Genomic DNA, 57,671 nt, shown 5'->3' with positions numbered 1-57,671 from the left:
AGCCTTAGCTGAATTAAAAGCGATAGCGTCACTCAATAAGCGCTACAAAAGCTACATTGGTATGGGGTATGCGCCTGCAGTGCTTCCGCCGGTTATTTTGCGTAATTTATTAGAAAACCCGGGTTGGTATACCGCTTATACGCCATACCAACCGGAGGTGTCACAAGGTCGTTTAGAATCATTATTGAATTTTCAACAGGTAACTATCGACCTTACTGGTTTAGACCTTGCCTCTGCGTCGTTATTAGATGAAGCCACTGCTGCGGCTGAAGCTATGGCAATGGCAAAACGGATCAGCAAACTGAAAGATGCAGAACGCTTTTTTGTAGCAGATGATGTTCATCCGCAAACGCTAGATGTCGTTCGCACGCGTGCGGGTACTTTTGGTTTTGAAGTGATTGTGGATAGCGCAGAGAAAGCATTGGAACACGAAGGTGTTTTTGGTGTGTTACTTCAGCAGGTTGGCTCGACAGGTAATGTCCATGACTACAGCGCGCTCTTTGCTCAGCTAAAAGAGCGTAAAATTGTCAGCTGTGTTGCTGCAGATATGATGGCACTAGTATTACTGACCGCACCGGGTAAGCAAGGGGCGGATATTGTCTTCGGTTCAGCGCAACGTTTTGGTGTTCCCATGGGTTATGGTGGACCTCATGCGGCATTTTTTGCGTGTCGTGACGAATTTAAACGGGCAATGCCGGGACGTATTATCGGTGTGTCTCGTGATGCGGCAGGTAATACTGCACTACGTATGGCGATGCAAACCCGTGAGCAGCATATTCGCCGTGAAAAAGCGAACTCGAATATTTGTACATCCCAAGTGCTGTTAGCCAATATTGCAGCCATGTATGCGGTTTATCATGGACCAAAAGGGCTGAAAATAATTGCAGAGCGCATTCATCGCTTTAGCTCTATTTTTGTCAAGGCATTAGCAGATGCAGGTTTCGTATCACGCCATAAAACTTGGTTTGATACACTTTGCATTGAAGTCGCAGACAAAACAGCAGTGCTAGCGCGTGCTGAAAAAGCCAAAGTGAATTTACGCACTGACATTCGTGGTGCAGTCGGTGTGACTTTTAGTGAAATCACGACCCGCCAAGATTTAAATGAATTGTTTGCAGTGATCACCGGTGTCGAAACTAAGCTGGATTTTGAAAAACTAGATCAGTCAGTTTCCGCGACAGAACAAGCAATTCCAAACACGATGAGACGTGATGATGAAATTTTAGTACATCCCAACTTTCATCGTTACCACAGTGAAACCGAAATGATGCGCTACATGCATAGCTTAGAGCGCAAAGATTTAGCATTAAACCAAGCTATGATCCCACTCGGTTCTTGTACCATGAAGCTTAATGCGGCTGCGGAAATGATCCCAATTACCTGGCCTGAATTTGGCGAGCTACATCCGTTTTGTCCACCTGAGCAGGCGCAAGGTTATCATCAAATGATAGAACAGCTTTCTCATTGGTTAGTACAATTGACCGGTTATGATGCGGTTTGTATGCAACCTAACTCAGGGGCTCAAGGTGAATATGCAGGTTTATTAGCTATTCGTCGTTACCATGAAAGTCGCAATGAAGGGGAGAGAAATATTTGTTTGATCCCAGCTTCTGCTCACGGTACTAATCCAGCTTCTGCGCATATGGCAGGTATGGAAGTGGTGGTAGTGCGTTGTGATGATGAAGGTAATATCGACTTAACTGATTTACGTGAAAAAGCCCAGCAACATAGCGAAGCTCTTTCTTGTGTGATGGTAACTTACCCATCAACCCACGGGGTATATGAAGAAAGTATTCGTGAAGTGTGTGAAATTATTCACCAATATGGCGGCCAAGTATACCTTGATGGCGCAAATATGAATGCTCAGGTTGGGTTAACAACTCCAGGCTTTATTGGTGCGGATGTTTCTCACCTAAATTTACATAAAACATTCTGTATTCCTCATGGCGGTGGTGGCCCAGGTATGGGGCCTATTGGTGTGAAAAAGCACTTAGCACCGTTCGTACCGGGGCACTCTGTGGTTGAGCAAGAAATGTTAACTGACCAAGGTGCGGTATCAGCCGCCCCATTTGGTAGTGCATCAATTTTGCCAATTAGCTGGATGTATATTCGTATGATGGGCTCTTATGGCTTACGCAAAGCCAGCCAAGTTGCCATTTTAAATGCTAACTATATTGCTAAGCGTCTTTCTGGTCGTTATGACATTTTATATACAGGGCAAGAAGGCTATGTGGCTCATGAGTGTATTGTCGATTTACGTCCGATTAAAAAAGACACGGGTATCAGTGAACTGGATATTGCTAAGCGTTTGATTGATTATGGTTTCCATGCACCAACCATGTCTTTCCCTGTGGCGGGAACATTAATGATTGAGCCGACAGAGTCTGAAAGTATTACGGAAATTGATCGGTTCATTGATGCTATGTTAGCTATCCGTGATGAAATTGACCAAGTAGTGAAAGGCCAATGGACGTTAGAAGATAACCCATTAGTGAATTCGCCTCATGTGCAAACAGAGTTAGCAGGGGAGTGGCCTCATAGTTATAGCCGTGAGCTTGCCGTATTCCCTACTGAACAAACGAAAGCGAATAAATATTGGCCTGCGGTAAAACGCCTTGATGATGTGTATGGGGATCGTCACCTACACTGTTCGTGCGTACCGATTGAAGATTATATGTAGGAATAAATCACACCTTTCATTAAATAGTGTGAATTAAATATGTTTTAGGCTTGATTTCGATAGTTTACTGAAATCAAGCCTTTATTTATGGATATTTCTAACCTAAATATTGTGAAATCCCCGTATAATTTTTACCTTGGTATAGCTTTTCCACTTCACCTGTTTCCATAACGACTTGGTAAACCCCTCCATTAAGGTCGGCGACATACATCAGTTTTGCTGGTTTATCATATGTCAGCCCAATTGCTTCTTTAAAACCACGGCTTATTACCTTGTAATGGCTTAATCCATCAGCAGTAATATTGGCACAATTTAAGCTATTACCATCGGGCTCAGCGCCTCTATCTGTCCAATATAAAATATGGGTCTCTTCATCAAGCAATAAATCAATAGGTTCGGGTAGGTCTTGAAGGAGCAATTGAATATCGTTTCGTTGATTGGCTGATTGTTGGGTTTTAGGCGTTAATGGCACCCTAAAGATACGACCTAAATTACCTTTAGGGGTTCCTTTTTGAGTCCAGTAGAGCCAATTATTTGCGACATCAACAGTAATGCCAACACATTGGTCTAAGATATCTACTTTATTGTGTTTATCTCGGGGTCTTGCTACATGGACGAATAAATTAGAACCATCGATATTACACGATGAAACCATACCTCCTTCACGGTCACACCAATATAATCGTTGATTCACTAAATCAAGATGTAATTGTTTTGGCGTTCTTATTTTTCCATTGCCTAATAGCATTTTTCTGCCAGTGCCATCAAAATTCATCACATTGATGGAGCCATCGTCAGCTTCATAATCATCCCCCATATTGCTCCAATAAATTAATCGATTAGCAGGGTCAATAGCAATGCCGTCAGGGGTTCCACCGAGTTCTTCGATAATTGGGATTGTTTGACGAGTTGATTTATTGAATTGAACTATAGCGGGTGAATGGACATCTAGTAGTAAAAGGTAAGGATTTGAATATTCATTGAATTTTTGCATTTTAAACCTCACAGGCAAATGTTCAATGATAAAGATAGGAGTGATATTAATAATTAGCAAGTTATTAATATTGGTATTTCTATATAAGTCGAGATTAATAATTATTAAAAAATATAAAGTGGTTTATTATTTAAATTAAAATAATGAATTAGTGAAAGGTATATCTTACTATGGGCAATACATATTAGATTAGATGAGTGTAAAACGTTAAATGAAGCGGCTTTTCAGCCGCTTTGGGCGACAATTACAGCAACCAGCCTTTTTGCTGAGCTAGCTCCAATTGTAATTTAAGTTGTTGATAAAATTCAGGTAGGATCTGTTGAATATAATCACATTTACTGAGAACTTGTTCCAGACGAATGTGGTTTTCGACCCAGCTTTGCCCTTGATTGTGCAGGTTCATCAGCATTGGCATTGCTCGGTCAATGGCATTCGCATACACAGATTCCGGGGTTTCTAATGCATCATATTCATTCCATAAAGCTAGCAATGTTTCATTTTGCGGGCTAGGCAGTAAGTTAAAAATACGCTTAGCCGCTTTAACTTCTTCTTCATGAATAGCATCACGAGCGGCATTATCAAATACCAATACATCACCTGCGTCAATTTCAACAATGTCATGCACAAGGGCAAGTTTTATCGCATGTTCGATATTAACGCCTTGTACATAGGGTGCAAAACTCATGGCTGCAACCGCAAATTGCCAACTGTGTTCTGCTGTATTTTCTTGGCGTTCACGGTTCAATAACTTATTTTTACGATAAACACTTTTGAGTTTATCTAATTCCATCAAAAATTGGACGACTTCGGTAAAAGCCCCAAAATTAACCACCTCTACGGGCTTGCTACCTAATGCAGATGACATAAAAACTCCAATTAATTCTCTTCTAATGAATAAGGTAATGGTGCGATAGTTAGATGACTTTGCTCATCACCCATAACGCGGAAAACGCTATCGGCTTCCATATCGTTATTCATAATGACTTGTACATAGATTTCGCCACTACCTAAGCGAATTGCCGCTAGCACGGTTCCTGTACGGCGCCATTTATCACCAAGCTGCCATTCCACACCTTCACCAATAGCAGGAATGGTAGTGCCTGTGCCTTTTAAGGTATACATCGCACGTTTATTTGCACCGCGGAATTTTGCACGGGCAACCATTTCTTGACCGGTATAACAGCCTTTTTTAAAGCTAATACCATGAGGTAGGGCTTGTAAATTGGTTGCTTGAGGTAAATGTTGAGCACTGTTTTGTTGATCGATAACTGCAAACCCAGCTTCGATATCAAGGGCTAGCCATTGTTCATCATTGACCTGAATAGCACTCAAGGTTTGAGCCATTTTTTGTGCCGTTTCTTCGCTTGTGATCACCAGAAAACGCTCTGTGGGTAATGCAAAATGCAATATGGTAGAAGCGCCGTCAGTAACCACTTGGTTTTGGTCGTCTGGTAATGTAGTAAAGAGTGTTGCCAGCGCTTCTCTAGCGCCTTTACCTGCGACCCCGATTAATTTTAGGTCCGGTTTCTTTTCAAAAGTGACTTTCGAGAAAACAGCATATTTTTTCAGTTCAGCGAGTTGTGAATCGGCAACGCTAGTTCTTAATAGATAGGAATAGCCATCTAAGTGATGGAATAAGCGGAGGTCACTCCACATCTTACCTTTGGGATCACAGTGTGCTGTTAATGCGTGTGATTGTGTGAGTGTGGCAATATCCGCGGTCACTTGGCCTTGCAGATATTTTTCTGCATCGGCGCCGTGAAGGTGAATAAGTTCCCAGTTTTCCAGTGAAATCAAAACGAGTGGTAAAGACTGAGATCCGAGAGGAAATTGCTGTGTACTATCAATGTGGTTAGTCATGATTTCACCTATTGTTCTTTGATAGATAAGGGTGCCTAATGGTAAAATAGCTAGATAACATTGCAAGTAGTTATTATGATGAACCTGTATTATCTAATAGTTTTTCATCAGCTGTTTGTAGAAAAACGGTATTTTACTACTAAAATTACAACTATGTAGTCTATAACATGTTTTCTTGGCGGATAATCTGTTAGAGTATGGAAAATAATCAATCTAATCAGTTAACTGCAAAAAAGGCCGTAGTAAAATGGATATTGAGAATAAAGCGCGAATTCATTGGGCATGCCGCCGTGGTATGCGTGAATTAGATATTTCAATCATGCCGTTTTTTGAGTATGAATATGATAACCTGACAACCCAAGATAAGCAGGTATTTGTTCGATTATTAGAATGTGCGGACCCTGACTTATTCAACTGGTTAATGAATCATGGCCGCCCAGATGATGACGAACTTTTTCGTATGATTAAACTGATTCAGGAAAAAAATAAAAATCGTGGTCCTGTGGAAATCTAATCTCTCCATTTCATGGAAAACTCAATTGTTCTCAACCTGTGTTCATGGGGTCATTGGGATGTTTTTGCTTCTGACTCCATGGTCTCCTGGTAACTCAATGATATGGCTGCCGCTACTAGTGGTTGTCGTTGCGAGTTGGGCAAAGAGTCAGAAAAATATCAGTAAAATAAAAGGGGTTGCTGTACTGGTTAATGGCAATAAGCTTCAGTGGAAGAAAAACGAGTGGCGAATACTGAAAGCACCTTGGCTTACTCGTTACGGTATATTGCTGACATTAGAAGCGTTACAAGGCAAACCGCAAAAGATCCATTTATGGGTAGCTAAAGACGCACTTTCGGAGGAAAATTGGCGTAATTTAAACCAGTTATTGCTGCAATACCCTGATATCTAGGCTACCAAGATCAACCGAATTGGTGGCCTAAATACCGCTAGGTGCCGCTCACTTTGGGTTATCGATGAGCAAGCAAACATCAGTTTGCATTATAATAGAGCTTCAATTTCCTGAAAAATCTGTACACACCATTGTGCGATGCGTTCATCGGTCTGTTCAAACTGGTGAACTTCATCTAATGCAAGCCCCACAAACATATCACCGGTTTCATTGAGTGGTTTAGGGCTATCAAAGGTATAGCCTTCGGTCGGCCAGAAGCCAACGAATTTAGCACCAGTTGGTTTTAGTTGATGGTAGAGCATGCCAAGGGCATCAAGAAACCACTCGCCATAATCTATTTGGTCACCAAGACCATACATCGCAATGATTTTATTTGCGAGGTTAAGATTGGGAAGCGCTTCCCAAATTTCAAGCCAATCTTCTTGTATTTCACCAAAATCCCACGTAGGTATTCCCAAAATAAGAACATCATACTGTTCCATTTCTGCCGGCGGTGTATCGTTAACGTTATGCAGTGTGACGAAATCATCGCCGAGAATATCACGTATTTTTTCTGCAACCATTTCGGTATAACAGGTACTAGAACCGTAAAAAAGACCTATTTTCATATATATTATTACTATGTCCAGCTATGGTTTTCATCACAAGAGATGTATTGTAACAGAAGCCGGCACATTCAGGCATAATAGAATCGTGTGGTATTATCGAAAGGAAGTAGATCTGTCGTGGAAACAAAACAACTTAATCCATTAATTGAACAATTTCTTGATACAATCTGGCTTGAACAAGATCTTGCTGAAAATACATTAGCTTCTTATCGTAATGATCTTCAATTATTAGATAAATGGCTTGATGCTCACCAGTTGCATTTAGAAAATGTTCAATCTATTGACTTACAATCTTTTTTTGCTGAACGCATTGATTGTGGATATAAAGCAACCAGTTCAGCACGTTTATTAAGTGCGATGCGTCGGTTATTTCAATATTTGTATCGGGAAAAAATTCGCCTGGATGACCCCTCCGCGGTCATTGCTGCACCCAAAATTCCGCAGCGTTTACCCAAAGATTTAAGTGAAAAACAAGTTGAAGATTTATTAAACGCCCCTGCTACCGAAGATGCTTTAGAGCTACGTGATAAAGCCATGTTAGAAGTGTTATATGCCTGTGGTTTGCGTGTATCTGAATTAATCGGTTTAACGTTCTCGGATATAAGTTTGCGGCAGGGAGTTATTCGTGTTGTCGGTAAAGGCGATAAAGAAAGATTGATTCCCTTGGGGGAAGAGGCAATATATTGGCTAGAGAAATACATTGATGAAGGTCGCCCTGATTTATTAAATGGCAAAACGAGCGATATTCTATTCCCAAGTAAACGTGGCACGAAAATGACTCGGCAAACGTTTTGGCACCGAATAAAATATTATGCCGTACTTGCTCATATTGACAGTGAGCTACTTTCACCGCATGTTCTAAGACACGCTTTTGCCACCCATTTACTCAACCATGGGGCCGATTTACGCGTGGTACAAATGTTGTTAGGTCATAGCGATCTATCAACCACACAAATTTATACTCATGTTGCGACTGAGCGGTTACGAGTATTGCATGAGCAGCATCATCCAAGGGGGTGATGCATGATTAAAGGACTATCTATGAAACGCAAATTGTTATTATTGGCTGCCGCATGTATTGCGTCGTTTACTTCCACAGTCTATGGGGCAACGGAAGAAAAAGTTATCCGTGATACATTGGAAAAATACAATATGGTTGTTGAGGTGATTAAACCTTCACCCATTGTTGGGCTGAATGTGGTTGAAACATCAACCGGCGTTGTATACATCACAGATGACGGCAAGTATTTATTGCAAGGGCCAATTTATGATATGAGCGGTAAAAACCCGGTTAATATCAGTAACCAGCCGTTATTGAAAAAAGTAGAGGCGCTAAAAGATGAAATGATTATCTTTAAAGCTCCCCAAGAAAAGTATGTTGTGACCGTTTTTACCGATATTAGCTGTGGTTATTGTAAGAAATTACATGAGTCTGTTGATGAATTAAACCGCCAAGGTGTCACAGTGCGTTATCTGGCTTATCCACGCCAAGGCGCAGATAGTGACGTAGGGAAAAAAATGGCGTCTATCTGGTGTAATGGCCTACAACAAAAGGCACTAACTCAAGCGTTTAAAGGTGAGGACGTTGCGATCATTGATGACTGCAAAATTGACCTAAGTAAGCATATGAGTGTGGGTAATTTATTCAAAGTGACGGGAACCCCAGCAATCATCCTACCTGATGGGCAAATGCTACCTGGTTATATGAAACCGGATGCCCTTGTTCAATTACTCAACCAAAAATAGTTAATTATTGTGAATGTAGAAACGCTCTTACAACAAAGACAGCAACAAAGCTCTGCGGCTCAACTTCCTGGCTTGCCTGAACTTTTACAACGGATTTACCAACATCGAGGCATCACGGACATAACTCAGTTAGAGCGTAAAGCGGCTAATTTATTGGATTATCGGTCATTATCGGGTGTTGATAAGGCATTACCACTACTTTATCGCGCACTAATTGAGCATGAAGCTATTACTATTGTTGGTGATTTTGATGCCGACGGAGCAACAAGTACGGCATTAGCTATTCGAGCTTTAAAATCAATGGGATATAGAAATATCAACTATATCGTTCCGAACCGTTTTGAAAATGGCTATGGTTTAACGCCATTGGTTGTTGAAGAAGCCCGTAAACGTGGAACAAATCTCATTATAACGGTTGATAATGGCATTTCATCTCATGAAGGGGTTGGTGCCGCTAATCATTATGGAATGAATGTAATTATTACCGACCACCATCTGCCGGGGGGAACGTTGCCTGCTGCGGATGCGATAATCAACCCGAACTTAAATGAATGTTGCTTTGCATCTAAATCATTAGCGGGGGTAGGTGTCACATTTTATTTAATGTCAGCCTTACGTGCGTATTTACGTCAGCAAGGATGGTTTGCGAAACAAGGGCTTGCAGAGCCTAATTTAGCCGAATACCTTGATTTGGTTGCATTGGGAACCGTTGCCGATGTGGTGCCTCTTGATACCAATAACCGTATTTTAGTTCACCAAGGGCTAAATCGTGTTAGAGCAGGGCGTTGTTGCGCGGGAATTAAAGCCCTCGTTGAGGTTTCCAACCGCGATTTATCTAGGTTAGTGGCAAATGATTTTGGTTTTGCTCTTGGTCCTAGATTAAACGCGGCAGGTCGATTAGATGATATGTCAGTGAGTATTGAATTATTACTGACAGACGATATGGCATATGCAAGGGAACTGGCGAATGAGTTAGATGGGTTAAATCAAACTCGTCGTGAGATTGAAGCGGGTATGCAACAAGAAGCACTCGTGCTTTTTAATCAATTCGAATACGGTGAAAACCAGTTACCGAATGGCTTAGCCATATATCATCCTGAATGGCATCAAGGTGTTGTCGGTATACTCGCTTCAAGGATCAAAGAACAATATCATCGTCCGGTTATCGCATTTGCCCCTGCTGGTGATGGTTTATTAAAAGGTTCTGGCCGCTCTATTCAAGGTGTTCATATGCGGGATGCACTAGAACGATTAAATACGTTACAACCCGGTATCATGCAAAAATTTGGTGGGCATGCAATGGCTGCAGGTTTAACTTTACATGTTGATCAATTTGACGCCTTTAAACATCATTTCGAATTATTGATGGGTGAATTAGTTCAACCTGAGCAATTAGCTGGGGTGATCTGGAGTGATGGTGAACTTTCTCGCCATGAGTTTTGTTTAGAAACGGCTGAACTTATTCGAGAAAGTGGCCCGTGGGGGCAAGCATTTCCAGAACCTATTTTTGATGGCGAGTTTCAATTATTGCAGCAAAGGCTTGTTGGTGAACGTCATCTGAAACTGATGCTAGAGCCTGTGAATGGTGGGCCAATGTTAGATGCAATCATGTTTAATATTGATGTCCGTAGATGGCCAGACAACAGTATCAAAAAAGCTAAAATAGCCTTTAAATTAGACGTAAACGAATATCGTGGCCAAAGAAACGTACAATTAATGATTGAGCATATTTGGCCGGATTAAGCTGGTAATAAACCAGAAGAATAACCAGTAAATAGCGTTTGATGGCGCTATAAACATGAGATAAATTCCGCTATACTAAGCGGTTTGTGAATAAAAAATTATTTTTGACTAACCATAAGATATTGAAAAATGACGTTTGAAATAAACCCAGTAAAAAGTAAGATTCAGGACCTGTCTGAACGGACAGTGGTTCTGAGGGGGTATCTTTGACTATGATGCCAAGAAAGAACGCTTAGAAGAAGTCAACGCTGAGCTTGAACAGCCAGATGTCTGGAATGAACCCGAGAGAGCACAAGCCCTTGGTAAAGAACGCTCATCGCTTGAGGCAATTGTTGAAACGATTGACCAGATGATGCAAGGCCTTGAAGATGTTGAAGGTTTATTAGAGCTAGCGGTTGAAGCTGATGATGAAGACACATTCAATGAAGCAGAAGCTGAATTAGAGCAATTACAAGGCAAGTTAGAGCAACTTGAATTTCGTCGTATGTTCTCAGGCGAATACGATAGCGCAGACTGCTACATTGACTTACAAGCGGGTTCTGGCGGTACTGAGGCTCAAGATTGGGCAAGTATGTTATTACGCATGTACTTGCGTTGGGCCGAGTCAAAGGGCTTTAAAACCGAAATTATCGAAGAGTCTGATGGTGATGTTGCCGGGCTAAAATCGGCAACGGTCAAAATTATTGGTGACTATGCCTACGGATGGTTAAGAACGGAAACGGGTGTTCACCGTTTGGTTCGTAAGAGCCCGTTTGACTCGGGTGGGCGTCGCCATACTTCTTTTAGTTCTGCGTTTATTTATCCTGAAGTTGATGATGATATTGATATCGAAATCAATCCAGCAGATTTGCGTATCGATGTGTACCGTGCATCTGGTGCTGGTGGGCAGCACGTAAACAAAACGGAATCAGCGGTACGTATCACACATATTCCAACCAATATTGTGACGCAATGCCAGAATGACCGTTCGCAGCATAAAAATAAAGACCAAGCTATGCGCCAGTTAAAAGCGAAGCTATACGAACTGGAAATGCAAAAGAAAAATGCAGATAAGCAAGCGATGGAAGAGAACAAGTCTGATATTGGCTGGGGAAGCCAGATTCGTTCTTATGTCCTTGATGATGCAAGAATTAAAGATTTACGTACTGGTGTGGAAACGCGTAACACGCAAGCCGTACTGGATGGTGATTTGGATAAATTCATTGAAGCTAGTTTAAAAGCTGGCCTGTGAGGGAAAAATGTCTCAGGAACAACAAGGTGTTGAACAAGCACCTGATTTGAATAACGAACTTAAAGCCCGTAAAGAAAAATTAGCGGCACTGCGTGAAAAGGGTATTCCATTTCCAAATGATTTTCGTCGTGAAGATATTTCCGACAAAATTCATGCTCAATATGATGATAAAACATCCGAAGAGCTTGAAGACTTAAATATCGAAGTATCGATTGCTGGCCGTATGATGACGCGTCGTATCATGGGTAAAGCGTCATTTGCCACGCTACAGGACGTTGGCGGACGCATTCAAATTTATGTATCGCGTGATGACTTGGCAGAAGGCATCTATAACGAACAGTTTAAAAAATGGGACTTAGGCGATATCTTAGGTGCTAAAGGCCGTTTGTTTAAAACCAAAACTGGCGAGTTAACTATTCATTGTCATGAAGTTCGTTTATTAACCAAAGCATTGCGTCCATTACCTGACAAATTCCACGGTCTATCAGACCAAGAAACACGTTACCGTCAGCGCTACCTTGATTTAATTGCGAATGATGAATCTCGTCATACTTTTATTGTTCGCTCGAAGATCCTCGCTGAAGTACGTAACTTTATGGTTAGCTACGGTTTTATGGAAGTGGAAACACCGATGATGCAAGTCATTCCAGGTGGTGCTTCTGCACGTCCATTTGTGACTCACCATAATGCATTAGATATCGATATGTATTTGCGTATTGCGCCTGAATTATACCTCAAGCGCTTAGTTGTGGGTGGTTTTGAACGAGTATTTGAAATTAACCGTAACTTCCGTAATGAAGGGCTATCTCCACGTCATAACCCAGAGTTCACTATGATGGAACTCTATATGGCTTATGCGGATTACCGTGACTTAATCGCGTTGACAGAAGATTTATTCCGTACACTGACACAAAAAGTATTAGGTAATACCGTAGTTCAGTATGGCGAGCAAGAGTTTGATTTTGGTAAACCTTTTGCCAAACTCACCATGAAAGAAGCGATTTGCAAATATCGCCCAGAAACCAATGTTGCTGATTTGGATGATATGGATAAAGCGGTGGCGATTGCTCAGTCTATCGGTATTAAGATTGAAAAGAGCTGGGGCTTAGGCCGTATTCAGTGTGAAATTTTTGAAGAAGTTGCAGAAAGCCACTTGATTCAGCCAACATTTATTACTGAGTATCCAGCTGAAGTTTCACCATTAGCACGCCGTAACGATGACAACCCATTCATTACTGACCGTTTTGAATTCTTCATTGGTGGCCGTGAAATTGGTAACGGCTTCTCGGAATTAAATGATGCAGAAGACCAAGCTGAGCGTTTTGCTGAGCAAGTTCGTCAAAAAGACGAAGGTGATGATGAGGCAATGTTCTATGATGAAGACTATGTTACTGCATTAGAACATGGTTTACCGCCAACGGCCGGTTTAGGTATTGGTATTGACCGTATGGTGATGTTATTCACTAATAGCCATACTATTCGTGATGTTATTTTATTCCCTGCTTTACGTCCTAGCAAAGCTTAAATGCATTATGCCCGGTTAATTCCGGGCATATATTTATAAGCTATCAATATTACTCTTCACATGTTTTATTCAAGTGGTCATTTTAGTTAAAAAATAAAACACCATTTACTAGACGTTAAATGAGTAACGTAAAATGAAATCACTGAAAAGTTTTTTTTTAGTGATTATGACTATGTAATCACTATGTTTTAATTAAAAATAAATTTGAGTTACGAATCGTATCAATTTAATATAAGTAATTCTGACAGATAACTGCTATGCTTTATTACGTAGTTGAATGTCTATAAATATGTTTTTTGATAAAAAATTGATTCTATTTATAATTTTTAATTACTGTTAACCTGTAGAATTGAATTAAGCAGGTTACCCATATTTGGTGTGATGGCGATTATTTTCATGTCATAGGCTTAAATGTGTCAGCAGCTTGATAAATGAAATAAGATTTTTTGTTAGCTAGCATTTTATTTGTTAACAATTGTTTCAGATGACAGAACTAAAATAAGAGTTTACTTGAAAGGTATTGAATTGCTAGTAAGGTTTACCAAGTAACCTAATCGTTATCTGACATAAAATAATAAAAAATTCCGAAAAAGGTGTTAATTTACTCCTTTATTGGACGACTAGTGAGAATTAGCTCATAAAATTAATGAAAATATAGCAATAAAATAATTTTAAAACTAAAGTTAAGTTAATCATAAATTTATGAGATGACTCTATTTCTACGTTCGGACTTATAGAAAATAGCTAATTTTTAGCTTACACTAGGTTTTTTGGACATCATTATAATAGCGAAGAAAAGTGCTGGTAAGGTAACCATATGTTTTTAAAAAATAAATTTCATGTTGCATCTTTGCTTATAGCAGGTACAGCTCTTCTTTCAGGTTGTACATTTGGCTCAGACACATACAATACAGCAACACCGAATACCCCAAGTAAACAGACAGTCAATGCAAGTACCGCTCAGCCAGTAACACAACCAACTGCGGATACGAATTCAGGCCAGACTGATAACACATACCCTGAATCTCAAAAAGTTTTAAATAGTGCCATTAGTCGTACACCAATAGCATCAACAAGCTATGGTGAAAATGGTGCTGATCAGCAATCATTTGCCCATTTAAATACGTGTGTTAAAGAATTAAACGCGCTCAAAACACTCTCACCTAAAGATTACAATCGCTTAGTAGGTTCATTTAAAGAAGTTAGCGAAATCAACCGTCTATATCGACAAGTTGAAAGTACTGCTAGCCCAGACACAATTGAATTATTACAAATGGCGATCGAATCCAAAACTAAAGTGTTGTGCGCAAAAGTTCGTTATAACTCAGTATTGTCTACCGAATCAACATTGAAGAAAATTAGTGGATTATGAGAATAAACCTTAGGCTTTGTGTGTCACTGGCACTTGTTACGACTTTTTTTAGTCATGCTCCAAAAGCAGAGCGCTTTAACAATATAATTGATGATTTTGATACTTACCTTCAAATGGAAAAAGAAGGCAAAGTGCAAGAACAAAAGCAGCAATTGCCAGTTAATACACAAAACCAAGGTTATGATATCTTTTCTTCGCTATCTACTGTTCCTGCGCCAAAAGAGAAACAAAAATCTGCGGCAGCTAAAGCTAATAAAGGAACTAAAAGTAAAGCAACAGGGAAGAATAAATCTGCGGCTACATCAACAAAGAAAACAGATGTAGTGAAAGCAGATCCTACTGAGCCAGAAAAAACGACGTTTCCTGAGGTGTGTGCGGTGACGACAGAAAATGGCGTAGCCCCTATTTTATTGTCGTCTTACCCTTATTTTTTTCAAAGCAATCAATGGGATCCTGCTTATCTAGCAAAAGATTTCGCAAAGTATCAATTAGTTCTTGACCCTCTCGGCTTATATGCGTCTAAATTTGCTAAGCCAACTGGTATTAATGCCTCTGCTTATCTTGAGCAGTTAGCGCAATTAATTGAACGTCAGCAATTAACTCATTTATATAAGTTTGGTATTGCTCAAGGAGTAGGCCAACTTATTGCCTATAATCATTTACTCAATGATGAACAACTTGTTTCTGAACTCATTAATCATAATAAGAGTATTGCGCAATTAACGCATACAATTACCGAAAAGCAATTTGAGATTGATAAATTAAATGATGAGGTTCTGAAGAATAAAGAGCAAATAGCTCAATTACAGACGATTGTAGATTCATCAGATGACCAGTCTTTAGTTGACACATTAAAGGCTAAATTGGCGGATGCACAAAAAACAATTGAGCAAAAGCAAAATAGCCTTGAGCAATTGAGCCAAGAAAATCAACAAACTCAAGAAACCATTGCTCAGCTTGAAAAGCAATTAAATGAAAGTGTTGTTGAACAAGCCCAACTTAAACAGCAATTAGCAGAAAAAGAACAGCAATTTGCCTCAGCGAATTTGAAAATTGAGCAACTGACAGCTGATATTGCAAAATTAGAGTCAGAGGCTAAAAATCAACTACAACTCGTGGGTAACACTGATGAACAGATAAAATCAGTGACAGCTGAGCTTTTACAGCAAAAAGAGTTGTTAAAACAAAAAGAAAATGAACTAGCAACGGCTAAAAGTGAAAAAGATGGCGTTCAATCTTCTTTAGTTGCTCAGCAAGAAAAAAGTAAATCACTCGAGTCTCAAAACCAGCAATTACAAGCCCAGTTGGTTGAAAAAGAACAATTAGCAGAAAAAATTCAAGCTTCCCTGGCAGAAAAAACTGAACAAGCAGAACAAAAAGTTGCATTAGAAAATGCATTAAAAGCGGCTCAGGAGCAGCTTAATTCATATCAAAGCACGCAGAATACGTTAGCAAAACAGTTGGCTCAAAGTGAAAAACAACAGGAAGACTTGCAGGCAAAACTCAGCCAGCAAGAGCAGAGTTATGCCACCGCACAAGCGCAGCTGAAGCAAGCGAAGGCGGACTTACAAAAACTCCAAGCGGATGTGGAAAAACAAACCGCGTTGATGAGCCAAGCCAGCGATCAGCAAGTTAAAGCGCTGACGGCGGATTTAAACAAACAACTGGCGTTGCTGAAGCAAAAAGAAGACGGGTTGAAGAGAGCGGAAACCGAAAGCCAAACCACCCGTGACGCCTTAGCCAAACAGCAAGCGGATGCGAAAGCGTTAGCCGAGAAAAACCAGCAGTTGGTCGCAGAGCTCCAGCAAAAAGCGCAACAAGCAGATAGAATTCAGGCGTCATTAGCGGAGCAAACCGCGAAAGCGGCTGAGAAAGTGGCGTTAGAAGCCGAACTGGCCGCGGCGAAAAAACAGCTAGCCGAGCAGCAAGCCGCGCAAAATGCGTTGTCAAAACAGTTTGCGAACAGTGAAAAACAGCAGGCGGACTTGCAGGCAAAACTCAGCCAGCAAGAGCAGAGTTATGCCACCGCACAAGCGCAGCTGAAACAAGCCAACGCAGACCTGTTGAAGTTACAAAAAGATGTTGAAAAACAAACAGCGCTAATAGGGCAAGCAAGTGACAAGCAAGTTAAAGAGCTAACAATAAACTTAAATAAACAGATTGCCCTATTGAAACAGAAAGAATCAGCTTTAGCTAAGTTAGAATCTGAGAAAAAATCAATTAATGATGCTCTTACTGCCCAAGAAAATGAGAAGAGAAAACTTGAGCAGCAAAATCAGCAATTTGTTAAGCAGACTAAGTCTCAAGAAGACAAAATTAACAAACTTGAAAGTGATATAGCGGCTAAAACAAAGAAACAGTCTGAGGTTGAGCAAAAACTGGCAGACACAAATAAGCTTTTTGGTGATTTAAAAACGACTTCTCAGAAAGAATTAGCATTAGCACAAGAGAAATTGAAAAAATTACAAACAGAGTTAGATTCGCGTAAATCCATTTCGAGTGATGAAACTTTAAAATTACAAATTGTGGACTTGAACCGATTGATAACTCAACTACAAGATGAAAATGATGCATTAAAAGCGAGAAGTGGATCAAAAACGAATACAGGTTTGGCTGGACGAGTTCCGCCTAGTAAAGATTTAAAAGCGATCGCTGCAGAAAATGCGAAGAAAAACCAAAAGATTATTGAACAAATTACTGCTCAAAAATACAGTAAGCTCGATAACAACACTTACTATAAGATCATGCAAGCAGGCTCACCGATAAAAGACGTCAAAAATAAAGATGTAACTTTTATTATGAGGGAACAATTGACGGATGGTAAGGTTACAGTATTGTACACCGATCAAAACCCTGTCACATTGCCTTATAGCCAGTTACCAGCTCCATTAAATTCCTTTGTAGAACGAGCAGGGGAAGGGGGCATGGTTAAGGTATATATTAAGCCTGAAGGAGGGTATGGTGTTGAAGGTATACCTGGTGAAGTACCACCAAACTCCATGTCAATTATTGATTTGAAAATAATTAAAGCAAAATAATATAATTTTTGTCTAAGTTTATCTTAAAGGTAATTTGTCACTGAAAAGGCAAATTACCTTTTTTGTGATGTATTAATTTAAAAGGGAGTATAAGAAGTATAAGAAGTTTAGGTGAATACTTAAAAGGGGGAGAGCTGCTTGCCGTTCTGCCAGATTATATTTCTATAACTGACAGGGCATGAGTTTGAATATTACTGAGCGGTTAAGCTGCTATTCTTGACCGACTCGGAGTGTATCCAAATCTTTTTCGATAAGTTTGAGTGAAGTAAGATTGACTTGAAAAACCAGCTTCCATTGAAACTTCAACAATACTCATTGTTGTGTTAATTAATAACTGGTGTGCATACATAATACGTTTTTCACTAATCCAAGAACGTGGTGATGTAGCATAAACGGTATTGAACAGCTCTTTAAAGGTTGTTAACCCCATGCCAAAAGTACGTGCAAACTCACTTAATCTCCACTCCTTAAGATAATTATTTTCCATAAATAATTGCAAACGCTCTACTTGGCGACTACTCAGCTGTCTAAAATTAGATAACAATAAAGCACCTTGTTCACTGTAGCTCAGTAATAATAATAACTCGCTTACTCTGAGTGAGAAGATAACATCAGGGTATTCATTATTGATAAATGCATTTAAGCTTGCTTTAATTTCGTTAATGAGAGGAGAAGAATTAAATTTAATTACATCACATGGTAAGCCTTCACCGCGGTCTATTCCACTTAACTCAGCACCATGATTGGAGATGAAGTTACGTAAAAACTTATCATCTAAAGAAATCCAAAGTAAATCACAATTTGTTGTTTCAGCGAGCTGCAATGAGTAAGCGCCTTGTTTGTGATATAAGATATCACCTTCATTTAAACGTTGAGAGTTAGATGGGGTTTCTAGTAATACTGAGCCTTGCTCTACGATTAAAAGCCCTTTGGTTTCTAAATCGATAATGTGATGAGCTGCGTTACTATTAACTTTTATTTGTTTAATTACGTATTGATTTGGTGAATTTACTACTTGCATGACGATACCTTCATTAATTGTATTTAAATATAACTTCAAAATTAAATGTTCAACAATTTCCACCTGGTGATATAAAGCATGGATGTTATTAGTATGTTTGAAATTATATAAATCGATTAATTTTGTGTCACATTGTAATTCCAAATATAAATAAATGTTTCCAAATATATATTTTCCGATCTTTTTCTGCAAATGGCTCGGTATTTATTGGTTTTAAAATGGTATTTTTTCTGTTTATTCCTATAATTTTAATTAGTTTAGATTAAAATTATAAATTAATAAAATTAGTCGGTTGTTAATATATTATTATTTATTACACATAAAATGTGTTTTTTTTCTACTTTCTGCTCACTTATCATTTTTAGTATAGTAATATGAATTTTAGCTATGCTAATGGTGATATTAGAATTCGTTAAAACTATTATTGATTAATTTCATTAATGTAATAATTGATTGCTAACTTAATTTATTTTTTTTTTATAATCGTATCGATTGATATTATTTATTAATATGAGGGTAATTGCTGTTAAGATGTGACTTGAGTCTCATTTTTTAGTAGATAGGTTTGAATGATGGCTCTGATAGGTATTTTAAATATATGTTTTGATAAATAGTTTTTTCTTGTTATTACTTTTCTCGCTTATTATTGTTTAATATACCCGTATTTTATTACTTCTCCTTATACTGTATTTTGCTTAAGTAGAGGGTTAGTTTGAGTTATGGTTACGCTTATCGAGGTTCTTGCTTCCGAGCTGTGCGTTTATTTACTTTGGTAGGTAAATCAGGAACAGGTTTACGATCATCAATTAAATGGCGTATAGCGAGTATTGGGTGATGGATTAACATTTTAGGGCCAGCCCAGCGCATAACTAGCTTCATTTGTTCCCGCATTTTGGGTTGGTAACAATGGATTGGACATTGTTTACATGCTGGTTTTTCTTCCCCATACCGGCATTTTTCTAGCCTATTAACGGCATAGGAAAATAATTTTTGATAAAAATCAGGAGATTCTAGTGGCGCAGGGTAGGCTTTTTCATAGATTTTTATCATTTTTTCAATCGTTTTAATTTCACGATGAATGCGTTTGCCAACCATAGAAAGTCCTTAGAGAATTAAAACATATATTTAATATACAGTTTTAAGAGGCGAATGGTTAGCTAATGATGATTTATTCGTGTTTTTATTGATAGAGCTCAATTAAATGGTGAATTTTCGACGCAATAAAAAGAGGGTAAAAAATTACCCTCTTATATTAGTGTGAAAAACCACTTAGCTAAGACTAAATGAATCAATATAATATCGTCATTTTTAGAATGTTAGCTAAGTTTGTGATTTTCGTTATGTGAGAAAAATACCAGATATTATTATCGTGATAAGCTATTGACTCGAGAGCATTATCTTTTGCATTTCATCTTTAAGATGTAATTTTTCTTTTTTTAGCTTAGCGACATGCTCATTGTAACCAGCTCCAGAAGGACCTTCTAATTTACTGATTTCTTTGTCGAGTTGATGGTGTTTTTCATAAAGAGTCTGAAAACGGGGATGTGTAGAGATTAATTTTGAAACTAAATCTTGATCTGCTGATAACATACTACCTCCTCAGAATGTATTAAGCCTCAGATTCAGTATAAACATTGCGTACATTTTGTACATCCAAATAGCTTGTAATTTACATAATTTTTATTAGTTTTATGATCTTTCTACTAGAATTAAGTCGTATTACATTGCTTTACCTGAGTTATCTCTATTTTTGTAATTAAGAATCATCTATAGTGATAATTACGACGTAAATGACTTAATATGTATAAAAGTCTGGTTTTAAAAATTAGTTTTATGTTCTTAAATAGGAATAAATAATGAAAAAAGCGATTTTATCTGTAATGGCAGCGGCACTAATTTCATCTTGTGCAGTAGCAACGGAAGATTTGGAAAAGATCGCGCCATATCCAAAAGCTGAATCGGGTATGACTCGTCATGTAATTGAATTAACCAAGCAACAAAATGAAAATGACTTTATGGTTGAGTTAGTTATTGGAAAAACGATCAAAGCAGATTGTAACCGCCAATGGTTTATGGGTGACCTAGACAAAAAGACATTAGAAGGTTGGGGTTATGATTATTATAAACTCGACGAAGTAAAAGGCCCTGCGTCTACCATGATGGGATGTTCTGAGCCGGCAAAAGACCGTTTTGTGACAACTCAGTTAGGTGATGATGCATTTGTGCGTTATAACAGCAAGCTACCAATTGTGGTTTACGCTCCAAAAGATATGCAAGTGAAATATCGCATCTGGTCTACAGACGATAAATTAATTGATTCAGTTAATAAATAAATATTCAAGAAAATGCCGCATTTAGCGGCATTTTTTATAGCAATTAATTTAGCGAATAACAAATACAGATGTTTTCGCATGGCGCACAATAGCGGATGCTGTGGAGCCTAATAGGTAGGTTGAAGTGCTTGGGTGATGAGAGCCAACAACTATTAGGTCGGCACCAATTTCTTGCGCATAATCCAAAATTTCGTCTTTGGCGGAACCAATACCAACTTTGCAGTTAATACGTTCATCAGCAACTTTGATATCTTTAATGACCTCTTCTAATGCACGCATTGCGAGAACTGAGCGTTCTGCAGAATCTTTATTGCTTTCTGGTAAGGCGGCAATTTCAATACCAAAAAATAATTCAAGACTTGGAATAACGGATAGAAAATGAATTTCGGCTGAGCTTAGTTGCGCTAGTGCCTCAACGTGTTTGATGATCTCTTGGTTCAACTCATCTTCTAACAAATCAATAGGAACTAGGATTTTTTTATACATAGCGACCTCATTTTCGTGTTATTTGAAATTAATTACAAAGGCTTATCTTCAATATATCATAAGTTAAATGGAAAGTAATAAATGCTATAACGTGCGCATTTATCGCTTAGAGTTAAGGTAAATATAATTAATTATTTGAAAATAAAGGATAATTATTGTTGAGTCACCCTTTGTTTACAATTATTAGTGAGACTTTTAACAGGAACTATGCGATTATTGATTTTAAATATCATTAACCAATTGATTTAAAAGGTTTATTTGAATGATAATTATTTTGTTTTTCATTAAAGAATACATCATATGAATATGAATAATGCCTCGCCCAAGAAAAAAAGTGAGCTCGAGCTACAGCAAATAAAATTTAATGCAGCGAAGAAAAGTACACTCATCAGTGTCGTTGTTAATACACTCTTATCCATTTGGCAGATAATTATTGGTGTTATTTCACATTCTTCAGGGCTAGTTGCTGATGGTATCCATACCTTGTCTGATTTAATTGCTGATTTTGTCGTATTAATCGCGAATAAAAAAAGCCATAAAAAACCTGATGAAGATCACCCCTATGGCCATTTTCGTTATGAAAATGGTGCCTCATTAATATTAGGAATAATTTTATTAATTGTTGGTGTGGGGATGGTTTGGTCTGCTATTGAAAAGTTACTCAACCCAGATTTAATTCCTGAAGTACATACCATAGCTTTGGTCGCTGCACTGATCGCTTTAGTGGCAAAAGAAGGTTTATTTAGATATATGCTTCATGTTGCTAACAAAGTGAATTCGAGTATGTTAGTTGCAAATGCTTGGCATGCACGCTCTGATGCCGCTTCTTCATTAGTTGTTGCCATCGGTATTATTGGGAGTTTATGCGGTTTACGTATTTTTGACCCGATTGCTGCCCTCATTGTCGGGACTTTTGTTTTTCGCATGGGGTTCAAATTTACGAATCAATCGATGCAAGACTTAATGGATAAAGGCGCGAATGAGGAAACTTTGCAGGAAATTCGTTCTGTTTTAGATAATATAAGTGAGTTATCGGGATATCATGATTTAAAAACACGTAAGTCGGGTGATTTTTTATTAGTAGATGTGCATCTAGAACTTGATGGAAATATGAGTATTACTGTTGGCCATGAGATTGCGGTAAATGTACGTAACAAGTTGATGGAAAACCCATTAATTTTAGATGTTATGACTCACCTTGACCCTTATGATAAAGATGTTAAGCATTAATCATACGTTTATTTTATTTTTCGATAAGAACCGAGCTTTAAAGTGGCTCGGTTTTTTATTGCAAGCTATTATATAAAAATGACTTATTAATTATTGCATCCAGTTGATAACAAGGCGAAAATTAATATGTTGTTTCATAATGGCACAATATAGTATTTGTTCAAAGTATAGGGAACATGTAGCAAACTCTACAAATTTGTACTCTATAGTGATTATTGAATGATTGAGGAAAAAATGCGGTTAACTCAAGAACAATGTCAGACATTTCGCGCTCCAAAAGTAATTGCCCTTACGAATCAAAATGGTATGAAGGTTATTCTCAGTAGCTTAGGAGCTAGTTGGCTTAGCTGTATACTTCCGTTAACAACAGGAAAGCGAGATGTTGTTTTGGGTTCACCCAATATGGCGAAACAGATGGAGCAAGGGGTATATCTTGGTTCGATAGTCGGGCGAGTAGCTAACCGTATAAATAACTCTCAATTTACGCTAAATAAGCAACATTATCAGGTAACGGGTAACCAAGGAGTACATTGCCTTCATGGTGGAAAACATAATTTTAGTCACCGTATATGGGGTATTTTTCAACCAACTCCACAGAAAGCTATTTTTTCTTTGGCGTCTCCTGCTGGCGAACAAGGTTTTCCGAGCCAGTTAGACGTTGAAGTGAGTTATGAACTTACAGAAGATAATCAAGTGGTTATCCATCATAACTACCAAGCTACCGAGGCTTGCCCTGTTAACCTTGCGAATCACATCTATTTTAACTTAGCAGGAGAGGATTCGGTTAGAACGGCTTTAGAGCATGATTTATATATTGATGCAGACCAATATTTGCCAACAGATATGGACGGTATTCCAACGGGGGAATGGCATAATGTTGCAGAAACAAATTTTGATTTTCGCCAAAGTAAGCGAATTGGCCGGGATTTTTTACAAGATGATGTGCAGCGTCGTGTTGGGGGCTATGACCATACGTTTATATTAAACAACGCATTAACTGATGGTGAGCAGACAGTCGCAATCCTCAGCGCACCAAGTGGTGATGTGTGCCTCAATATCGCCACTACACAGCCTGCATTACATGTGTACAGTGGAAATAATCTGTTTGCAACGTCAGGGAAAACCCGAACGTATGTCCCTTATTCAGGGGTAGTGATGGCTACTCAGTTTCCAACAGACGGCATTAATCATTCGGAGTGGGGCACGCGATACAGCTCGATTGCTCTTTCTCAACAAGTGTATCGAAGCCAAACTCGTTACCAATTTATTTTCTAATCTAGCTGGTGAATATTCAGCGCCTCTATATTAAGGCGCTGAATTGAATTACTGGTTAATAATTATTTAGACTTAAATAACAAACAAATCCAGATATTCATTGACGGGCATTTTTTCTAGCATGGGTTTATCGAGAGAGGCTTTTAGAATTCGAATTTGTTGGGCTTCTGGGAATTGCCTTGCTAAATTAATTCTAAATTTATTCAATAACAATGGCATACCCTCTTTGCGGCGGCGTTTGTGACCAACTGGGTATTCGATAACAACTTCATCAAGCACTTGCCCATCTTTCAATGTGATGGTTAACCCGTTGCTAATCGAACGTTTTTCAGGATCATGATAATCTCGAGTAAACTGTGCATCTTCGGTGCAATACATTTTTGCACGTAATGCATCAATACGCGCATCTTTGGCAATATTGTCTTCATAATCAGCTGCGGTTAAACGACCAAAAATTAATGGGATAGCAACCATATATTGGATGCAATGATCTCTATCTGCCGGGTTATTTAATGGGCCTTTTTTATCAATAATACGAATACAAGCCTCATGGGTACGAATGGCAATAGACTTAATATCTTGTGCCGATTTCCCTAATTTCTCAAGGGTTTGATAGAGTTGTAAAGCTGCTTCTACCGCTGTTTGGGAATGAAACTCAGCAGGGAAAGAAATCTTAAACAACACATTTTCCATGACATATGAGCCATAAGGGCGTTGAAAACGCAGTGGTTGTCCATTAAATAAAACATCGTAGAAGCCCCATGTTTTTGCGGTTAACGCCGTTGGGTAGCCCATTTCTCCTTTTTGAGCCATTAAAGCCAACCGAACTGCACGGGATGTGGCATCACCGGCTGCCCATGATTTACGGGACCCTGTATTGGGGCTATGGCGGTAGGTACGTAAGCTGTGCCCATCAATCCATGCTTGGGAAACGGCATTGAGAATTTGATCTCTTTCCAGCCCTAATAAATGTGCAACAACCGCAGTTGAGGCTACTTTAACTAAAATGACATGATCAAGGCCAACTTGGTTAAAGGCGTTTTCTAACGCAATACAACCTTGAATTTCATGCGCTTTAATTAATGCAGTCAAAACATCTCTAATGACTAGTGGCGCTTTGCCTTTAGCAATGTTTTCACGTGAAAGCCAGTCAGCCGTCGCCAAAATACCGCCAAGGTTATCTGATGGATGGCCCCATTCGGCAGCAAGCCAAGTGTCATTAAAATCGAGCCAGCGGCACATGGTACCAAGATTAAAAGCGCCTTGCACAGGATCTAATTGAAATTGTGTGCCTGGGATTTTTGCTCCATTTGGCACAATTGTTCCTGGCACAATAGGTCCTAATAATTTTTTACATGCGGGGTATTCAAGGGATTCCATACCGCAACCCAGCGTGTCGAGCAGGCAATGATAAGCTGTATCATAGGCGAGGTCAGAAATAATCGGGTAATCCATTACATAATCAACAATATCGCTGATCACTTTATCAAATTCAATTTGTTGCGAACGCACGGTTTGTGTTGTCATTAGGTTACCTTTTAACGCTGTTCTATAGGAGTAAATAATTGATTTTCAGGCCCAATGTAGTTAGCTGAAGGACGAATAATTTTGTTATCTTGTCGCTGTTCAATAATATGGGCTGACCAGCCAGCGGTACGCGCCATAACAAATAACGGGGTAAACATAGCGGTGGGGATGCCCATCAGGTGATAAGCCACAGCCGAAAACCAATCTAGGTTGGGAAACATGTTTTTCTCACGTTTCATCACGGACTCAATGCGATCCGCAACGGTATAAAGATGCCGGTTTAAACTTTGCTCTGATAACTGTAAAGCAACAGATTTGATAATGGGATGACGAGGGTCTGCGAGGGTATAAACTGGATGGCCAAAACCAATGATAACCTCACTATTTTTAATGCGTGCGGTAATATCGTGTTCCGCTTCGTCCATCGAGGCATAACGTTGCTGAATTTCTAAAGAAACTTCATTTGCGCCGCCATGTTTTGGACCACGCAGCGCGGCAATTGCCCCTGTCATCGCTGAGTAAAAATCCGTACCTGTCCCAGCAATAACTCTTGCTGCAAATGTGGATGCGTTAAATTCATGTTCCGCATATAAAATTGCCGTAATATGCATGAATTTTTCCCATTGAGCAGGAGGTTTTTTACCGTGTAATAGGTGTAAGAAATGCGCACCAATCGAATCATCATCTGTTTGGGTTTCAATACGCCGTCCATGGTGGCTAAAGTGGTACCAGTACAACAATATCGACCCTAATGACGCTAATAAGCGATCAGCGATATCTTTAGCACCAGAAAAAGGGTGCGATTCTTTTTCTGGTAAAACACAGCCCATCATTGATACGCCTGTGCGCATGACATCCATCGGGTGTGCGTTAGCGGGTATTGATTCTAACGTCTGTTTAACGCTTGCCGGTAACCCTCGAAGGGATTGCAGTTTTTCTTTGTATGCAACGAGTTCAGTTGCCGTAGGGAGCCTTTCATGGATGAGCAAATGTGCGATTTCTTCAAATTCACATTGTGTTGCCAAGTCGTGAATATCAAACCCGCGATAATGCAGGTCATTACCATTACGCCCAACGGTACAAAGGGCCGTGTTTCCGGCTGCTACACCAGAAAGTGCAACTGATTTTTTAAGTTTAAATTGAGGAGTTTCAGTGTGGTTAAGTTGTTCATTCATCATTTATTCCTTGTAGGGGATTGAGGTAATGCAACTTTCGGTAATAATAAGTAATTAAAAATTAAGATTTTTTCTGTGAAAATAATGCATCCAGTTTTTGCTCATAATCGTAATAATGAATACTCTGATACAGCTCTTCTCGAGTTTGCATTAGCGGAATGACACTTTTTTGCGTGCCTTCTTTACGTAATGTTGTATAAACCTGTTCAGCCGCTTTGTTCATGGCGCGAAATGCAGAAAGTGGATATAGTGCGATGGCAATGCCAACACTGCGTAATTCATCAAGAGTAAACAGTGGGGTTTGGCCAAATTCAGTTAAATTGGCCAGTACGGGAGCAGAGGTGTTATTTGTAAATTTTTGATACATAGAGAGTTCTGTAATAGCTTCTGGGAAAAGCATGTCCGCGCCTGCGTCTAAGTAAGCTTGTGCACGTTCCAGTGCGGCATCAATGCCTTCTACCGCTAATGCATCAGTTCGAGCCATAATCACAAAACTGTCATCGGTTCGTGCATCAACAGCTGCTTTGATGCGGTCGACCATTTCTTGTGTCGAAACAATTTCTTTATTAGGGCGGTGGCCACAACGTTTGGCACCCACTTGGTCTTCAATATGTAACCCTGCTGCACCTGCTTTACAAAAGGATTTCACGGTACGGGCAACGTTAAAAGCGGAAGGGCCAAAGCCAATATCGGCGTCAACCATTAGTGGTAAGTCACAGACGTCGGTAATGCGTCGAATATCAATTAAAACATCATCTAACGTTGAAATACCTAAGTCAGGCATACCTAATGATCCTGCGGCTACGCCACCCCCAGATAAATAAATAGCTTTATAGCCAGCTTGTTTTGCAAGGAGTGCGTGGTTGGCATTGATCGTTCCAACAAGCTGCAATGGCGACTCTTGCTTGATAGCCTCGCGAAATTTGTGTCCTGCACTAAATGATGACATAGCGACCTCATAAAATGTTAATCAGTTGTAATGAGATTAGGGTAACAATAGTCATATAGCAATTGGCGTGCCAACCTTGAATTAAGAGGTGTGGGAATATAAATTTATTAAAAATCAATTGGATATTGATTTTTCTGGTTTGTGATAGAAAAAATAAAGTTAAAATAATCAGTTGGAATGTTTCAATGAAACAATATATTGTTAAGTGAAACGGAAATGAAACACGATGAGAAGGTATGGCGATGATGGATAAACCGATTATTTGGACGGTTTCAGTGTCCCGGTTATTTACACTGTTTCGAGATATCAGCCCAGAATTTAGTGAACAAGCGGAAATCACACCACTTAATCTTGGTTTTGAACAGGCGGTAGAGGCCGTTCGTCAACGATTACAGGAAGGGCATTGTGACGCCATTATTAGTGCGGGTTCAAATGGTGCTTATTTAAAAAGCCATGTTTCAGTACCGGTTATTATCGTGAAAACCAGCGGGTTTGATGTTATGCAAGCATTAGCCAAAGCACGAGAAATTAGCGATAAAATTGGGATCATCAATTATAAAAAGCCATTTTCATCATTAGATGAATTTCAGCAGCGTTTTGGTTTGCAAATTGAACAGCGTAGCTATGTTACCGCAGAGGATGCGAGAGCTCAGCTTAAGGCACTGAAAGCTTTGGGGATCTCCGTTGTGGTGGGCGCTGGGTTAATCATGGACTTAGCAGATGAAATGGGGATGACAGGGGTTTTTGTTTATTCCACACAAACCATACGGCAAGCATTTTCAGATGCTATCGAATTAAGCCTGATGTCGAGGCGTGAAAACCATTCGCAAGACAAATATCTCCCCCCTAACCCTGCAAAAGTTCGTTATACCATTAATGACCTGATTGGTTCATCATTACAGATGGAACGTGTTAGGCAAACCATTATGTTGTATGCACGCTCTGATGCAACAGTATTGGTTCAAGGTGCGAGTGGAACAGGGAAAGAGATGGTGGCACAAGCTATTCATCACGAATATACCTTATTTAATCAACATAAGCGAAGTAAACAACAAATGCCTTTTGTGGCCGTAAACTGCGGAGCAATACCTGAAACATTATTAGAAGCCGAATTATTTGGCTATGAAGAAGGTGCCTTTACGGGGTCTCGCCGCGGTGGCCGAGCAGGCTTATTTGAACTGGCGAATGGGGGAACACTGTTTTTAGATGAAATTGGTGAAATGCCTATTGCATTACAAACAAAGTTATTACGAGTGCTCGAAGAGCGTTCGGTAGTGCGAGTTGGTGGGTATAAACCGTTACAAGTCAATGTTCGGGTCATTTGTGCAACCCACTGTGATTTAGACGGTTGGGTAAAAGAAGGGCGCTTTCGAGCTGATCTATTTTATCGGCTCGGGGTACTAAGAATGCGAGTACCAACGCTCAATGAACGTGGCGATGATATTTTTGTATTAGCGGAGCGGCTGCTTAAATTAGCCTTTGCAGGATTAAGGTTGCCGTTACCTTCCTTTCGTGTACAGCAACTAATTGTATGTAAAGAATTTTTTCTTGAGTATTCATGGCCCGGCAATGTTCGAGAACTCAGAAACTTAATGGAGCGAGTCGCGCTGTATTGTAGTGCTTACCCAGAAAAAGCGATCACAACACAAATGTTAATAAGTTTATCTCCAGAAAGGCAGGGTAGCGAACACAAGGACGTCGTAATAAAAGATAAATCACATGAACCATTAGAAGACGTAATGGCAAGATTTAATGGGGATCGTAAAGCGGTGGCCGAGTATTTAGGAATTAGTAGGACTACGTTATGGCGCCGACTTTCCTCCCATTCCTCCAGACCGAATTCTCGTATTGCACCAAGGAAGAGTAAGAATTAGTATTTTTATGCATTCCTCTAATTCGATTTATAGTGTTTTCACTAAATTTTAATGAATCTCTATTAATTTTTAAATAAAAAGAAAAAATAAGGGAATAACAAACAAAAAAGTGAAATAAATTGTTTTAGTAAATTGAGCAAGGCAAATTTGCTTTATCAATCAGCTTATGCAGCAGGAGAAAACAATAAATAATTTTTTTTGTGATTAAGCACTTTTTAGGTTCCTTATATTTAGTTTAAGTTGTATCTAAAAGTAACAGAGGTGGTTTTGCATGTTTTTTTTATAACTAACTGTTATTTAGGTAATAAGTTTCTTTTTCTTGCCGTTTTTGAACAGGGTTTACCTACAAAAAAAACGTGATTTTTCTCACATAAATTATTTTGTTAGTCACCATTAGATTTTCTCATTTTAACTTCGTGATTGAACGTTCTATATTGCGCTCAAATTAGTCTTATCTTTGTTTTTTTACTACTGCACTAATCGCCGAAATGTGTTCTTTCTTGGGAACACAATGTTGTCGTATTCTACGATGTAGTTGCAGCGCATATTATTTATTTTGTTAGTTGGAGAGTGGGGCGTGAATCAGTCCACTACTATCATGCGCAAACGCGACAATGCATTCGTTCCTGTTGCAGGGTTAACGATTTTTGCTATTGCATCGGGTTATTTAATGAGCTTAATCCCATTATCTATGGGAAGCTTTGGTATTGATACGCAATATGCCGGCTGGTTAGCGAGCGCGTATTATATTGGTTTATTAATTGGCTCAATGTTAATTGAACCTATTATTGCCAAAATAGGCCATCGTCTTGCGTTTATTGGTTTTTTATTGATGCTTGCCGCGACAGTTATCGTACTGCCATGGACGCCAACCATTGAAGCTTGGTTGCCGAACCGCTTAATTGCAGGGGTTGCGGTGGCGGGTATTTTTGTGGTTGTCGAGTCTTGGTTATTGATTGGCGATAATCCGAAAGAGCGTGCTAAACGTTTAAGTTTTTATATGACGTCATTGTATGGCGGAACAACACTTGGCCAGCTTGCTATTGGTGTTATTGGAACCCATGGTGCTTATCCATTTATGGTGGTATTAGGGTTATTATTATTAGCGGTAATGCCACCGTTATTAGTGCGCCAAGGTCAGCCAGAAAGTGGTTCTCATCAGAAACTCTCATTGAAAAAAATTGCTCGTTTAAGTAAACCTGCAATTATTGGCTGTATGGTTTCTGGTATTACTATGGGAACTATTTATGGGCTAATGCCGTTATCATTGAAAAAAGACCAATTCACCACTGACCAAGTCGGTGTGTTGATGGCCTCAATTATTCTTGGTGGGATGTTAATACAGCCAGTTGTTAGTAAATTATCTATCTTAATGAGTAAAACCTTGTTGCTTGCAATGGTTTCATTATTAGGTGTTTTTGCGATGGGTGTTATTTATATTTCGAGTGATTATTTGGTGATGATCGTTGCTTTAGCGTTACTCGGTATGTCAACTTTTGCCTTATACCCGGTAGCGATAACATTAGCGTGTGATAGCCTAGATTCCTCCTACATTGTGGCAGCAACTCAGGTGATGTTGTTTAGTTACAGTATCGGTTCAGCAATGGGACCTATCGCCGCTGGGACATTTTTAGGCCAACATAATGGTTTAGTGAATTTTTTCTTTATTGTGCTGTTAGTAACTGCAATTTATATGTTAATTGCCAGCTTACGTCGCAAAGCCAGTGTGTTAGCAAATTAATTTTATCAATAAATAAAACCAATAAATAAAAAGCTCTGTGAATTATTGCAGAGCTTTTTTGTATTCTAATTATTTCTTTTTATTCACGGTTGAAGGTGCCAGTTGTGCTTCAATGGGGGAATGCCTAGTGTTACGTACAATACGTTGTTCCCAAAGCTCCCCTAATTTGAAATCCCATGACAGCGGTGATATTTTTGTTCTACCTGCATTTGGAGCGAAAGTGAGTTCGCTGAAATACAACGTATTTTCATCAGACATCAAAAAATCAGCTCGGCAATAATCAAAAGGAGTGACGAGTATTTCTGCTAACCGTAACATCTCTTTGAATAATGGCGGTTCAGATACGGGTTCTAGCATGTTTGGATAACCAAAAGTCACGGGTTGTAACTGCCAGTTGATATCATAAATATTAATAAATTCATTACCAAATTCGTCGGTATAGTCAATTTCTGCATAGACAGGCTTACCGGAAAAACAATGAACCCGGCATGTTTCTGGTACTAACTTCCGGTTTTTATTAGCGAATAAATCAATATATTCTTCACACATAATTTGTGCGGGAATAGTTTTATAATGACGCTCTCGAGTAATATAGTAAAGATTTTTAGTTAAATGAAAATCCAATTTGTTTTTAGCTTTTAGCCAATTAAATTGTGCTTTGTTTCGACAAATAATACTACTGCCACTGTCGTGATTACATTTTAAAACAAAACGCTCTGGCAGTTTGCTTATATCAATTTCATCGACATTTTTATAAGTATCAATGATAGGAACTAAATATTCATTTCCTATTGTACGTGAGATATATTCCCTTACCGTAAGTTTATCTGCAAATTGTGAATATAATGGGTTTTTATCTCGCAACATTCTAAAATTCACTTTCTCATTAAAGCTTTTTGGGGCTTTAAAGTCAGGGCGGTAATTGAGTTTTTTAGTAAATTTATTAGTGAGATATGTTTTGTCACTCATAATGAGTGTACGTAATTTTTTTATAAAATACTCTGCTTTTTTCATGCGAGCACCAACCATTCTAAAATTGTAGTGTGTAAATGAAATCTAATTTTTATTTGATTATATTTTTTATAACTTAAATAAAACATCAATAAATGTAACGGTCAATTTAATAATTTCTTAATAAATAAATAGTAAACAAAAGATAAATAAAGGTCATTTTGTTAATAATAGCCGGGTATCTGTATGCTTTTATATCAATAATTAAATCAATCGTTTTAATTATTCGTCATTAATAATAAGGGTATTGCCTATTTAAAGTGTAACATAGGCAAGAAAGATAGACCTTAAGGGTTTATTTAGATAATGACCTCTAAACAAATGGATTTAGAGATGGCATTTTAGAAAGTTGTTATTTTTTAAATTACTAAAATTGTTATTGCAGTGGCGGTTGTCCCATTTGTTTTAAAAATCGTATTTGAGCTGCAACGAGTTGTTTGTAATCAATACAACGGTATGGCATATCGTACTGTTGGGCCAATTTGGCTAAGATGTGTGCTAGAGCAGGGTAATGGCGATGGTGCCAATGAGGGAAAAGATGATGTGTAAGGTGATAATTTAGTCCCCCAGTTAAGCGCCATAAAAAATGGGGAGTTGGTAGCCAGTCACAAGCCGTGACAAAATTATGGTGGTACCAGCCATGCGTGATTTGTTTATCCTCAGGTGCAGTAAAAAACTGTGTCTCTGCCCAATGTGTTCCTAATAATAAATAAATTACAAAAATGGAAGCAACCATCTGGCTCAACAAGTACGTGATAAATATTGCAGTTAAGCTGATCCCATGATGGTGAGCCACTATTACTGGGATACCAAGCATCAATATTAAGTGTCCTATCTTGCTACCTAAAAATAACCCCCAACCTAGTTTACCTTCTAAAACTTTCTGTGTTTTTAAGCGTGTTTTCCCCGTTCGATCAGACCAATCAAACACCAGAGCTATCCATGTGAGTGACAATGATGCGACGAAAGGCCAATAAATATGTTGATATTTCATAAAAGGTCGCCAACGCTGAAAGGGTGTTTGGCGGAATATGCCATTTTCTTCAGTGTCTAAATCATAATGTTCGATATTGGCATAATGGTGGTGATAATGAACGTGGCGTGTGCGCCAAAATTCCGGTTCTAATCCTAAGGGTAATGTAACTAAACGCCCAAATAACCGATTTTTCCAGCCGGATTTAAATAAGGTATTATGGCAGGCGTCATGTTGGCCAATCACATTTAATAGCATGATGAGTAAGACAAATACAAAATAGGACAATATGTAAACTGTGGTAGATGTTGTAATGAGAATTGGAAGATAACTCAGAACAGCAACAATAAACAAGACGCCAATTGCAGCAAGGTCAGCTAGGCTGGCATACACGTGATCGTGCTTAGTTTGCAGATATTCCTGACTTGCTTGTTTTAATGCGGTATGAAATTGTTGTTCGTTAGCATTGGCGAACTTGAGTTCGAATTCGGTGTGATGCATGTGATTCTCATTTGAGGTTATCTTCTTTATATTCAAAGAGTATATCTTTACTCAGTAAACCGTCGTAAACAAATATGAAAGGAGGTGGGAGTTTAGGCTTATTCTGAATCAGATATCATCGAAAAAATTAAATCTCGAAAATTTAAATGCGTTTTTTTGATGAAAATAGTAGAAATTAATATTAATGCGGATAAGAGATTAAATACGAGATATGGATTAATTAGATTGATATGTTGTTTTATGAAGCATTTGGTAATAATACGTATTGCTTACCTACTGAGGTACGGAAACTAGCTACATCCTTGTAGAATAATCCTTTAATATTAAAGTATCAGGGAAAAATGTGTCTGTCTGTAATAAATCATGTAAAAAAAACATTTTAACTTAATACTCATCATTAATAATAAATGATTGTTATCATTTTAGGTGGGTTTATTTTAATTACTCGTTATATTTGTTTAGCCTAAGCTAAATTAGGAGCTTACCTATATTAATAATGTGCCAAAATGATGAAATAGCCACAGGTAAATTATTTTTTGAATTAGGAATGTGACATGAAAAAAATACTGTTAATAATTTTATCAACACTGATTATTCCAGTATCCGCTCAAGCCGGTTATAAATATTATGGTTGTGATAAAAAAATCTATCAATTAGAAAAACAGCTAAAATATGCCAAAATGCACGGTAATCGAAATAGAGTCATGGGGTTAGAGCGTGCTATTTCAAATGTACAAAATAACTGCTACGACCATTATTCCGGAGCCACAGGCCCAACTAAATTAAATCATCGATATAGTTTTACTGAAACGGATCATTTAGAGCAGCAGATAGAAGCGTTACAAGATGAAATTGAGCGTTTAAAAGCCGCAAAAAACTAGCTTAATAAGTAATATTAAAATCAAATATTACTTATAAACGAAAACCGTGTTGGATGAATTTAGCGCTATTGCTGCTTGTCATAATTATTGTGATATTCACTTTAATTGTTGTTTGGCTATAGCGCATTGAATTAATCAATGAAATAATAAGTTAATGTCGTTTTCTTAATTCAATATGTCTTCTTATGGTTATTCGTCCTCATCAGCACTGGTTTTTTCGGTTATTCGACTGGCATGGTTCTGTACTGTCAAAAATAACATTTCGGCTTTCTCTAAATATAATGATATCTATCGTAGCAGTACTCAGTTTTCAATGGTACGAACGATTAGGTATACACTTAACGATTGCTCCTTTTAGCTTACTGGGGATTGCCATCGCAATCTTCCTCGGTTTTCGTAATAATGCCTGTTACAGCCGTTTGATTGAGGCGCGAACGCTTTGGGCTTCATTATTAATTAATCAAAGAAATATTTTAAGGAATATTAAAGGGTTATTACCTAATGACCAATTAGCTCAAAAGGAGTTTGCGAATCTGTTGATTGCTTTTGGTTGGAGCCTTAAACACGAACTAAGAAAAACCAGTCCAATCATTGACTTGTACCGGTTATTACCTCGAAATATTTTTGATGAGGTTATCCGAAGTCCGTTTCCCACTAGCCGAATATTGTTGCAGATTGGCCTAAAGGTGGGGGAATTACGTGATAAAAAAGTCATCAGCGATGTACTCTTTCAAGCCATTAATAAAGATATTAATGCATTATCGGACGTACTTGGCGGCTGTGAACGTATTTCGAATACGCCGATCCCGTTTGCGTATACGTTAATTTTACAGCGAACAGTCTATCTATTTTGTTCGTTACTTCCTTTTGCATTAGTCGTAGACCTACATTTTATGACGCCATTTGTTTCTGTTTTTATTTCTTATACCTTCCTAGCGTGGGATGCATTAGCAGAAGAACTCGAAGATCCTTTTGGGATTGCTGCAAATGATTTACCGCTTAATGCTATTTGTAATAGTATTGAACGTAATGCATTGGATATGTTAGATATTCAACCACTTCCCCCTCAGTATCAGCCAGATAAATACTTTAACTTGTTGTAGCGTTAATCTATTTCTTATTGAAGACAGTAGAACGTGATATTCACGTTTTACTGTTTAACCTTTATACCTAATATTATTTTGTATTTTGGGGTCATAAAAATAAGCAATTCTGTACAGATAATCCTATAGATACTATACTCCCCCTATGTATATTAAAGAGGCTTAAATATGCCACATTCCCCAAAGGAAAAAAAAGCAGTCCTTACTCGGGTTAGAAAGCTGAAAGGGCAATTGTTTGCCTTGGAGTCGGCCTTGGAGGATGAAGTTGAATGTGCTGCCATTTTACAACAAATTGCTGCTATTCGCGGTGCAGTTAATGGTTTGATGGCAGGGGTATTAGAAAGTCATTTACGAGAAGGGCTTCAAGAGTCTGCGACAACACAGTTGCAAAAAGACTCAGTAGACGATGCTATCTCATTAATTCGTACCTATTTGCGGTAAATAAAGAAGGAATAACGATGAAATCACGTGCAGCAGTCGCATTTGGCCCAGGTGAGCCATTAAAAATTGTCGAAATTGATGTCATGCCACCAAAAGCTGGGGAAGTGTTAGTTAAAATTAGCCATACAGGTGTTTGTCATACTGACGCTTTTACATTGTCAGGAGATGACCCAGAAGGTTTGTTTCCTGTGGTATTAGGGCATGAAGGCGCAGGTGTTGTTGTCGAAGTCGGTGAAGGTGTTACCAGTGTTAGTGTGGGTGACCATGTCATTCCACTTTATACGGCAGAATGTGGGAAATGTGTTTTTTGCGAATCAGGTAAAACAAACTTATGCGTCTCTGTCAGAGAAACACAAGGTAAAGGTGTGATGCCAGATGGAACAACACGTTTTTCTTATAATGGCCAGCCAGTTTATCATTACATGGGCTGTTCAACATTCAGTGAATATACCGTTGTTGCCGAAGTCTCTTTGGCAAAAATTAACCCTCAAGCTAACCATGAAGAAGTTTGTTTATTAGGTTGTGGTGTGACAACCGGTATTGGCGCGGTACATAATACAGCTAAAGTGCAAGAAGGTGACTCAGTTGCTGTTTTTGGGCTCGGTGGTATTGGTCTGGCAGTTATTCAAGGGGCAAGGCAAGCAAAGGCTGGTCGTATTATTGCTATCGATACTAACCCCTCTAAGTTTGAATTAGCACGTCAATTTGGTGCGACAGAGTGTTTGAACCCTAATGATTTTGATAAGCCGATTCAACAGGTTCTGATTGAGAAAACCCAGTGGGGTGTTGACCATACCTTTGAATGTATTGGTAATGTGAATGTCATGCGTGCCGCACTTGAAAGTGCACATCGCGGATGGGGCCAATCGATTATCATTGGTGTCGCAGGAGCAGGGCAAGAGATTTCAACTCGTCCATTCCAATTAGTGACAGGGCGTTCATGGCGCGGTACGGCATTTGGTGGTGTGAAAGGCCGTAGCCAATTGCCAAAAATGGTTGAAGATGCCATGAAGGGGGATATTGAACTGTCTCCCTTTGTGACGCACACATTGCCATTAGACAGTATTAATGACGCATTCGATTTAATGCATGAAGGTAAATCAATCCGTACCGTTATTCACTATGATTAAGGAGTCTTTGATGGAGAGAATTGAACGCCATGCGTGTTTTGGGGGCTGGCAGGATGTTTATCAACATCAATCCACTGTGCTCGGCTGTGAAATGAAGTTCGCAGCCTATCTACCACCACAAGCGAAAACAGTCGCCTGCCCGGTGATTTATTGGTTATCAGGGTTAACCTGTAATGAGCAAAATTTTATCACTAAGGCGGGAGCCCAACAATTTGCGGCAAAATATGGCGTAATTCTTATTGCACCGGATACCAGCCCTCGCGGTACTGAAGTCGCTGATGACGAGGCCTATGATTTAGGGCAAGGTGCAGGTTTTTATGTGAATGCGCAGCAAGCTCCGTGGCGTAATCATTACAAAATGTATGATTATATTGTGTCTGAGCTACCTGATTTAGTCGAAACACATTTACCTGTATCTGAAAAACGCGCTATTTTTGGCCATTCTATGGGTGGGCACGGCGCTTTAATGATTGGCCTACGTAATACAGGTCGATATTGTAGTTTATCTGCATTTTCTCCGATTGTTGCTCCAACTCAGGTTCCTTGGGGGCAAAAAGCGTTTATGGCTTATTTGGGGGAAGATACGGTTAGTTGGTCTCAATATGACACCGTTGAATTGCTCGAAAAGGCTGAGGCTATTCCACCTATTTTAGTGGATGTCGGTACTGCGGATCCTTTTTACCAAGAGCAACTGAAACCAGAGTTATTTGCGGATATTTGTGATAAAAAACAATTTGAATATTGTTTGAATCTGCGTGATGGGTATGATCACAGTTACTACTTTATTAGTAGTTTCATTGGTGAACATATTGCATTTCATGCACGATATTTAAGCGATAATAACTAAAATATCATAAAGTGAGACCACTAATTGGTTTCACTTTACTATTTCCATTATTTTATCGTAATAATGCTCAAGTCACTATTCGACCACCTCATTGGAGAGCTTGCTAATTGCTTTAATTGCGCTGATTGCGACATCTTTATTTGGGTCATTACATAATTCAAGTAGGCGGTTAATCGTAATATGTTGTTTCAGCTGTATTTTACAATCGCCTAAAGCGGATATAGCGGCTATTTTTACATCATCATTTTTTCTTTTTGTTAAATCAAGTAATGTATTTATGACTTTGTTATCCATTCATTATCCTGCTAATAGGTATTAATAAATGAATTAAAACTCATTTATTTTTTAAGAGGGTAATTTCAATGTTTAAAATGCTACTAGAAGGAGGTATTTATTGATATCAAAAAACACAACTAATTTGAGTGTAGTGTGGCTGAGCTAGCGTATGAATAGGTAGTAGACATTATTACCTATTCATATTTAGTGACTAGAGAGATCGAGAAAGTTAAATAAGTTTAATTAATAAGTTTTAATTTCAAGAAGAGTATTGATAAAAAGATATTGTTTGTATATTAAAAATGGTCGGAGAGTTTACTTAGCGCTTTTATTGCAGACACTGCGACATCTTTATTTGGGTCTTTACAGAGTTCAAGTAAGCGGTTGATTGCATTTTGTTGTTCAACGGTTACTTTATAATCTCCTAAGGCAGAAATAGCTGCAATTTTAACATCATCATTTCCACGATGCGTTAACTCAATTAATGTTTCAATAATATTGTTTTCCATGTAAACCCTTTGAAATACCTGCGCGATGCTTAGGTATTCTAAGTGAAATTACTTGAGATTTATTTTTGAAATTTACGGGTTTATTAACGGATTATATAGATTTTACACTTTTTTGGGCTAATAACTATTTTATTAACTGAAGTGCATCAAGAGAGTAAATACTATTGATGTAAAGACTAACACCATTAAAAGTTATTGATAACATATTAAAATCGGTATGGTTTAATAATTCTTTATTAAGATAAGAATATTAAAGTACTTTACCCTTAAAGTGAGTTGAATAAAGTACTTTTTAGATATTAGTTAATGGCGCAAATAAACATGAGGCGTGTTATTTTCTGGGTGTTGAGTAACACCTAGGTCAGCTTGATACCATTGAGTTAAATTTTCAGTTGTTAAAACTTCAATAGGGGAACCTTGAGCAACAAGCTTTCCATCATGAATTAATAACACTTTATCTGCATACAGAGCGGTTAAGTTAAGGTCATGCAATACACAGCAAACACCTAATGGTCGTTGACGCGTCAGTTGATGCAGTAACCGTAAGCTATGCTGTTGGTGATATAAATCAAGTGCTGAAGTGGGTTCATCAAGAAATAAGCAAGCGGGTTGAGCTGTCGGTTGCCATAATTGTGCTAATACTCGTGCTAATTGAACGCGTTGTTGCTCCCCCCCTGAAAGTTGGCGGTAATCCCGCTGCCGTAGTGATTGGCAACTGGTTTGTGTTAACGCCTCATCAATAGCGGTATTTTTATATTCAGAACCGTAGGGGGTTCTTCCCATAGCAACAACATCTTCAACAGTAAAAGCAAATTGTAAGTGGCTATGTTGCTTCATGACGGCACGTTTTTGCGCTAATTCGTTATGATCCCAGTCACTCATCGCTCGGCCTTCAATAAAACACGTGCCATGGGTTGGGGTGTTATAACCTGTTAGTAATTTTAATAGGCTGGATTTCCCTGCGCCATTTGGCCCAATGATCGCGACAAATTCCCCTTGCTCAATAGATAAACTCACATTATCTATCAGTGTCTTTTCACTGATTTTATAAGATAAATTTTGTGCTTCTAATAAGAACGGTTTGGTTTGCATATTTAGATTCTCCCTGCAGGCTGTCGCAAAATGAGCCATAAGAAGTAGGGGCCACCAATCAAGCCTGTCAGCAAGCCAACAGGAATTTCAGCAGGCGCAACCGCAGTTCTCGCTACCGTATCAGCAATCAGTAATAACCCCGCCCCTACGATAGCTGAACCAGGAATGAGCCAGCGATGGTCAGGGCCGAGTGTCATACGAATAAGGTGCGGAACAACGAGACCCACAAAACCAATAACCCCACTCATTGCAACAGCACAACCGACTAACATGGCGCTGAGGAATAATAAAATAAATTTGGTGCGTTCAACATTAAGCCCAAGGTAATGTGCATCTTCATCCCCTAATTGCAGAATGTTGAGCTTATTTCCCTGCATTAGGCAGATAACACAAATAGGAAGAATAACTGAAGCGGCAATGGTCAGTGACGTCCAGTCAACATTACCGAGTGTGCCCATCATCCATAAACTAAATGTCCTTAGCTGTTGATCATTACTGATATAACTAAGAACACCGATGAATGACATGCACAGTGCATTGATTGCGATGCCCGCGAGAAGTAATTTTGCGAGGTTGCCATTTGATGAACGATTTAAGCTAAAAATAATAAAAGAAACGGTTAGGCTACCAATAAAAGCAGCAGCAACATGGCCATAACCTTGCATCACAGTTGGTAATGAAACAGAGAAAACGATAAATGCGGCAACGGATAAAGCCGCACCACTACTGATACCGAGTAAGCTAGGGTCGGCAAGTGGATTACGAAATAACCCTTGCATAATGGCACCAGACACCGCCAAGGCAAGACCAACTAAGATGGCAATTAACACACGAGGAAGGCGAATATTCAGCCATATCTGCCAATCCGAGTCTGTGGCAGAAGCCTGCCACAGTGCTTTTAATGAAAAGTTCATGGCGCCTGCATTCGACGCGATGAGAACTAAACCACCAAGTGCTAACAATAAAATGATAATCACCAAAAATGGGTTTTTAAAGCGACTCATTGGGATTTTTCTAATGCCTCACGTAGTTGTTGCATGACTTTAGGCGTACCTAAACTGAAGGTGAGCATACCGACATCATCAACAACCAAAAGCGCTTTATTTTTTCCTGCGGGGGTCATTGACATTCCTTGTAAGTTCCACACTTTTTCTATTCCGCCTAATGATTTAACCCCTTCCTGAGTAAAAATGATTAAATCAGGCTGGCTTGATAGCAAACCCTCTTGGGATAAAGGACGGTAACTGTCGAAGCTGCTCATGGCATTTTTTGCACCGACTGCGTTAATCACGCTATCTGCTGCAGTGTGCTTTCCTGCTGCCAATGGTAGAACGCCGCCATGGCTCATAATGAACAGGACTTTTTTATCTATAGGTGCCGTATTTACTTGGCTAAGTTGTTGGTTAAATTGATTAACCAATTGTTTTCCTTGCTCTGTTTTACCGACCACATTAGCGATAGTGGTAATTTTTTCTGGAATGGCTTCTAAACTGGGTTTCCCTGTTACCTTAATAATTTTTACGCCACTTTTTTCGATTTGCGAGAGAGCCATTGAGGGTTTAGCTAACTCACTCGCAAGTACTAAAGTCGGACGCATTGACAACACGCCTTCCGCATTAAGCATACGCATATAGCCCACGTCAGGGAGCTTGGTCGCTTGCTCTGGATGAAGACTGGTGCTATCACGGGCAACGAGCTGTTCTTGTGCTCCGAGTGCATACACAATTTCAGTCACATCACCACCTAAGGTGACGATACGTTCTGCTGCATAAGAACTAACAGAGATAAACAGCGTTGATAAGATTAGAAGCCATTGTTTCATAATAAGTTACCTAGGTTTAAATGCGGGGTAATGCGGTGACTTGTTGGCGCCATTGCTCTTGCTCTGGAGTCCCTTCCGTACGCTGCCCATACATTTGTGCGATTTGATTTCCTTGGTTATCGAAGACTTCAAGGCTTGTCACATGGCCATCTTGCGTTGGCTTACGTGTAACCCAGCATTCGGCGATACCATTTTCAATCATGTGCAAGGTGAAATCAGGATTGAAAATATTTAGCCACTTTAAGTCTGAACCTTCACTTTGGTATGGCATGATTTTTTGGATTTCACCAGTGAAAATTTGCACACATCCGCGGTTGCCCACAAAAATCATAATTTCGTTTTGATCTTTGAATGCAGTGTTAATCAGCTGATTGAAGGAATCATTAGGCACTTTCCAAGCCAAATCATCACTGACTGCGGCGAAAACTTGCTGGCGACTGAGGTTATTTTTCTTCAGGAGAACAAAAAATTGGTGAACATCTGTCATGTTGCGCCATTCTTGTTCTAGCTGTTGTTTTAGCTCTTCACTAACGGGCTGGCTGGTAAATGGCGCTGCTGCTTCATGGATGAGTTCCGGGTTATCTTGGGTAGCATATTTTTCAATCAGTGCTTGCCATGCCGCCATATCCGTTTCATCGGTGGTGTAAACTTTATGTAGCGCATCACCTTGTTTATCAAAGAATTGGATACTATGGCGCTCACCGTGTTTGCTATCTTCTGTCAAAGCAAAGATAGCGTCCCAATGGCTGAAAAACATTCGTAAATCAAGGGCTCGAGGGTTTAAAATTAAGCCGCCATGTGGGCTAAATGTCGCATTGTCATAGCGACCAACTTGCTCATGAACCACATATTCGTTGCGTGTAATCGCTTTCACTTTTCCAACAGTGGCTAATTCTGTCAACAAAGTGGGGGCATCGACGTTTAAACGAACAGCTTTGTCGTGACCAACACGACTATGCAGGAGCTGAGCTTCAGATACATTTAAATAGGCGGCGAGATCGCGAGCGTATTTGGCTTTGTTCTCTGTTTTTGCTTGTTGGTAACGCTCGTAAAGTGCTGAATTCACGTTTATCTCCTTAATATTGTGTGAATTACCATTGGAAGCTGACAAGCAGCTTGGCATTACGTCCATCTTGAGGAATGCCTTGTGATGAGTAGTATTCTTTATCAAAAGCATTGCCTAACACGACACTGGTTTCTAACCCTTTGAGTTGTCCTTCACCTTGGTAACTCACATAGAAGTCATGCACGGCATAGCCGGCTTGATGTTCAGCTTTAGAGGCTTTATTGAAGTCGGTATGGCGCGTAAACTCGCCTAACCAGCCCACTGAAAAACCGCTGTCTGCGATAGGCACAGCCAAATTACTGGTGACAGAATCAGGTTTAATTGATGTTATTGATTTTCCATTAGATTCATCTTTTCCTTCAGTATGGTTATAAGCCAAACTCCAATTGAAATAGTCGGTTTTATAATCCATCGAGGCATCCCATCCCCAAATTTTTGCACGTTTAGTATTGATTGATGTGGTGTAGTTATTTTGCAGAACATATCTATCAACATTCACATATGTGTTGATGTAATCTTTCGCTTTGGTATCAAAATAGCTGGCTTTAAATTGCAGGTTATCCCTTTCCATCAATAAGTCATCGAAACGCAGACCAAAACCATATTCTGCCGTACGGGTTGATTCAGGTTTCAGATTAGGGTTTGGTTTCCATCGATTAACGATTGGCCCCATTTGGAAGTGGACCTCGTCGTTATACATTTCCATCATAGAAGGGGCTCGGAAGGCTTCTGAATATGACGCAAATAGCATCGACCACTCTGTTGGTGTGATGCTAACGGCCCCTTTAGATGACCATTTGCCTTTTTTCACATCTTCATTGCCATCGGATGTGGCTTTATAGTGGTCATAGCGCGTACCGACAATAAAGGAAACAGGCAAATCTTTTAGGCTAATTTCATCTTGTAAAAATCCAGATGCAAAGGTGATGTCCGCATCGGGGAATTGGGTGGTATTTGCATAAGGGGTTTGTTTTTGCTTATAAGCTTCACTGCCGTAAGTCAGGTTATGTGACGCTAATGGCAAGTTATAAAAGTTAGAGCGGTTATCTGCTTTTATGCCATAAGTTTTTTGTGTACGGCCTTCATAGGGGGTTCCTTGGCCTTTTGCTGTGATATTAACATCGGAGTAATAAGGCGTGACTTTAAAATTTAACCATTCCTGTGAGCCCGGTTTGATTTGATAAGTCATCTGCGCATCACGTTGGCGGGTGGTGCGGTTAACTTTTAGATTGTCACTCCCCGCATTAATTTCTTGCGGATTTTTCGGCTCATTGGCATCGTTATTATAATAACGCACTTGGCCAGAAAGCTTTTGTGCATCATCAATTTGCCAAGTACCTTTCGCGAGCAGGTTACCGATGGTTTCTTTGTTTTTCATGTCATCGCCATTACTCATGCGGACATTACCGGTTTCTTTAGTCACAAAACTGAATAGCCCATCAAGGTCATCACTACGGCCAAATGCGGTACCACCGAAACCGAAGCTATGATCGCCTGTAGCGGCTTCGGTAAAGACACGGAAACCGTGGTCTTGGCCTTCACGCAACAAATCTTTGGCATCAACCGTTTCCCAAGCAATCACACCGCCCATAGCACCACTGCCATAAAGCAAGGCTGAAGGGCCACGGATGATTTCAACTTGCTTAATCAGAGCCGGGTCGATAAACGTGCCATTAACATGGCCTGTATCTGTGCCTTGGCGAATACCATCAACTAAAGTCAAAATGCCGCGTCGATCAAACCCGCGCATATAAATATCTTGCCCATTCGCTCGGCTGGTACCGGTGACGCCAATTCCAGGGACTTTGCGTAAAATATCATTGACCGTGCTGGCCGTTTTTGTTTCAGGTGAATCGTTTTTAATCACGGTAACCATCATCGGAGTTTCGAAGCTGTCACGTTCGCTACCTGTGGCATAGACGGTCATCACATCATGATGATTTTTTTTTGGTGTTGGCTCTGTTGTTTGTGCTTGAGCACTTGCTATCACGCCTAAAATGGCACTGGTCAGGACTGACATTCGCAAAACAGGGGACATAATTGTGATACTCCATATAGTTTTTATCTGTATTAAGCAGAGTGAATTCGCATTAATTGATGACGATGCATTGGTCTGGAGGACCTGAATTCGGTATGACACAGGAAAAATTGCATGTAAGCAGTGTCTGAACATAGCAAGAGGAGTGAACACATAACGAAAGTATAAAGCTGAGGTAATAGCAGACTACTGGTTTGTGTTCAGCAGGGCTATTTGGGATTTTGCACATGAAAGCGACCGCTGTGCGATAGTAAAGTATCGAGTGACTATCCTTGCTAATTCGATATTTAGCGGTACAAATGTGGAATACAGACGTCAGTTTAAACTCCATAAGAAACCTTTTCCTATGTTTAGATTAAGCTGGCTGCCTGGATAATTGACCTAGGTGGCTTGCGAATTAAGTTTTGGTGCGACTTACTTTGGGTTCGGTTTTACTTAGTTAAGATCAACTTACCTGTACGCGTTTGTCTCAATTGATAAAGTTCGCCATTATGTTGAATTGAGACCTTACCGGCAGGGCCCAATAATTGTTGGCTTTCTATCACGTCAGTTTTAACGGTTTGTTTTGCCGTTTCGACGGTATTTTCTGCAACTGGGGCTGTCATATTATTTACCATACTAAGTTTGTTGATAATCGAAATGATATTGATAATGATTATCTTTAGAATGATTACTAATATCAAGCAATTTTCACAATCAAACAACAAAAGAGCCACAAACAACTAAGTTAGTACGAAAAAACAGCATGAATCTAGTGGAAGCCCACTGACAAGGCTATAATTGAACTTCTCCATTCATTGCATGGGTGAATAAAATGAAAATATTACTGTTAGGCGCGACAGGGCTTGTGGGAAGTCATGTTTTATCTTTGGCTCTTGCAGACTCTCGTGTGACTCAGGTGATAGCACCAACACGACATGCATTAGCAGAACATGAGAAATTACAAGCACCTATTGTAGATTTTAATCATCTGCCTGATGAGGCTGCATTATGGGAAGTCGATGCGGTGATTTGTGCACTGGGTTCAACTCTCAAAGCAGCAGGGTCGAAAGCGGCATTTCGTCAAGTAGACTACACTTATCCTTTAACTTGTGCAGAGCTGGCCAAAAAATGGCACTGCCCGACATTTGTGTTGACTTCTGCTTTGGGGTCAAATGCGAAGTCACCTTTTTTTTATAGCCGAGTAAAAGGGCAGCTCGAACAAGATTTAATGTCACTGGGTTTTGATTCTTTAACTTTGGTTCGGCCGAATGTGATTAGTGGTGACCGCCAAACAGCGCGTTTGGGTGAAGTCGTTGTGATCCGTATTATTTCTTTTCTATCACCTATACTGCCAGCTAGTTGCCAAGTTAGCCCCGCAACAAATATTGCGAAAGCATTATTTGAGGCCGCTGTGGCTCCCTCTAAAGGGGTTCATGTTATTTCATCTAAACAGCTGATATAACACTGAGTCGTTCATTTTTATTAGTTATGCTGATTTTTATTTCACATAAAAATGTCGCTGGGGCTTTAACAGGGTTTGTCAGTCTATTCGCTTATATTGGGGCATCAATCGCAGGATATTCATTATCAATCGTTATTGAAAAATACCAATGGAATGGTTTCTATTCCTTACTATTAGGCCTATCCATTTTCTTAATTTTACTGCTAATTATTGTAATGGTAATGACGAAGAAAGAGGTCAGCGTGGAAGGTTGATTCTTCTATAGCGTTATACTAAACCAAGTCTACAATAGTCGGCTTGATTGCTTGCAAACCTACCTCTGAATTTGTGTTAATAAACTCGATTACTTGTATCGCCGTCCATCTAAGGGGCGGCTTTTTACTTAACTTGCAGCCAAATATTATTATTTTACTCAAAATGGACAGCTTTATATTTTTGTGTAAACGTTTACACTAATCGAGATGGATCACAGAATCCTATTGAAACTCGTTGCTATAATTCGTGGTAACGACAGGTTTGAAGGTGAAGTTATGCTTAAGCAGTATTGAGGGAGAAGATAAATGCAACAGGATCAACGATTGATGATAGGGCTGTGGATGGCTGCGGATAGCAATCAAATATCCCCAATGGTGATGAAATTGAGGAGACAGATAAGATGAATACAATGCCATTTAACCCTTCGGATTGCCCCCATCGTCGCTATAACCCATTAACGGGCCAATGGGTGTTAGTGTCTCCCCATCGAGCAAAACGCCCGTGGAGCGGTAAAGATGAAAAGTCATCAATAGAAGATTTACCTCAGTATGATGCACACTGCTTTCTTTGCCCAGGTAATACAAGGGTTTCAGGGGAGGTCAATCCTAACTACCAAGGGACTTATGTATTCCAAAATGACCATGGTGCATTATTAGCACAACCCTGTGCCCAACCTGATAATCAATCTGAGTTGTTTCAATCACAATCGGTGAGTGGTGTTAGCCGAGTGATCTGTTTCTCTCCTGATCACAGTAAAACACTGCCAGAGCTGTCTGTGCCTGAACTTGAAGGCGTTATCGAAACATGGCAGCAACAAATCGCCGAATTAAGTGAACACTATGCTTGGGTTCAAGTTTTTGAAAATAAAGGGGAAATAATGGGGTGCTCTCAACCTCATCCTCATGGACAAATTTGGGCTAGTGATTTTTTACCCAATGAAATTGCACGTAAGGACCACTTTCTCGCGCAATATTATCAACGTCATGACCGTAATTTATTAATTGATTATATTAAAGCAGAACAACAAGATGGCTCACGGATTGTTGTTGAAACTCAAGAGTGGATTGCACTTGTCCCTTATTGGGCGGCTTGGCCATTTGAGACGCTGTTACTACCAAAACAACATATTCGCCGCATGGATGAAATGAATGAAGTCATTCGCGCAGACCTTGCTATAGCGCTAAAAAAACTCACAAGTCGCTACGATAACCTATTTCATTGCTCTTTCCCTTATTCAATGGGATGGCACTTTGCGCCTTTTATGAATGAAAGCCAAAGTATCGAACATTGGCAATTACATGCTTTATTTTATCCACCATTACTGCGTTCAGCGACAGTGAAAAAGTTCATGGTGGGGTATGAAATGTTAGCGGAAACCCAGAGAGACATCACGCCAGAACAAGCCGCGCAACGTTTACGTGAGGTGAGTGACTGCCATTATAAACAAAATTAAACCGCTAAATAATTTATCAAATTGTAATTAACTTGGCTGTGTGCTGGGTTAAGCAAATGACGTATTAAGGATAATAAAAAATGGAAACGTTAAAGCAAACTGTTGCCACATCGTTTGAAAAAACCTTTGGTTATCAACCTGAAATATATGTTCAAGCGCCAGGGCGAGTGAATCTTATCGGCGAACATACAGACTACAATGATGGTTTTGTTTTGCCTTGTGCGATTGACTACCAAACGATGACTGCAGCAGCAAAACGTGATGATCGCATCATTCGAGTCGTTGCGGCTGATTACCATAATGAGTGTGATGAATTCAGTTTGGATGGCGATATTACATTTTTGCCTGAAAAAATGTGGGCGAACTATATACGCGGCGTAGTGAAGTTTCTCTTACAAAGAGGGTTTTCGTTTAATGGTTGCGATATTGCAGTCAGTGGAAACGTCCCACAAGGCGCGGGTTTAAGCTCTTCAGCCTCACTGGAAGTTGTGATTGGACAAACACTTAAGGCCTTGTATCAATTAGATATTAGCCAACAAGATATCGCGCTGAATGGCCAACAAGCTGAAAACCAATTTGTTGGTTGTAACTGCGGCATTATGGACCAACTTATTTCAGCTTGTGGTGATGCTGGCCATGCTTTACTTATTGATTGCCGTAGCTTAGCACTATTTCCTATTTCCATACCTGATGATTTGGTTGTAATGATTATCAATTCAAATAAGCAACGGGGCTTAGTTGGGAGTGAATACAATACACGCCGCCAACAATGCGAAGAAGCTGCTAATTTGTTTGGAGTGAAAGCGTTGCGCGATGTCACATTTGATGAATTTTTACAGCAGCAACACCAGTTATCTCCTGTCGTTGCCAAGCGAGCCAAACATGTGATCAGTGAGAATGAGCGTACTTTGGCGGCAGCAAAAGCATTAACGCAAAATGATTTGTTGCAACTAAGCGAATTAATGGCGCAGTCACATATTTCCATGCGTGATGATTTCGAAATCACAGTTAAAGAAATTGATACTTTAGTGGATATCGTTAAGTCCGTTTTAGGTGTTCAAGGCGGGGTACGTATGACCGGAGGGGGCTTTGGTGGCTGTGTGGTTGCAGTGATGCAGCAGCAATGTGTTCAACCAGTGATTGACGCGGTAGAAGCGCAATACCAGAAAGCGACAGGTTTACAAGCCGATATTTATGTATGCCAACCTAGCTCAGGTGCGAGTGTGGTGCGTTAAAAGCAAATCAACACATTGAGAAGTTGAAATAACATGATGTTTACTCAAGAAAAAAATCAGACATTAGGTTCACCCAAAGTCGTCGTGTTAACCAACAAAAATGATATGGAAATTACCCTGACAAGTTTAGGGGCAAGTTGGCTAAGTTGTATTTTACCACTAGCGAGTGGGAAACGAGACGTTGTCCTAGGTTCGCCAAATATGGATAAACAGAAGGAACAAGACGTGTATTTGGGGGCGACAGTGGGGCGCGTGGCTAACCGAATCACGAATGCACGCTTTTCTATTCATGGTGAAAATTATTTAGTATCAGCCAACCAAGGGGTGAATTGCTTACATGGTGGGAAAGATAATTTTAGCTATCGAGTTTGGGCAGTTTCACAGCCTAGTGCTCAACAGGTTATTTTTTCACTTATTTCGCCAGATGGTGACCAAGGTTTTCCTGGGGAATTGAACGTTGAGGTGAGTTATGAATTAACGGATGAAAACCAAGTGATTATCCGCTATAAACACCAAACTACAAAGAGCTGCCCTGTGAACCTAACCAATCATGCTTATTTTAATTTGGCAGGTGAAGGTAGTGATAAAACAGCTCTAGATCACGCTCTTACGATTTACAGTGATTGTTATTTACCGACAGATAAAGCAGGGATCCCCAGTGGGGAGTGGCGTAATGTGACTGGTGGTAATTTTGATTTTCGCCAAAGCAAGCTCATTGGCCGCGATTTTCTCCAAGATAACGACCAAGTTTCTGCCGGGGGATATGACCACACATTTATTCTCGAAACATCTCGTATTGATGGACGGCAAACGGTGGCATCGCTGTGTGCTCCTGAGAGGGACGTAAAAATGAATATTTCTACAACGATGCCCACCATGCAGCTTTATACAGGGAATTATTTGATTTCAGTTGCGGGTAAAACAAAATCGTATACGCCTTTTTCTGGTGTTGCATTTGAAACGCAATTTCCACCTGATGCAGTTAACCACCCTGAATGGGGGGAGCGATACAGCCCGATTTCACAGCCTAATCAAATATATTGTAGTGAAACGTGTTATCAATTTATTTTTTAGGCCTACTGTTGATTAACACCGCTGAAATGCGGTGTTTTATTTTTCTATATTATGCATAGATGAGTCTTAGCTAAATAATTTTAATATGCGCTATGCCATTGTTTTTAATTCTAGCTCATTGTTTAATAAGCCATCCTAATTGTAGAGGTGCACGATGGCGACAATCAAAGATGTGGCAAAAGAAGCGGGTGTTTCTGTTGCAACTGTTTCACGGGTGATTAATCAATCACCTAAGGCAAGCCAAGCTTCTATTGCATCAGTAAAAAAGGCAATGAATAAGCTAGGGTACCGCCCAAATGCGGCGGCTCGCGCGTTAGTGAACCAAAGCTCAAATACAATTGGGGTGCTCGTTAACGATGTGTCAGACCCATTTTTCGGTGTTATGGTTAAAGCTGTTGATGCGGTAGCTCATAAAAATGGTAAACATATCTTGATTTGTAACGGTTATCATAATGCAAAGGAAGAGCGCCAATCTATTGAGCTGTTGATTAACAACCGCTGTGATGCTTTGGTCATTCACTCTAAAGCCCTTGATGATGCAGAACTACTCCAATATGCGAACGAAGTCCCGAGTATGGTACTGATCAACCGCCATATTGATGAGATTGCAACCCGCTGTATTTCATTAAATAACTACAAAGGTGCCTACTTAGCGACGGAACACCTCATTCGTCATGGACACACTAAAATTGCGTACATCTCTTCAAATCACCAAATTGAGGATGCGATACAACGTTTGCAGGGCTATCGAGACGCATTGAAAAATAATGGTATTCAACTGCCTGATAGCTATGTTGAATATGGTGCTCCTTATGGGGAAGGTGGCGAGCAAGCGATGACTAACTTGCTGATAAAATCACTTGAGATCACTGCGGTCGTGGGCTACAACGATTTTATGGCTGCGGGGGCCATCGCGGTATTAGATGAAAATGAAATTCACTCGCCAGAACAAGTTTCGGTTATTGGTTTTGATGATGTATTGATTGCCCGCTATATCCATCCACGCTTAACAACGATTCGTTATCCCATTCAAATGATGGCAGAAAAAGCCACTCAGTTAGCACTTTCCTTAGCAAGAGGGGAAAAAACGACAGTTGAAAGTTTGATTTACTCACCGACACTGGTTCAACGTAATTCAGTTAGGCCTTTGCACGCCTAGTGATTTTATAGGCATAAAATTACCGCATTTCGTGTAAACGTTCTCATTAATATTTGATGAGCTTCACGGAATCATCAAAAAATAGATTACTTTCGAGTAATTCGTCTTCGTTCTTTTCTAAAAACTTGCATTAAAATCTGTTATTTAACTCACTAAGTTAACGTTGTTGAGGATATTGTGAAAATATGTGATTCATTTAACGGTGATATTTTGTGGTAACGTTTACACTGGCTTCGTTATCATTTGGCGAAGGAATTTGATTATGCAAACTGAAGGGGTTGGGTTAAGCACATTAGATTACGGAATATTCATTCTGTATGTGCTTATCATTATTAGTGTGGGTCTTTGGGTTTCTCGAGATAAAAAAGGACAAAAAAAAGGTACAAAAGACTATTTTCTGGCAGGAAAAACATTACCTTGGTGGGCGATAGGTTCTTCACTGATTGCGGCAAATATCTCTGCAGAGCAGTTTATTGGTATGTCCGGCTCTGGCTTTTCAATTGGTTTGGCCATCGCATCCTATGAATGGATGGCAGCACTAACTCTGATTATTGTCGCAAAATACTTTATGCCCGTATTTATTGATAAAGGTATTTTTACTATTCCAGAATTTGTTGAAAAACGCTTTAATAAAACGTTAAAAACGATCTTAGCCGTATTCTGGTTAGCATTATTTATCTTTGTTAATTTAACTTCAGTTCTCTATTTAGGGTCGTTAGCATTACAGACAATCCTAGGCATTCCAATGCATTATGCTATTTTTGGTTTAGCATTATTTGCAGTGATTTACTCTCTTTATGGCGGGCTATCTGCGGTTGCGTGGACGGATGTCGTACAAGTTTTCTTTTTAATTTTAGGCGGTTTTTTAACCACAATAATGGCGGTGAGCTATATTGGTGGTGATGCGGGTTTATTCGCGGGTATGAGCCGTATGGCAAGTGAAGCGCCTGCACATTTTGAAATGATTTTAAGCCAAGACAACCCGCAATTTAGCAATTTACCCGGTATTGCCGTATTAATTGGCGGACTATGGGTTGCCAATTTATATTACTGGGGCTTCAACCAATATATTATTCAACGTGCATTAGCGGCCAAATCAATTAATGAAGCGCAAAAAGGCTTGGTTTTTGCGGCATTTCTCAAACTGATTGTCCCAATCCTTGTTGTTGTACCGGGTATTGCTGCATTTGTGATTGTTTCTGACCCTGCATTACTGGCGGGATTAGGAACAATGGCACAAGAGCATATGCCAACACTGGCCCAAGCGGACAAAGCCTACCCATGGTTAACTCAATTCTTACCTGTCGGCGCTAAAGGGGTCGTATTTGCGGCATTAGCTGCAGCTATCGTTTCTTCTTTAGCTTCCATGTTGAACTCAGTGGCAACTATTTTCACCATGGATATCTACAAAGAATACATTGCTCCATCAACCGCGGATCATAAGCTAGTGAATGTCGGCCGGATTAGTGCAGTTGTTGCGTTAATTGTGGCATGTTTTATCGCACCATTATTAGGTAACATTGGGCAAGCTTTTCAATATATTCAAGAGTATACGGGGTTAGTTAGCCCTGGTATTTTAGCGGTATTCTTACTAGGCTTATTTTGGAAGAAAACCAATGCAAAAGGTGCGATTATCGGTGTGCTGCTCTCAATTCCGTTTGCGCTATTCTTAAAACTGATGCCGTTAGGTATGCCATTCCTTGACCAAATGATGTACACCTTCTTCTTTACTGCAGTCGTGATTGGTTTAATTAGCCTGACAACGGCAAAAGAAGATGACTGTGAGGGGGCGATTATTTTAACGTCCGAGACCTTTAAAACGTCGACAGGTTTCAATATCGCATCCTACGCAATTATGGTTATCTTGTGTGTGTTATATGCGTTGTTCTGGTAGTGCAATATTTCTAACAACCTGATAAGTAAATGATAGCACTAGGCGGGAAGGAACACTCCCGCCTTATTTTTTGCATTTATTAACTTAAATAATGACCTAACATTAGTATCGAAATCATTTTCGTTATTCTCGCTTAATAATCTCCCTTCTTTATGTATGGTTAATTGTGTCTAAATTGATTTTTTTAATAACTATTTGTTATAAGTAAATATGCCAAATTGATTTTAATTTGACTTATTTTTAGGAATAATACTGAGACTTATTATTATTATCATTGGAACTATTTTGTGAAAAATTTAGGTTTATTTCGTTTACATCAGGTTGCCATTTTCACCTTGTTAGCGCTGGCTGTTCAAAACCAATCCATGGCAAATGAACAAAATAGCGACAAACAAGACTCTTTCGTTGTCAGTGCACAAGCACTCAAAGTGAATACTGCGCTGCAAGAAACGCCAAAATCTGTTTCGATTATTACGGAACAAGATTTGACTATACATGCTCCGCAAAAAATTGATGAAGCACTTCGTTATACTTCGGGGGTTGTTGCACAGCCTTACGGGGCTGATAATGATACTGATTGGTTCAAAGTTCGCGGTTTTGATGCCGCAACCTATATAGATAATAGCCGGTTATATCGAGATGGCTACTATACTTGGTTGCTTGAGCCTTATGGGTTGGAAAGTATTGAAGTCGTGAAGGGGGCATCAGCCGTTCTCTTTGGCGAATCCACTCCTGGAGGCGCTGTTAATTTAGTAACGAAAAAACCATCTATTAATGCTAAAAATGAAATATTTTTAGAAGCGGGTAATAACGATCACCAAGCGCTAGGTTTTGATCTTTCTACGGCGTCAGCCGATGCAGGTGCCCGCTACCGTTTAGTTGGAACGATGAAAAAATCAGATGGGGAGCTCAAAGACACAGATAATAAACGTATTTATCTGGCGCCAAGTGCGGCATTTGACTTGTCTGATCAGACTGTACTTACGTTAATGGGAACGTATCTGCACGATGATGGTACGCCCACGAATCCTTTTTTCCCAGCGGCGGGAACATTAATTCACTCTAATTACGGTAAAATTAAGCCATCAACCAATTTAGGTGAGCCTGATTACGATAAATACAAGCGGACTCAGTTCTCAGTGGGTTATTTATTAGAACATCAATTTAATGATGAGTGGCGTTTTGCGCAGCGTGTAAATTATGGTTACAACGACCTAACACTCAGAAGTGTTTATGCTTTCTTTAATGCAGACCCTACCGTGCAGGAATTGGGGCAAGGTATTGTTTTTCGCGATGGTAAAAACCAAAGTTTTAGTTTTGATAACAATATCGTCGGTGAATGGGATAGTGAGCGGTTTGAAAATACCTTACTTGCGGGTATTGAATTCCAATATCATCAAACCAAAGGCGATGAACAGGATAATTATGCTTTTGGTAAAATTAACCCTTGGAAGCCAGTTTATGGGCACTATACCCCACTTGACCCATCAAATAACATTCATCGCACTATTGATAAAACACAAGCTAGTATTTATTCACAATACCAAACAAAGCTTGATAGCAAATGGATTGGGGTCGTTGGTGCACGTTATGATTGGGTAAAAACTGAAAATAAAGCACATAAAAAAGCAGAAGATGAGTCTAGAAATGATGGGCAGATGAGTTTAAATGCGGGTTTAATGTATATTGCTGACAATGGCATTTCACCTTATTTAAATTACTCTCAATCTTTTGAAGTTCAATCGACAATCGACCCAACAACCCAAAAACTGTATAAACCACTTAAAGGTGAGCAATTTGAAGCAGGTATCAAATATACACCTTATTTTATGGATGGTTATTGGAATATTGCTTGGTTCGATATCGAACAAAAAAATGCGTTAGTCACAACTCCTGAACACCCTGTTGCAACACAAACAGGTAAAGTCACTTCACAAGGTATAGAAACAGAACTATTTGCAAGTGTTACTGATAATTGGGATATTAAAGCGACATACACTTATACCAATGCGAAAACAGATCAAACAGGTGGTAAGGGACGTAAACAGGCTGGTATGATCCCCAAACATATGGCGACTGTCTGGACTGACTACGAAATTCCAATCGTGAGTAACCAGTCGTTAAAACTCGGAACTGGTATTCGCTATTATGGTCAATCAAAGGATAACCCAGCAAGCAGCAACCTTTCTGTTCCTAGTGCGACGCTCTGGGATATGGCCGCGATATATCAATTATCGAACAATTGGCAGTTCCAGTTCAATATGAATAACATCCTCAATAAAGAGTATGTTTCATCCTGTGATACCTGGTGCTATTACGGCCAATCGCGCTCATTTGTGTTACAAACAAAGTACACTTGGTAATTTTAAAAAAGGCATGCTAATAATGTTGGCATGCCTTGAGTCCTTTCTATGTTTCGATTAGCAAATATTAATATCGTTCGCGATCATCGTTCTATTTTATCTATAGATTCGTTAAATATACCCACAACAGAACTCACAGTGGTTCTTGGTCATAATGGTTCAGGAAAATCTACACTGGTTAATCTCCTTTCTGGGCAGATGGCACCGGATAGCGGGCAAATTGATTTAAATGGCACGAGTCTTTCTCAATATAAAACGAAAGAATTAGCGCAAAAAATCGCATATTTACCACAAAAACTGCCAGCCTCAGCGGGGCTGTCTGTGAAAGAACTTGTGCGGTTAGGGCGTTTTCCGTGGCGAGGTGCACTTGGTCGCTGGCAAGCTGACGATGAAATTATTATCCAACAAGCGATGGAGAAAGCTGGGGTTGAGGGGTTTTCCGCGAACTTAGCAGACAACTTGTCTGGTGGAGAGCGCCAGCGCGCATGGGTTGCCATGTTACTTGCTCAACAATCACCAGTTTTAATACTGGATGAACCGACTTCTGCATTAGATATTCACCATCAATACCAGTTAATGAATTTATTGAGTGAGCTTAATAAAGTTCATGGGATTGGTGTGATTGTGATCCTTCATGACCTCAACCTTTCTTTACGGTATGCAACACACATCGTGGCATTAAAAAAAGGGAAAATAGAATTTGAGGGAAAAAGTGTTCTTCTTCATGATGAAGCAAGGCTATCGTCACTTTACGATACCCCGATTAAGTTAATACCACACCCTAATTTTCCAGAGTCAGAACATCATAGGGTTGCTATCGTATGCGCTTAAAAGTCAATTTGCTTGGCCTTATTTTATTAACAAGTACATTATTATGCTCATTTTATACACGGGCTTATTCTGTTACGGACAGTCGTGGCATTATCGAGTTCAATTCGCCGCCTCAGCGTGTTGTGGTTTTAGATTGGGATTTACTGGAGCAGCTATTAACCCTTGAAGTCACACCTGTTGGCGCCACGGAATTAGAGAGTTACCAGCAATGGGTTGTTGACCCTGTTGTTCCTTCTTCAGTCAAAGAGGTAGGAACCCGGGCTGAACCTAATTTAGAGCAAATTGCCGCATTGAAACCTGATGTTATTATTGCAAGTAGCGCGCAAGAAGATTTACTGCCTTTATTGGAAAAAATAGCGCCAGTCGTTTATTTATCAAATTTTGCACGCCAAGATGACTCAGGGCTTGTAGCCATTGCGCATTTTAAAACGTTGGCTCGCTTATTTGACAAGACCTCTTTTGCTGATGAATATCTAATGAAAATGGATAAACGTTTTGCTGAATTAAGATCACAGCTTGAACGAGCTTTTTCCACGAAACCAGATATTGCTGTTATCCGGTTTTCAAGTTTAAGCACTATTTTTCTTTATACTGAGAACTCAACGCTAAATTATGTTCTTGAACAGCTTGCATTAAAGCCCGCAATTTTAGTTCCCGCACGTGCTTGGGGAATAGAACAGAGACGAATAAATTCATTACAATTTATTAATGACGGGTACGTGTTATATATCAAACCATTTGTAGAAGAAAAAAAACTAAATGATTCTATTTTATGGCAGTCGATGCCCTTTGTTAAGCAAGGGCGGGTAAATAGTGTTCGTCCCGTTTGGAATTATGGTGGTGTATTCTCCTTGCAATTAATGGCGGAAGCATTAACAGAAAGCTTATTACAGGTTGCTCCTCATAATGACAACTAAACAGTACTCAATACTATTTTTTGTATTAATGGTATTTGCGCTG

Annotated in this window: 52 protein-coding genes (2 of these 52 cut by a window edge); 31 read left to right on the top strand and 21 right to left on the bottom strand. The window is 39.4% G+C overall.

The annotated features are described in order from the left end of the window. A protein-coding gene (gene gcvP, locus PR725_RS09820; protein ID WP_004913047.1) for an aminomethyl-transferring glycine dehydrogenase crosses the window boundary here: on the top strand, positions 1-2,680 show its 3' portion. The gene continues 197 nt to the left of window position 1, outside the view; only the last 2,680 of its 2,877 coding nucleotides appear in the window; its start codon lies beyond the left edge, outside the window; its stop codon occupies positions 2,678-2,680. A gap of 97 nt (positions 2,681-2,777) precedes the next feature. Here the strand turns inward: gcvP and PR725_RS09815 are convergent, their stop codons facing one another. The 3 genes from PR725_RS09815 to ygfZ form a co-directional block, all read right to left on the bottom strand. After that, positions 2,778-3,674, bottom strand: coding sequence for a YncE family protein (locus tag PR725_RS09815; protein ID WP_164528562.1), 897 nt, complete (start codon positions 3,672-3,674; stop codon positions 2,778-2,780). 244 nt (positions 3,675-3,918) lie between these two features. Continuing rightward, complete coding sequence (locus PR725_RS09810; RefSeq protein ID WP_109912916.1) at positions 3,919-4,539, bottom strand: HD domain-containing protein; 621 nt, start codon at positions 4,537-4,539, stop codon at positions 3,919-3,921. 11 nt (positions 4,540-4,550) lie between these two features. Further along, the gene (ygfZ, locus tag PR725_RS09805) at positions 4,551-5,534 is read right to left on the bottom strand and encodes a tRNA-modifying protein YgfZ (protein WP_004913041.1); all 984 of its coding nucleotides are present in this window, start codon (positions 5,532-5,534) and stop codon (positions 4,551-4,553) included. Positions 5,535-5,781: 247 nt separating this feature from the next. Between ygfZ and sdhE the strand changes: the two genes are divergently transcribed. Then, positions 5,782-6,048 carry an FAD assembly factor SdhE gene (gene sdhE, locus PR725_RS09800; protein ID WP_004913039.1) on the top strand — a complete coding sequence of 89 codons (267 nt, stop codon included), beginning with the start codon at positions 5,782-5,784 and terminating at the stop codon, positions 6,046-6,048. After that, the gene (locus tag PR725_RS09795) at positions 6,029-6,439 is read left to right on the top strand and encodes a protein YgfX (protein WP_042851636.1); all 411 of its coding nucleotides are present in this window, start codon (positions 6,029-6,031) and stop codon (positions 6,437-6,439) included. Before sdhE ends, PR725_RS09795 begins: the two co-directional genes overlap by 20 nt. 89 nt (positions 6,440-6,528) lie before the next feature. On the opposite strand, the gene fldB is transcribed toward PR725_RS09795, so the two are convergent. Then, positions 6,529-7,047: a flavodoxin FldB gene (gene fldB / locus PR725_RS09790; protein WP_004913034.1), complete on the bottom strand. Its 519-nt coding sequence runs from the start codon at positions 7,045-7,047 to the stop codon at positions 6,529-6,531. A 117-nt stretch (positions 7,048-7,164) separates the two neighbouring features. On the opposite strand from fldB, the gene xerD reads away from it, so the two are divergent. The 7 genes from xerD (at position 7,165) to PR725_RS09755 (ending at position 17,702) form a co-directional block, all read left to right on the top strand. After that, complete coding sequence (xerD, locus tag PR725_RS09785) at positions 7,165-8,067, top strand: site-specific tyrosine recombinase XerD (RefSeq protein ID WP_109912915.1); 903 nt, start codon at positions 7,165-7,167, stop codon at positions 8,065-8,067. Between the two features lie 21 nt (positions 8,068-8,088). Then, complete coding sequence (dsbC, locus tag PR725_RS09780) at positions 8,089-8,793, top strand: bifunctional protein-disulfide isomerase/oxidoreductase DsbC (RefSeq protein ID WP_109912946.1); 705 nt, start codon at positions 8,089-8,091, stop codon at positions 8,791-8,793. A gap of 9 nt (positions 8,794-8,802) precedes the next feature. Continuing rightward, positions 8,803-10,536: a single-stranded-DNA-specific exonuclease RecJ gene (recJ, locus tag PR725_RS09775; RefSeq protein ID WP_198641449.1), complete on the top strand. Its 1,734-nt coding sequence runs from the start codon at positions 8,803-8,805 to the stop codon at positions 10,534-10,536. A gap of 129 nt (positions 10,537-10,665) precedes the next feature. Then, positions 10,666-11,767 (top strand): peptide chain release factor 2 gene (gene prfB, locus PR725_RS09770; protein WP_109912913.1). Its coding sequence is split into 2 segments (ribosomal slippage): positions 10,666-10,743 and positions 10,745-11,767, totalling 1,101 coding nucleotides; the frame shifts between segments, so codons are not numbered across the junction. Between the two features lie 7 nt (positions 11,768-11,774). Continuing rightward, entirely contained in the window at positions 11,775-13,292 is a 1,518-nt protein-coding gene (gene lysS, locus PR725_RS09765; RefSeq protein ID WP_109912912.1) for a lysine--tRNA ligase, read from the top strand. A gap of 817 nt (positions 13,293-14,109) precedes the next feature. Continuing rightward, positions 14,110-14,664 carry a hypothetical protein gene (locus PR725_RS09760; protein WP_109912911.1) on the top strand — a complete coding sequence of 185 codons (555 nt, stop codon included), beginning with the start codon at positions 14,110-14,112 and terminating at the stop codon, positions 14,662-14,664. 20 nt (positions 14,665-14,684) lie between these two features. Next, on the top strand, positions 14,685-17,702 hold the full coding sequence (locus PR725_RS09755; protein ID WP_272568761.1) for a hypothetical protein: 3,018 nt from the start codon (positions 14,685-14,687) through the stop codon (positions 17,700-17,702). Between the two features lie 202 nt (positions 17,703-17,904). On the opposite strand, the gene PR725_RS09750 is transcribed toward PR725_RS09755, so the two are convergent. From PR725_RS09750 to PR725_RS09740, 3 genes are all read right to left on the bottom strand, one after another. Continuing rightward, positions 17,905-18,723, bottom strand: coding sequence for a helix-turn-helix transcriptional regulator (locus PR725_RS09750; RefSeq protein ID WP_115168261.1), 819 nt, complete (start codon positions 18,721-18,723; stop codon positions 17,905-17,907). 729 nt (positions 18,724-19,452) lie between these two features. Beyond that, the gene (locus tag PR725_RS09745) at positions 19,453-19,818 is read right to left on the bottom strand and encodes a nitrous oxide-stimulated promoter family protein (protein ID WP_004913005.1); all 366 of its coding nucleotides are present in this window, start codon (positions 19,816-19,818) and stop codon (positions 19,453-19,455) included. Between the two features lie 282 nt (positions 19,819-20,100). Continuing rightward, positions 20,101-20,313 carry a DUF465 domain-containing protein gene (locus PR725_RS09740; RefSeq protein WP_004261774.1) on the bottom strand — a complete coding sequence of 71 codons (213 nt, stop codon included), beginning with the start codon at positions 20,311-20,313 and terminating at the stop codon, positions 20,101-20,103. Positions 20,314-20,579: 266 nt separating this feature from the next. On the opposite strand from PR725_RS09740, the gene eco reads away from it, so the two are divergent. After that, positions 20,580-21,056 carry a serine protease inhibitor ecotin gene (eco, locus tag PR725_RS09735; protein WP_004913002.1) on the top strand — a complete coding sequence of 159 codons (477 nt, stop codon included), beginning with the start codon at positions 20,580-20,582 and terminating at the stop codon, positions 21,054-21,056. A 48-nt stretch (positions 21,057-21,104) separates the two neighbouring features. On the opposite strand, the gene PR725_RS09730 is transcribed toward eco, so the two are convergent. Beyond that, the gene (locus PR725_RS09730; RefSeq protein WP_004912997.1) at positions 21,105-21,542 is read right to left on the bottom strand and encodes a universal stress protein; all 438 of its coding nucleotides are present in this window, start codon (positions 21,540-21,542) and stop codon (positions 21,105-21,107) included. Positions 21,543-21,842: 300 nt separating this feature from the next. On the opposite strand from PR725_RS09730, the gene PR725_RS09725 reads away from it, so the two are divergent. Together PR725_RS09725 and PR725_RS09720 are read left to right on the top strand one after the other, a co-directional pair. Then, positions 21,843-22,772, top strand: a complete 930-nt coding sequence (locus PR725_RS09725; protein WP_004912996.1) for a cation diffusion facilitator family transporter — start codon at positions 21,843-21,845, stop codon at positions 22,770-22,772. Between the two features lie 234 nt (positions 22,773-23,006). Continuing rightward, positions 23,007-24,047, top strand: coding sequence for a galactose-1-epimerase (locus PR725_RS09720; RefSeq protein WP_123381784.1), 1,041 nt, complete (start codon positions 23,007-23,009; stop codon positions 24,045-24,047). A 72-nt stretch (positions 24,048-24,119) separates the two neighbouring features. On the opposite strand, the gene PR725_RS09715 is transcribed toward PR725_RS09720, so the two are convergent. From PR725_RS09715 to prpB, 3 genes are all read right to left on the bottom strand, one after another. Continuing rightward, positions 24,120-25,574 carry a bifunctional 2-methylcitrate dehydratase/aconitate hydratase gene (locus PR725_RS09715; protein ID WP_272568752.1) on the bottom strand — a complete coding sequence of 485 codons (1,455 nt, stop codon included), beginning with the start codon at positions 25,572-25,574 and terminating at the stop codon, positions 24,120-24,122. Between the two features lie 11 nt (positions 25,575-25,585). Continuing rightward, the gene (gene prpC, locus PR725_RS09710; protein ID WP_198634705.1) at positions 25,586-26,749 is read right to left on the bottom strand and encodes a bifunctional 2-methylcitrate synthase/citrate synthase; all 1,164 of its coding nucleotides are present in this window, start codon (positions 26,747-26,749) and stop codon (positions 25,586-25,588) included. A gap of 61 nt (positions 26,750-26,810) precedes the next feature. Then, positions 26,811-27,698: a methylisocitrate lyase gene (prpB, locus tag PR725_RS09705; RefSeq protein WP_115166899.1), complete on the bottom strand. Its 888-nt coding sequence runs from the start codon at positions 27,696-27,698 to the stop codon at positions 26,811-26,813. Positions 27,699-27,943: 245 nt separating this feature from the next. Here prpB and prpR point away from each other — a divergent pair, with 245 nt between their 5' ends. Beyond that, the gene (gene prpR, locus PR725_RS09700) at positions 27,944-29,572 is read left to right on the top strand and encodes a propionate catabolism operon regulatory protein PrpR (protein WP_272569084.1); all 1,629 of its coding nucleotides are present in this window, start codon (positions 27,944-27,946) and stop codon (positions 29,570-29,572) included. Positions 29,573-30,170: 598 nt separating this feature from the next. Beyond that, on the top strand, positions 30,171-31,313 hold the full coding sequence (locus PR725_RS09695; RefSeq protein ID WP_004912983.1) for an MFS transporter: 1,143 nt from the start codon (positions 30,171-30,173) through the stop codon (positions 31,311-31,313). 69 nt (positions 31,314-31,382) lie between these two features. Here PR725_RS09695 and PR725_RS09690 read toward each other — a convergent pair whose 3' ends face one another. Both PR725_RS09690 and PR725_RS09685 read right to left on the bottom strand, forming a co-directional pair. Next, positions 31,383-32,327 (bottom strand): ATP-grasp fold amidoligase family protein, encoded by a 945-nt coding sequence (locus tag PR725_RS09690; RefSeq protein WP_109913350.1) that lies wholly within the window; start codon positions 32,325-32,327, stop codon positions 31,383-31,385. A gap of 373 nt (positions 32,328-32,700) precedes the next feature. After that, positions 32,701-33,798 (bottom strand): fatty acid desaturase family protein, encoded by a 1,098-nt coding sequence (locus PR725_RS09685; RefSeq protein WP_004912978.1) that lies wholly within the window; start codon positions 33,796-33,798, stop codon positions 32,701-32,703. 554 nt (positions 33,799-34,352) lie between these two features. Between PR725_RS09685 and PR725_RS09680 the strand changes: the two genes are divergently transcribed. The 5 genes from PR725_RS09680 (at position 34,353) to fghA (ending at position 38,200) form a co-directional block, all read left to right on the top strand. Next, positions 34,353-34,679: a DUF1090 family protein gene (locus PR725_RS09680; RefSeq protein ID WP_109913132.1), complete on the top strand. Its 327-nt coding sequence runs from the start codon at positions 34,353-34,355 to the stop codon at positions 34,677-34,679. 185 nt (positions 34,680-34,864) lie between these two features. Next, a complete protein-coding gene (locus PR725_RS09675) occupies positions 34,865-35,782 on the top strand; it encodes a bestrophin family protein (protein WP_004912973.1) in 918 nt (305 codons plus the stop codon). A gap of 168 nt (positions 35,783-35,950) precedes the next feature. After that, on the top strand, positions 35,951-36,223 hold the full coding sequence (frmR, locus tag PR725_RS09670; protein WP_109913133.1) for a formaldehyde-responsive transcriptional repressor FrmR: 273 nt from the start codon (positions 35,951-35,953) through the stop codon (positions 36,221-36,223). A gap of 17 nt (positions 36,224-36,240) precedes the next feature. Continuing rightward, positions 36,241-37,353 (top strand): S-(hydroxymethyl)glutathione dehydrogenase/class III alcohol dehydrogenase, encoded by a 1,113-nt coding sequence (locus PR725_RS09665; RefSeq protein ID WP_004912967.1) that lies wholly within the window; start codon positions 36,241-36,243, stop codon positions 37,351-37,353. A gap of 10 nt (positions 37,354-37,363) precedes the next feature. Next, complete coding sequence (gene fghA, locus PR725_RS09660) at positions 37,364-38,200, top strand: S-formylglutathione hydrolase (protein WP_109913134.1); 837 nt, start codon at positions 37,364-37,366, stop codon at positions 38,198-38,200. Between the two features lie 75 nt (positions 38,201-38,275). Here the strand turns inward: fghA and PR725_RS09655 are convergent, their stop codons facing one another. The 8 genes from PR725_RS09655 to hemP form a co-directional block, all read right to left on the bottom strand. Beyond that, on the bottom strand, positions 38,276-38,494 hold the full coding sequence (locus tag PR725_RS09655) for a HEAT repeat domain-containing protein (protein ID WP_004912961.1): 219 nt from the start codon (positions 38,492-38,494) through the stop codon (positions 38,276-38,278). A gap of 278 nt (positions 38,495-38,772) precedes the next feature. Beyond that, positions 38,773-38,985, bottom strand: coding sequence for a HEAT repeat domain-containing protein (locus PR725_RS09650; RefSeq protein WP_004912957.1), 213 nt, complete (start codon positions 38,983-38,985; stop codon positions 38,773-38,775). Between the two features lie 303 nt (positions 38,986-39,288). Further along, positions 39,289-40,077: a heme ABC transporter ATP-binding protein gene (locus tag PR725_RS09645; RefSeq protein ID WP_004912955.1), complete on the bottom strand. Its 789-nt coding sequence runs from the start codon at positions 40,075-40,077 to the stop codon at positions 39,289-39,291. Positions 40,078-40,079: 2 nt separating this feature from the next. Then, positions 40,080-41,081, bottom strand: a complete 1,002-nt coding sequence (locus PR725_RS09640; protein WP_117162498.1) for a FecCD family ABC transporter permease — start codon at positions 41,079-41,081, stop codon at positions 40,080-40,082. Further along, the gene (locus PR725_RS09635) at positions 41,078-41,899 is read right to left on the bottom strand and encodes a heme/hemin ABC transporter substrate-binding protein (RefSeq protein ID WP_004912949.1); all 822 of its coding nucleotides are present in this window, start codon (positions 41,897-41,899) and stop codon (positions 41,078-41,080) included. The genes PR725_RS09640 and PR725_RS09635 overlap by 4 nt, the downstream gene beginning before the upstream one ends. A gap of 16 nt (positions 41,900-41,915) precedes the next feature. Beyond that, positions 41,916-42,965, bottom strand: coding sequence for a hemin-degrading factor (locus PR725_RS09630; RefSeq protein WP_272568739.1), 1,050 nt, complete (start codon positions 42,963-42,965; stop codon positions 41,916-41,918). A 25-nt stretch (positions 42,966-42,990) separates the two neighbouring features. Continuing rightward, positions 42,991-45,003, bottom strand: coding sequence for a TonB-dependent hemoglobin/transferrin/lactoferrin family receptor (locus PR725_RS09625; protein WP_272568737.1), 2,013 nt, complete (start codon positions 45,001-45,003; stop codon positions 42,991-42,993). A gap of 431 nt (positions 45,004-45,434) precedes the next feature. After that, complete coding sequence (gene hemP, locus PR725_RS09620; RefSeq protein WP_004912942.1) at positions 45,435-45,608, bottom strand: hemin uptake protein HemP; 174 nt, start codon at positions 45,606-45,608, stop codon at positions 45,435-45,437. 209 nt (positions 45,609-45,817) lie between these two features. Between hemP and PR725_RS09615 the strand changes: the two genes are divergently transcribed. The 11 genes from PR725_RS09615 to fhuB all read left to right on the top strand — a co-directional run. Beyond that, positions 45,818-46,447: an NAD(P)H-binding protein gene (locus PR725_RS09615; RefSeq protein ID WP_004912939.1), complete on the top strand. Its 630-nt coding sequence runs from the start codon at positions 45,818-45,820 to the stop codon at positions 46,445-46,447. Positions 46,448-46,473: 26 nt separating this feature from the next. After that, entirely contained in the window at positions 46,474-46,701 is a 228-nt protein-coding gene (locus tag PR725_RS09610; RefSeq protein WP_272568731.1) for a hypothetical protein, read from the top strand. Positions 46,702-47,102: 401 nt separating this feature from the next. Further along, the gene (locus tag PR725_RS09605; protein WP_117162496.1) at positions 47,103-48,155 is read left to right on the top strand and encodes a UDP-glucose--hexose-1-phosphate uridylyltransferase; all 1,053 of its coding nucleotides are present in this window, start codon (positions 47,103-47,105) and stop codon (positions 48,153-48,155) included. Between the two features lie 80 nt (positions 48,156-48,235). Then, entirely contained in the window at positions 48,236-49,390 is a 1,155-nt protein-coding gene (gene galK / locus PR725_RS09600; protein WP_272568727.1) for a galactokinase, read from the top strand. Between the two features lie 33 nt (positions 49,391-49,423). Beyond that, positions 49,424-50,464, top strand: coding sequence for a galactose-1-epimerase (gene galM / locus PR725_RS09595; RefSeq protein WP_272568724.1), 1,041 nt, complete (start codon positions 49,424-49,426; stop codon positions 50,462-50,464). Positions 50,465-50,618: 154 nt separating this feature from the next. Further along, complete coding sequence (locus PR725_RS09590) at positions 50,619-51,623, top strand: substrate-binding domain-containing protein (protein WP_004912929.1); 1,005 nt, start codon at positions 50,619-50,621, stop codon at positions 51,621-51,623. 262 nt (positions 51,624-51,885) lie between these two features. Next, positions 51,886-53,517 (top strand): sodium/sugar symporter, encoded by a 1,632-nt coding sequence (locus tag PR725_RS09585; protein ID WP_036958441.1) that lies wholly within the window; start codon positions 51,886-51,888, stop codon positions 53,515-53,517. Between the two features lie 287 nt (positions 53,518-53,804). Next, positions 53,805-55,880 (top strand): TonB-dependent siderophore receptor, encoded by a 2,076-nt coding sequence (locus PR725_RS09580; RefSeq protein ID WP_196719345.1) that lies wholly within the window; start codon positions 53,805-53,807, stop codon positions 55,878-55,880. A 48-nt stretch (positions 55,881-55,928) separates the two neighbouring features. After that, entirely contained in the window at positions 55,929-56,711 is a 783-nt protein-coding gene (locus PR725_RS09575; RefSeq protein ID WP_109913142.1) for an ABC transporter ATP-binding protein, read from the top strand. Further along, the gene (locus PR725_RS09570; RefSeq protein ID WP_117162494.1) at positions 56,702-57,628 is read left to right on the top strand and encodes an ABC transporter substrate-binding protein; all 927 of its coding nucleotides are present in this window, start codon (positions 56,702-56,704) and stop codon (positions 57,626-57,628) included. The genes PR725_RS09575 and PR725_RS09570 overlap by 10 nt, the downstream gene beginning before the upstream one ends. Beyond that, positions 57,618-57,671, top strand: the 5' portion of a protein-coding gene (gene fhuB / locus PR725_RS09565; protein ID WP_110732087.1) for a Fe(3+)-hydroxamate ABC transporter permease FhuB. It continues 1,917 nt past the right edge of the window; the window shows 54 of its 1,971 coding nt (coding positions 1-54); it begins with the start codon at positions 57,618-57,620; its stop codon lies off the right edge, out of view. The genes PR725_RS09570 and fhuB overlap by 11 nt, the downstream gene beginning before the upstream one ends.

It is taken from the genome of Providencia sp. PROV255 (assembly GCF_028478065.1).
Lineage (GTDB): Bacteria > Pseudomonadota > Gammaproteobacteria > Enterobacterales > Enterobacteriaceae > Providencia > Providencia rettgeri.
Note: the sequence above shows the minus strand (reverse complement) of the source record. Positions and strands in the feature narration are given on the sequence as shown.

Bases quoted from the DNA above. Each gene is read 5' to 3' on its own strand.
- PR725_RS09610 (WP_272568731.1), top strand. From the start codon at position 46,474: ATGCTGATTTTTATTTCACATAAAAATGTCGCTGGGGCTTTAACAGGG.
- galM (WP_272568724.1), top strand. From the start codon at position 49,424: ATGATGTTTACTCAAGAAAAAAATCAGACATTAGGTTCACCCAAAGTC.
- lysS (WP_109912912.1), top strand. From the start codon at position 11,775: ATGTCTCAGGAACAACAAGGTGTTGAACAAGCACCTGATTTGAATAAC.
- PR725_RS09730 (WP_004912997.1), bottom strand. From the start codon at position 21,542: ATGTATAAAAAAATCCTAGTTCCTATTGATTTGTTAGAAGATGAGTTG.
- PR725_RS09585 (WP_036958441.1), top strand. From the start codon at position 51,886: ATGCAAACTGAAGGGGTTGGGTTAAGCACATTAGATTACGGAATATTC.
- PR725_RS09760 (WP_109912911.1), top strand. From the start codon at position 14,110: ATGTTTTTAAAAAATAAATTTCATGTTGCATCTTTGCTTATAGCAGGT.
- PR725_RS09685 (WP_004912978.1), bottom strand. From the start codon at position 33,798: ATGCATCACACCGAATTCGAACTCAAGTTCGCCAATGCTAACGAACAA.
- PR725_RS09675 (WP_004912973.1), top strand. From the start codon at position 34,865: ATGGTTATTCGTCCTCATCAGCACTGGTTTTTTCGGTTATTCGACTGG.
- PR725_RS09750 (WP_115168261.1), bottom strand. From the start codon at position 18,723: ATGCAAGTAGTAAATTCACCAAATCAATACGTAATTAAACAAATAAAA.
- PR725_RS09640 (WP_117162498.1), bottom strand. From the start codon at position 41,081: ATGAGTCGCTTTAAAAACCCATTTTTGGTGATTATCATTTTATTGTTA.
- prpB (WP_115166899.1), bottom strand. From the start codon at position 27,698: ATGTCATCATTTAGTGCAGGACACAAATTTCGCGAGGCTATCAAGCAA.
- PR725_RS09725 (WP_004912996.1), top strand. From the start codon at position 21,843: ATGAATATGAATAATGCCTCGCCCAAGAAAAAAAGTGAGCTCGAGCTA.
- PR725_RS09615 (WP_004912939.1), top strand. From the start codon at position 45,818: ATGAAAATATTACTGTTAGGCGCGACAGGGCTTGTGGGAAGTCATGTT.
- fldB (WP_004913034.1), bottom strand. From the start codon at position 7,047: ATGAAAATAGGTCTTTTTTACGGTTCTAGTACCTGTTATACCGAAATG.
- PR725_RS09690 (WP_109913350.1), bottom strand. From the start codon at position 32,327: ATGAAAAAAGCAGAGTATTTTATAAAAAAATTACGTACACTCATTATG.
- eco (WP_004913002.1), top strand. From the start codon at position 20,580: ATGAAAAAAGCGATTTTATCTGTAATGGCAGCGGCACTAATTTCATCT.
- PR725_RS09590 (WP_004912929.1), top strand. From the start codon at position 50,619: ATGGCGACAATCAAAGATGTGGCAAAAGAAGCGGGTGTTTCTGTTGCA.
- PR725_RS09645 (WP_004912955.1), bottom strand. From the start codon at position 40,077: ATGCAAACCAAACCGTTCTTATTAGAAGCACAAAATTTATCTTATAAA.
- PR725_RS09810 (WP_109912916.1), bottom strand. From the start codon at position 4,539: ATGTCATCTGCATTAGGTAGCAAGCCCGTAGAGGTGGTTAATTTTGGG.
- fghA (WP_109913134.1), top strand. From the start codon at position 37,364: ATGGAGAGAATTGAACGCCATGCGTGTTTTGGGGGCTGGCAGGATGTT.
- PR725_RS09650 (WP_004912957.1), bottom strand. From the start codon at position 38,985: ATGGAAAACAATATTATTGAAACATTAATTGAGTTAACGCATCGTGGA.
- prpC (WP_198634705.1), bottom strand. From the start codon at position 26,749: ATGAATGAACAACTTAACCACACTGAAACTCCTCAATTTAAACTTAAA.
- PR725_RS09680 (WP_109913132.1), top strand. From the start codon at position 34,353: ATGAAAAAAATACTGTTAATAATTTTATCAACACTGATTATTCCAGTA.
- PR725_RS09695 (WP_004912983.1), top strand. From the start codon at position 30,171: ATGCGCAAACGCGACAATGCATTCGTTCCTGTTGCAGGGTTAACGATT.
- PR725_RS09665 (WP_004912967.1), top strand. From the start codon at position 36,241: ATGAAATCACGTGCAGCAGTCGCATTTGGCCCAGGTGAGCCATTAAAA.
- PR725_RS09745 (WP_004913005.1), bottom strand. From the start codon at position 19,818: ATGGTTGGCAAACGCATTCATCGTGAAATTAAAACGATTGAAAAAATG.
- prpR (WP_272569084.1), top strand. From the start codon at position 27,944: ATGGATAAACCGATTATTTGGACGGTTTCAGTGTCCCGGTTATTTACA.
- sdhE (WP_004913039.1), top strand. From the start codon at position 5,782: ATGGATATTGAGAATAAAGCGCGAATTCATTGGGCATGCCGCCGTGGT.
- hemP (WP_004912942.1), bottom strand. From the start codon at position 45,608: ATGACAGCCCCAGTTGCAGAAAATACCGTCGAAACGGCAAAACAAACC.
- PR725_RS09740 (WP_004261774.1), bottom strand. From the start codon at position 20,313: ATGTTATCAGCAGATCAAGATTTAGTTTCAAAATTAATCTCTACACAT.
- PR725_RS09570 (WP_117162494.1), top strand. From the start codon at position 56,702: ATGCGCTTAAAAGTCAATTTGCTTGGCCTTATTTTATTAACAAGTACA.
- PR725_RS09715 (WP_272568752.1), bottom strand. From the start codon at position 25,574: ATGACAACACAAACCGTGCGTTCGCAACAAATTGAATTTGATAAAGTG.
- PR725_RS09625 (WP_272568737.1), bottom strand. From the start codon at position 45,003: ATGTCCCCTGTTTTGCGAATGTCAGTCCTGACCAGTGCCATTTTAGGC.
- galK (WP_272568727.1), top strand. From the start codon at position 48,236: ATGGAAACGTTAAAGCAAACTGTTGCCACATCGTTTGAAAAAACCTTT.
- PR725_RS09635 (WP_004912949.1), bottom strand. From the start codon at position 41,899: ATGAAACAATGGCTTCTAATCTTATCAACGCTGTTTATCTCTGTTAGT.
- dsbC (WP_109912946.1), top strand. From the start codon at position 8,089: ATGAAACGCAAATTGTTATTATTGGCTGCCGCATGTATTGCGTCGTTT.
- ygfZ (WP_004913041.1), bottom strand. From the start codon at position 5,534: ATGACTAACCACATTGATAGTACACAGCAATTTCCTCTCGGATCTCAG.
- frmR (WP_109913133.1), top strand. From the start codon at position 35,951: ATGCCACATTCCCCAAAGGAAAAAAAAGCAGTCCTTACTCGGGTTAGA.
- PR725_RS09655 (WP_004912961.1), bottom strand. From the start codon at position 38,494: ATGGATAACAAAGTCATAAATACATTACTTGATTTAACAAAAAGAAAA.
- PR725_RS09605 (WP_117162496.1), top strand. From the start codon at position 47,103: ATGAATACAATGCCATTTAACCCTTCGGATTGCCCCCATCGTCGCTAT.
- PR725_RS09720 (WP_123381784.1), top strand. From the start codon at position 23,007: ATGCGGTTAACTCAAGAACAATGTCAGACATTTCGCGCTCCAAAAGTA.
- PR725_RS09815 (WP_164528562.1), bottom strand. From the start codon at position 3,674: ATGCAAAAATTCAATGAATATTCAAATCCTTACCTTTTACTACTAGAT.
- PR725_RS09575 (WP_109913142.1), top strand. From the start codon at position 55,929: ATGTTTCGATTAGCAAATATTAATATCGTTCGCGATCATCGTTCTATT.